Below are 52,782 nucleotides of genomic sequence, written 5' to 3'. Positions count from 1 at the left end.
TTGGTGTCTCCGTTGGTGTCTCCGTTGGTGTCTCCGTTGGTGTCTCCGTTGGTGTCTCCGTTGGTGTCTCCGTTGGTGTCTCCGTTGGTGTCTCCGTTGGTGTCTCCGTTGGTGTCTCCGTTGGTGTCTCCGTTGGCGTCTCCGTTGGTGTCTCCGTTGGCGTCTCCGTTGGTGTGGTTGTCGGTAAATCTGGCAATGGCAATGAAAGACCGACAAAACCAAAGGCAGACAGCCCAGGCAGACCAGAAACAGCAGTAGCAACAACACCGCCGCCACCGCCACCGCCGCCACCGCCGCCGCCACCGCAGCTATCGCCTGGATTCAAATCAATCTGACCCGCCTGCAGAACGATATGATTGGCGTTCAGTTTTATTTTGGGGGCAGTAATAACCATGTCACCACCTGCCGTCATCACAAATGGCCCACCAACGGTCATAGTATGCGGTCCGCCAATCGCGTTGGTATGAGGCCCACCAACAGCCAGATTGTAAGCTCCGCCCACATTCTCTACCATGGCGCCACCCACTGAAAGGGCATAGGCCCCTCCGACATTGGTCCCAAGCAGGCCACCAACATTGACTGTTTTCGCCAGCCCTACGGTGTCCGATCGTGCACCGCCCACCGTAACAGCCAGACCTGCACCAACCAGCATGCTGGTATTGCCCGCCACGTTGGTCGATTGATCGAGTCCGACAAGAAGGCTCTGATTGCCAACAACATTTGTTGTGTCATCTGACCCTACGTAAGTACTTCTTGTGAGTCCAACCGCTGAGGTAAGATTCTCACCGATGACCTGGTCTTCATTCCGCTTAGTCAGACGCGACATATCACGTTCGGCCTGCTCCCAGTAATACTCCTCGCCGGGTTTGTCCTCAAACTGGATACCATTGAAATTAGTACGTCCTCCACCAATGGTCCGGCTTACAAGGCCACTTTGTGTCGCATTTTCTGGCAGATCCCAGGGTGGCATAGTGACGTTGTTATAGAGGCTTCCCAGCACCAAAGGGCGATCCGGATCGCCATTGATAAAATCAACAATGACCTCATGGCCGATACGCGGGATACAAATGCCGCCAAAATTATTTCCTGCCCAGGGCTGGCTGACACGAATCCAGCAGGAATCCGTTTCGCGGTTGACACCATAACGATCCCACAAAAAACGAACTTTGATACGGCCATACATGTCGGTCCAGATATCCTCGCCTTCCGGGCCAACCACCACGGCTGTCTGTGGGCCACTGGTTTTGGGACGTACAGCTAACTGTGGATGGCGATAAATTTTGGTCGTGGGCTGCACCGTAAATTCACTCTGGTAGCTGAATTCACCAACGCCGGTGACCTGACTGACATCGGTGATTTCAAGCTTACTGGAGATAACCATGTATTCACGATTTGCTTTCTCCACCGGATAGCCCTGTAATTCAAAGACAATCCCACAGGCGATCCCCCTTAGCTGCCCGATACCGACCGCACGTGAGCCAACGGCACCGCGTTCTTCAATACGTATTTTAGCCAGCTGCTCACCGATATTGGGCTGATCGTAGTCACCCGGCCACTGGTAGAGTTCCATCTCATTGAAGCTGGTATTACGGGGCTTACTATCGATGGCTGATATATCAGCGCGTGATTTGGTGAAGTCGTAATCATTGGTATACCACTTACCGGAAACGATAGTTTCCTGAGAGACAAAACTGCTGATATATTCCTGATCGGCTTTTGGATCATCCGGCATATACTGAATAATATGGTAAGCTTCGCTGCTGGATTGCTTATGTGCGCCAACATGATCGACCAGCACCAGTTTATGTTTCTGCTCCTCATGTTCATAAAACCAATAAATACCCCACTCCTCCATCAGACGCTCAATGAAGTTAAAATCCGTTTCACCATATTGCACCTGAAAATCCAGTGAAGGATAAGTGGCAGTGAGTCTTTTCTCAACGGGAAAATTATATTCTGAGAACACCTCTTCAATTATCTCTACCACGGTCTTTTGCTGAAATATTTTAAAGTCAGATGTCAATTCGGTCAGATACAGCCAGGGTCTGAGAATAAGTTCAAAAATAGCCTGATTCGCATCCCGCCCTACGAAACGAGCCTGCTGAATAAGGCCAGAAATCTCACGGGTTCCTTTGCCTGTCCCTAAAATATCAGTAAGTCCATTACCATCAAGCTCAATTGTGGCAGTCATTTCCTTACCAATCATAGTTTTAATATCTATATTAGAAGCGGACTGCCACGGAATAAGAGGATTAGAGGGCGTTTTTGCCGTAATAGTGTAGGTATACAACGTGGAGAAAGCTTCTTCGCCTTCAAGTTTTGTGAGCACCAGGGCTGGTTCGCCCAATAACTGAGGCATTGCGGAACTGCTTAAAGTAATAGTCCTTGACATATCAATACCTGCTAGAATTAATATTCAGATTAACAGCCAACATGAGGCTCCCATGGGTTTATAATGAAATATTTTGTGAATCAATTATCCTTCCATACCTGCTTTGCCTCCACAGCCATACTCTTTTTTCCGTTTGAATACAGTCTGGCCATCCTTTCCATGGCATTACTCCAACCCCGCTATCGCTATTTATTTTATCTTCATCTTCCGCCAACGTAGAAAGCAGTAACGCTGAACGACTTCTGAATCTGTATTGTTCATTGATCAATAACTTTTCCCAAAAAGGGGAACAGGAATGCTCCAGGCAAACGATCCATTCCTTTAAAGCCGCTCTGTTACTGATAATCCTATCCTGTCTTTGGTAACCACTGAGGATCCGTGACAACCAAAAGGCAATGTGAAAATGTGATTGTAGCTCTCCACACAGCGCCGGAAATGAAAGAAGGGTATGCAGAGCAAATACCAGATTGTTATCGGAGCACTCAACGACAGGTAAAAGAGCACCAAAATAAAAACAATCCTTTTTACCTGGCGCTGGCATAACAAAACACCAGGGATAACCTGCCCTGAGGCTCCCGCCCGGTAAGGTTATTTCCATTTTTTTGATAACGTCAGTCAGTAAAAAATTCGTTATTTTTTCTCGTCTTCTTAGAAACCTGGAAAATGTATCCTTGCCTGAAGATCCGGTTACAGATATACAAACGTTCATATTTATCTTCCCTGATAATTAAAAACGACCATTCCTTTTTTCTTGTCAGAAACTTCCCGGACAGTTGAAATTTTTTAGCAAATCAATAATTAACTCGTCTTTATAAGTCAACCCAGTAACTTCCACCTTTACCTGACGATTATTCATATCAAATATCAGAACAGGCTGCCCTGTATCAGACGTTTCAATATCTTCAACCGTATCTAACCAACGCATTAAAGCCCACGGCCCCTTTTTTGTCACCCCATTATCTTTCAGTGTGACACGAGGCCTGAAACTCATACTGACGATAGATTCAGAGCGATTTCCAGGCCACCGGAAAGACTTAGGCGTTACCGGCCCGTGGGCATAAGTCATCACGCTGCCATCAAAATTGAGCGTCAGCTGACTAACAGAAGGTGACATATAAGGAATCGCTACCGTGTAATTAATAGCCAATTTATTATCGCCATTCTGGAAAAAAGCTTTTTGAATACGTTGTGTCAGTTCAAAGATATCCAATGTTTCAGAAGAGTGTGCACCAGCTCCCCCTTTGTAACGCCAGGGTCGGGTTGAGGTGTCCACCTTATCAGCCAGATTCTTTTTGAAGTAGTCGTCAACAATACCGCCCACGGTGAAAAATTGCTCAAAATCTCGCAAGCCTACTTCTTCATGCACATCAGCGAAAGGATATCTCCCCTGTAACGTCGTGCGACATACTTCACCCAGACTTGCCGCAATGGTCTTATTGGTGTTACTGACAACCTGATAATTGACCCGTTTATAGGCACCGTTTAGCAATGGTGCAATAATATATTTGAAAGGATCGGGCCATACCGCAGACTCTGCCCCCAGGCGCTGACCGATATCGGAAACTTCTGGCAAATTGCCATTTTTAATCGCGCTGTCAGAAATGACCAGCTGAGTATATTGGTCATTGAGTACATCCATTATCGCTGCCAGTCGGCTGCCAGAGGCTGCTTTATCACCAGAATCACCGCTTTCACCCACAAACTCACGAAGGGATGAAAAGTAATTATCAACCCCTTGCCGAAGCATGATTTTTTCCTGTGCCGCCAGCGCCAGATTTATTTTCGACGCCGCATCAGTTAACTGACTACTCGCCATCATATTCTGCCCTTTTAGCAGGCTTTCCGGGCGATCTGCTGCAAGCGTCGTTTCTCTTACCGCCACTTTTGCCAGATTAATCAACGGAGAATCAGTGGAAACAAGCGTGCGCATCATATAGATATCAAATGACAGCCCCATGCTGTTATTATCCACCCCGTCAGACTTAAGCCGAATACTTTGCAAAAAACGTTGCCATGTCCGGGTGTATTCCTGCAGATAGAGTTTCGTCAGCGCATCTTTTACGGGATCGACAATACCAACTGTCTGATCTGCGCGTAACATTTTAAGTGTTGCTACAGGCTCCGGGTTTCCCATTACCCAGCGATCCTCCTGATCAAACTTTCTTAAAATAGCACTGAGTTTTTTTTTAAAAATCTGATGATAACCGCTATAAGTAAACAGCCCCGGCACCCCTTTTTCGGCCATGGCAGAATCAGTTACGGTAAAAATGTGCCCAATTTGCTCATTGGTGATTTTGTTAAGCGTCAGATTCTCTGGTGCATCCGCCTGCATTGCAGACTTAACCCGCTGATACAAACGTGTGCTGAGGGGGTTTCGGTCGAGCAACTCTCTGGCCTCGGCAAGCAGTGCTTTATCAACTTCCTCGCCATATTCGCGCCAGGCTGGTTGAGTAAATAGTTCTTTCAGATGGGCCATAAACAGGGTTCTTTCCTGGTATGGCTGAATTTTCCCCGTGCTGTCCCAGTCACGTGTAATAGCCATAATCACGTAATCGAGATCAAATTTTCCCTGACCTGAAATCATCAAATAAAGCTTGAGCCTGTTATAAACTTCTGTCGGTTCTCTGCTATAAACAGCATTTTTTAATGCGTCATGTGACTGACTTTCAATCATTGGGAAAAGCAGCTTCCTGAGAAAGAAGTGATACAGACTGTCGGAATCACGATCCAGTGCTTTACCGACATACAGACCATAGCGATATTCCAGCGCTGGGTTATGCACCTCCAGACCGTCATATTCTGGCAGATATTGTGCGAGGTTCAGTAAAGTCGGCAACATATTTTGATTAGCCGTTTTCAGGAATGATTTCACATCCTCTTCCAGCCTGGCGACTTTGACATCGATAACATCCAGATAGGCTCCGTTATTGTGGTAACTTTGGTAGAATCCATTGAGCAGCACAGCGCTAACCATAATGCATAAACAATGACCAAAAAAATTCTGAAAACGGTATTTCGACACCACTCGTAAGTTATGCCGGACCAGATCTGCGTCTTTGATAATTATTTCTGAAAAAAGCTGACGAAGAAAATACTGACGGCCATAAGCAATATTTTTCACCAGGCAATCAGTATCCTTCTGAATTAAAACGGAATAAGCAAGAGAGCCTGGAATCCGGTTATGAATAAATTTTGACCATTTCTGAATAAGCGTACTGTTATTCACCATTATGCTATTTTCTGGCTGATGACTACTGCTGAAATAGACTCCACGCATGGCGGTATAGCTTTGAGTCTCATCATAACGGGAAGTAAAAAATATGTTTTGCAAAATTTCTGCCATGCCCTGCGTCAGCAATCTGAAATCCTGAGGAAGAGCATACATTTTTTTTCTGTCGGCATTCTCGTACTCTTCCTGCTGGCGCATTGTCATATTTCTCTCAATACGATTCTCCAACAGGGAAAGCTCTGACTCAACAAGGGGTCGTAAATCCGCAACGGCGGTTTTCATATTATCGCCATAGGGAAAAGTTACGCCCCAAATTTGTTCCCTTTCCTGCTCGGTAAGGATGCGAAAATACTCGGCAAAACCGTTTAACTGATCCAGTTTGGTCACTAACACATATACCGGAAAACGCACGCCCAATCGTTTACGCGTGTCATCCAGAGATGAGCGAATTTTCGCTGACAGATCATACAGCTCGGCTTTGCTTCGTCCCATTACATCAGAGACGGAAACCGTAATAATGACCCCATTCAGCGCCTTAACTGGACGATACTTTCTAATAGTTTTTAACAATTCTTCCCATTCAGGCATTTCACCGTGAGCGTCATCAATATATTTTCCAGCGGTGTCAATAAATAGTGCCTGATTCGCAAACCAACACTCACAGCTTTTGGTAGGGATACTCTCTTTACAAACTCGATTTAACTGTTCCGGCCGTGGAAAGTCTTGCCCGGAATTTAAAATCGCTGATGTTTTTCCCGCCCCCCTGGTTCCCAAAACCATGTACCACGGAAGATCGTGTAACGTTTTTTGAGGTTGGAAAAGACGCTGAAGTAAGGGAGCCCCTTTGTTTACTTTCTTTATATAATCTACCGCATCACGTATTATCGCATTAACTTCATGGATCTGGGGATCTGCTTTCACCTCTTTACTACTGAATAAGGTATCGAGCAATTTTGGATTATTCTTTAACGCCAGCAATAATTTCCAAACGCCGCAGACAAAGGAAAAGAAAAATATAACACCAATGACAATAAGCCTTGCCGTTATTTCTGCCAGAGGATAATTATTGCCAATGAGTACATAAGGCCCAATAACCCAGACAATGACGCATGCTGTAGCAGCCATGATCAAAAAAAACGGAACATTTAACCAAAGGCCAACCAGACAGAGTAGTGCCAGAAAAATAAAGATAACACGCGCTTCTGTACTTTCGAGAGGGCGGGTTTCACCGAACCCCAGAAAAGGCCCCAGGAACCAGATTGCCGCAATAAGCAGAGCGAAAAAGGCAATGACCATAAGCACTTTGCTGAAACGTCGTGAGAAAAGTCTATTTAAATAAAACATTAGTTAACTCATCAATAAGTCACGAAAAATTCCACACGCCTGTTTTGCGCACGCCCTTGATTATCTTTGTTGCTGCTAACAGGTTGTGTATCGCCAACACCCTGAGAGGTGATTCTGGCTGGTTCAATACCTTCGGCAACAAAATATCGGGCAGCCCAGGCAGCACGTTTTTCTGAAAGAATTTTATTATCAGGAAATGCTTTCGTTTTTACTGGTATCGAATCAGTATGACCAACAATTAGCACCTTGCCATTGACGCGATGAACCTCTTTAGCGATACGCTTCAGCACTGGCTCCATCTCAGGAATAATTTTTTCCGAACCTGAAATAAAGATTGAATCACCACGGAAGACAACCTTACTCTGTGTTTGATTCTCATCCACACTGACTAACTGCTTTCTTATTTCTTCTTTTAGCAATACAGCAAGTTTGAGTCGCGAAACAACGGGATGCTTAATAAAGTTAATCCGCTGCATGGTATGGATTCTTTGCTGCAGATCGACCTCATGTTTTGATAACCAGTATTTACACCAAATATAAGTCGAGGCCACCAACACACTGGTAAGTAAAAAAGTGATGCGAACCGGTATGATCAATCTCTCTTTTTTTACTTTACCACGAACAACCAGACCATGAGGTGAAAGTGCAGCTGGCATTGAATCTCTGGTGCTCTGGATAATTGTCAGCAGACGCTGGCGAATTTTAGTCAGTTGCCGGTCGCCATCTTCGAGAATGCTGTAACGCCCTTCAAATCCTAATCCCAGAATGCGCAATAATACTTCCAGCACATCAGCGTATTCATGAGGATTCATCGACAATCGGCCAATCAGCAAGAAAAATTTATTCCCACCGTCATTGTCCCCTTCAAAATGATTGAGAATATTACTTTGTGACCACCCCCATTGTGAGCCCCAGGAGGTGGTGAGTGCCGCCTCATCTAACGCAGTGCAAATGCAATAACGCACGATCGCCATTTTCTTCCATGAAATTTCAATTTCATCGCACACCACACTAAATAAATCGATTTCATTTTTAAGGATCTTTTTCAGCGCCTCGGCATGTTCAGACGACAACATCGTGTCAGGCATGTCACTTAACGCCCTTAACAGCGGTTGTACTGCCTCCAGTAAAGGATTTTCAGCCGCTTTAACCTTCAGCACACGCTGCTGTACACCTTCACTTTTCAGTGTGATTTCATTTTTACCCGCGATCCTCATCCCAACATCGTCAGAAGCGATCGTTGCTGAGATATCAGGCACGCCATAACCAGCCCGATCGTCAAGCAAAAACTTACCCAATGCCTGTGGTGTGAGCGTTTCATCAGGCGTTGATGTCAGGTCAGGAATCTCCATATCCCTTGGCTGGTCTGCTTCACTCATCAGTTTCTGACTCCCCAAAGCTCCATTTTCAGTTCAGGGAAACCGCCCGCGACATGCAGAGCAAGCGCACCCGTCCCGGAAATTTTGTCCCAAAAAGGCCCGCTTTTTAGCAAATCAAAGTAAACATATCCCGACTGATAAGGGATCTGTCGTGGTGGAACGGGCAATGACTGTAAAACCAGCCCCGGAAGATGCGAGCGGACCAGCTCATGCAGCTGTTGCGGTGAGCTGATTTTGGTCTGAGCTGAAAATTGCTGTTGCAGGACATCCATAGGTAACTGAGCACTCACAGCAAGAACCAGATTAGAGAAAGATCGCAGTTCACCCGGCATGACCGACGCAGACCAGACGCCATTGCCTTTCGCGTGCAAAGTAATAAATTGGCCAGCACGTACCAGGATCTGATTAAGCAAGTCGTGCAGTTCTTCTACCAGGGGATGAATCGACTGATAAAGCCGTGCATGGTCATAACCCGGAGCACTTTTAGGCCGACGTGTTTTCGTGCGGATAAAAGTCGACAATTCACCAGAAAATTTTGCCAACTCCTGATACAACACAATAGGAGGCAGCTCAGGAATATTTCTCAGATGATCTAACACAGGTTCATATTTGTTAAATATCTGCAAAAGCAAATAATCCACAACTTCTGCACCACTGCTGGCTTTACCATCGCTGTTTGATAAGCGTTCGGCCAGCATCTCAGCGCGCATTTTCACTAAACCATTAAGATGGGTCAGCCATTCGGTCAACAGACCATTGGCGGCATAACCGGTAACCGGCGGAATATAGTCATCAACATGAAGCAATACACTGCCATCAGGCTGGATAGCTCTAACCCTGGCAAGCGGCAGGCCAATCCAGGATTCCGTCATTTCACTTTCAGCCACCAGCTTCAGACGCAAACTGGCTAACTGAACGGGTTTCGGACCCTGCCGAATGGAATTGGTATCGCTTAACTCTGTTTCAAATGCAAAGAAACGCGCAAGTGACCCGTAATCGCCAACATCAAAAATAGTTTCATCGCTGTTATCCAGTCGTAATGGTACTGCCAGATAGATCATCTTCCCTAAATGGTCAGGGATGATATTCAACGGTTCAGGTAGATCGGCGTGGCCCGGAATATCAAACGGTGTACCATCGGGAAGTACACCTCTTCCAGAACGCAGAACGAGTTTTCCGTAGGAGAGCGCCTCAAAATCTATATCATAATGTGCAAATCCCCAAAAGAATGGTGTGATAGTCGCAGCTCGCTTATGAGCGTAATATTCAAAATACCGTTCCTGCTGCTGAAAGAGCTGAGGTCGTAAAAAAAGTCCCTCGCTCCAAACGACTTTATTTGTTCTCATTAGTCAGTCCGCTTCATCGATAGATATTGCTAATGTGTTAAAATGCACGCTAAAAACAACCGTGTCTCCTGGCATTATCTTTATCTTTCGCCACCAGGATTTCTTTTTGTCTTTTTCTTCAAGTGGAATGATTTCACTCCAATCTGCTTTATCGATCTCCCGATAGGCAGCTGTAATACCAAGAGCGACAGCCTCTTTATCTGGAGAAACAGAAACTTTTCTGGTCTCACCAGGCTTCAGTATTCCCTCATAAATCCTTGAATATTCTTCTTTCAACGCCGTATTAGTACTATCTGCAATTGAGAAAAAATCGCTATTTTCGAAATTATCTACCACTTTTAACTGGTAAATAGCAATACTTAAAGGTGAAGCCTCTCCCTTTTCATTAAGGTTAATATCCTTTGCAGCGATCAGGCTTATTTTTAACGTATCCGACTCCTGTTTTTTTGGTAAGGAAAACCCACATCCAGACAGGAAGAGAGAAAAGACCAGAACCATTATGTAACGGATTGAATGTTTAGCTCGCGTATTTATTTTTTTCATATGCTGCATTTTGCTGTATCTCAGGAAAGTAAAAGGAGAATGTGTAAATTTCTTCTCCATAATTTCCTGGCGCCAGAAATCAAAACATTGATTGAAAAACTTGCCATCTGAAAGATGGCAAGTGCAATAATAAAATACTAAACCTGTTAGCTACTCAGGTTAGCTTTCACATCATAGCTGGCTGAAACAACCCCAGACTTACTACCTTCAGAATTCTGCATGACATAATCCTGTGTCACTTTAGTGAAGGAGAATTTCACCAGTTCACGTGGACGTGTTTCTTCATCAGAAGAACCAGCCATGTCTACACGGGTAATAATGACATCGGTAAATGTTATAGTCATATATTCCAGCGCTTCACCACCGGCTTTACGGATGACGAAAACTATATTTTTTATATGTTTACCAGTCAGACAGTAGCTAAGCAGGTTAGGACTGGCTTTATCGATGTAGTGAGAAAAGCTGAAGTCAGCAACTGATGCTTTACCAGAACCTCCGCCTGAACCACTGTGCATATTGGAATGTTGTGCTACATCCCATTGCCAGGTAAGAACTTCAATTTCATTAGAGTGTGAAGCATCAAGTGATTCGCCTTCGATGCCATCAATTTTAATAAACATATCTTGTGCCACGATAATTTCCTTATTAGACACTAATATAAAAACGTTACACGTTGTGTAACGACCTGCTAAAACAGAGAACTTCACTCATTGCAAAGTGCAATGCCCTGTCAATTTTTTATAAACAGTCAACCTTTCCTGATATTCAAACCCGGAACGTAAATATAGTATCAGGCAACGCCTTTCAATGAAGGCAGTTTGGCAACCATACGCAATGAAACGGTCAAACCCTCCAGCTGGAAATGTGGGCGCAGGAAGAACTTCGCTTGATAATAGCCGGGGTTCCCTTCTACTTCTTCTACCACCACTTCAGCAGCAGCCAGAGGGCGACGTGCTTTTGTTTCAAAAGAAGAGTTAGCCGGATCGCCGTCCACATAGTTCATTACCCAATCGTTTAGCCAGCGCTGCATTTCATCACGCTCTTTGAACGTGCCAATTTTGTCACGCACGATACATTTCAGATAATGCGCAAAACGGGAACAGGCAAACATATAGGGCAGGCGAGCAGACAAATTTGCGTTGGCAGTAGCATCTGAATCATAGTATTCAGCTGGTTTCTGCAAAGACTGTGCCCCGATAAAAGCCGCGTAATCTGTGTTTTTGCGGTGAATGAGTGGAATAAAACCATTCTTCGCCAGCTCAGCTTCACGACGGTCAGAAATAGCGATTTCTGTCGGACATTTCATATCAATGCCGCCATCGTCCGTTGGGAAGGTGTGACATGGCAAACCTTCAACCACGCCTCCACTTTCCACGCCACGAATTAATGTGCACCAGCCATAATGTTTAAATGAACGATTGATGTTTACCGCCATCGCATAGGCGGCGTTCGACCAGACATATTTACTGTGGTCAGCACCATCAGTGGTTTCTTCGAAGTTAAAATGTTCCACTGGATTGGTACGAATACCATACGGCAGCCGGGCCAGAAAACGTGGCATCGCCAGACCGATATAACGCGAGTCTTCTGACTGACGAAGTGAATTCCACGCGGCATATTCAAGATTCTGAGTGAAAATCTTGGTCAGATCTCGCGGATTGGCCAGCTCCTGCCAGGAGTCCATTTGTAATACAGAAGGCGATGCGCCGGTGATGAAAGGAACATGCGCAGATGCAGCAACCTTTCCAATTGACGACAGTAAATCAACATCCGGTGCAGTGTGGTCAAAAAAGTAATCAGCAACCAGACAGCCATAAGGCTCCCCACCAAGCTGCCCATACTCTTCTTCGTAGATCTGCTTAAACAAAGGGCTCTGATCCCACGCAATGCCTTTGTAGCGTTTCATGTTACGTCTCAGGTCGTCCTTAGAGATATCCATGAAGCGCAGTTTTAGCTTCTCATCTGTTTCCGTGTTATTTACCAGATAATGCAAACCACGCCATGCGCTTTCCAGAGCCTGAAACTCAGGATGATGCAGAATCAAATTAATTTGCTCTGATAATTTACGGTCAATTTCAGCAATAAATTTTGCGATATTTTTGTAAGCATCATCAGCAACAGTAACAGAATTGGCCAGAGCCTGCTCTGCCAATGTTTTTACTGCATTTTCTACAGCCGCTTTAGCTTGATCTGATTTGGGCTTAAATTCTTTATTTAATAAAGAATTAAAGTCACTGTATGTTGTCGTGGCGGCTGTCGCTTGCTTATTATTTCCTACATTAATAGACATGATTCCCTTCTTCTGACTCAATCTTCACGTGGGACATTACTGGTTGAATTTTTCGGCTTAGGCTCAGCAGCTAACGTTTTAAGTAAGGTCTTATCGTTCAACACTTTCATTACCAGACTTTCAGCACCTGCTTTACCATCCATATAAGTCTGTAAATTAGCCAGTTGTGTCCGTGCTTCCAACAGCTGTGAAAGTGAGTCAACTTTTTTGGCAATTTCGTCAGGAGAAAAATCATTGATACTCTCAAAGGTCATATCAACCATCAGCTGACCTTCTCCAGTCAACGTATTAGCCACCGCAAAAGCAACTCGAGGCTGCATGGCTTTCATACGCTCATCAAAGTTATCAATATCAATACTCAGAAACTTTCGGTCAGCAACTGGCGGTAATGGCTCCAGTGCTTTACCTGATAAGTCAGCCAATACCCCCATGACAAAAGGAAGCTCTATTTTTTTCTCACTACCATAAATTTCCACATCGTATTCTATCTGAACACGAGGGGCCCGATTTCTTGCTATAAATTTTTGTGAACTACTTTTACCAGCAGTCATGATTTCCCTTTCACTGTGCATTTTAAAGGATTAATTTTTATTTGCCAGGCGGCAATAAATCGCCAAAAATTTTATTTATTTATTTTTTGCATACTGCCCAGGATATAGACAGCAAATGCTTCCTCCTTAATCTATTTGTAAACAAGCTGAACTCCAGCAAGTGATTTTAACACACCCGCCGAAACGGCGTTATTACCATTGGCATAGTAACTTGCCGTATATTGATGTGTAACATCACTTCCAGTAGAGGGAATAACGTAATCCTGGCCACTGGCACTTTGGTCAATAACAACTTGTGTCCCATCTTCCTTGCGAATTCTGACCTGCACATTTTCACTGTAACCATCACCCGTTGTATTGATAAGATTGCCTGTGGTGGAATCAGCCGCGCTTAAATTGCTTACAAAGGTCACGGCTACAGTACGATCGGACGGACACTCCTGCAATGTAATATTAAAATTTTTACTTCCTGCCTCATTACCATTAGCCTGCAATGAAGTAGTACTGACAGTTGGCAATGAAACTACTTCTGAATAAGTTCCACTATTAATGCTTACAACGCAAGTCTCATCGTTATAAGAACCAATAAAAGACACATCAATATTACACCCATTACTGCAATCTGTGTCAGCTTTTAGCTGAAGTGAAAAAAGCATGCCTGAAAAAATCATTATCGGAACTGTCAGCCACGTATATTTATCTAACGAACGCATGTCACCTCCAGTTTTTCCATATTATTCACGCCCTGTTCCATCGCAGCTTTACCCCCAGGCAGAATACGGCAGGTAACAGACTCATCGCCCAATACGTACAATGCGTCTACAGAATCCCAACCCCGGATAAATGCCTGCCCCCCCTGCCCTACAATAGTTTGATTTACGCCATTTTTATCAACCAGCTCGGTCCCAATAGGCATAAATTCGCCCTTGCTGTCTTTGACAGTTAAAATTTTCGCCATACCGATTATCGTCCTCATATGAACTAGCGAAGCAGAACCGGCGCGTGGGACAATAACGCTCTCATTCTCCAGAACATCAACCGTATCTGGCAGACCTTTGGCGTCTATCGCAATTGAATTATATCGGTAGGGAGTCAGTGACGGCATGATGGCATAACCATTACTGTCAACCGACGAACCATAACCATTTAATAATTTAGCATTCTCTCCTCCCGGCACGCTGATGATAGCAAAAGGCAAATCACTCAATTGCGGGCCAAGTGTCACACCGCCCTGATGAGCAACCACGCTACCATTTGCAGAGAGAGAAAGTTGCTTCATTGATTCACTGTCCAATGAAGCCGTTATACCGGCCTGTCCATAAGAGGAACGATAATTAGCATTACCAGTGACACCTTGCTGATGAGATCCTGAACTGTAGCGACCCAGTGTTGTACCAATGCCGTAGTTAAATTCATTCCTGTCGCCCTGACTCCCACTCGCGTTCATCTGTACCATTGAATTGTTCTGATTATCACGAGTATATGTCGAATGGATGGAGCTGAATGCCGGTCTGGAATTCACGCTACGTTGTCCTATGGGCACGCTAATCGAAGCGGTATAGCTGTTGATATGTTTACCCGTGCCAGAATATGAACGGGATGCAGATAAGGACCAGGAAAAATAACGTCCGCTTTGATTGTAACTGAGTGAATATTGCCTGGCAGATGACCGTTCATCCCAGTAGTTATAAATACTGCCAGATGCATGAATATACGCGTTATTCCACAGTCGCTGCCCCATCGTCAGCGTCAGTTTTTCACGAGCACGATAATCCACCGCTTTTGAACTGCTACGGGTACCATAACGATCGATGCTGGCTTCTCTGAAGGTATAAAAACCTTTTGTGGAATAGCGATAGGCCGCGAGGGTGAAATCAGTGTTAGTAGGTTCCAGATATTTACTGTAACCAATTCTGAAGCTGTTTCCCTCCGCTTTAGCATCACGTAGCTCGCTTCGCGCAAAAGTACCATCCATATAAATACCCCCAACAGAAGTATTAACTGAATTACCCAGAACAATTGCATGGTAACGCTCGGATGCCTGCATACCGCCATAAAGCGTATAGGTGCTACTCAGGCCATACTGATATACCCCCTGAAAGAGGGTAGGATTATCACGCAGAACATCATCCCTTAGCTGCCCGATTGACAGACCAAAATTCGATACGCCTTCATGTAATAACATTGGCGGAGCAGAATACGGTATGCTCTGGCTACGCTGTCTGCCATCCGCTTCAGTAATGGTCAGCAATAAATCACCACCGTACCCCATCGCCCCAATATCAGTCAGCTCAAAAGGTCCGGGTGGCAAGGTCGTTTCATAAATGATCCGCCCACGTTGGGTCACACTGATTTTGGCATTGGTTTCAGCAATCCCACGCAGCACAGGTGTATAATTTCGTATGCCTTCCGGCAACATTCGCTCATCCGACTGGAGCTGCACACCACGCAACGTAAAGCTGTCAAACACATCGCCTCGCGTATTACTGTCGCCCATTATCAGCTGGCTTTTTAACGGCGTAATATCGGTCTGGACATATCCCAGTAAGCTTTGCGTATGCATCCCATAACGATTTGACCAGTTAGTGTTAAATCGCTTCCTGAAATGCCATCCGGCGGCATTAAATCCAGCCAGCAGCCCGATATTATTGCTGTAGAGGGTATTACTCCCGTTGCCATTCCCTGTTCCTGAATTCAGACTGTAAAGGTTAGCGTTATAATCAATAAAACCCGCCGTTACCCCTGATTCCCAGGTAGTGGGATCGATATAGCCCCGGGGAAAGTGGATGAGATTAACCTGAGGTACAACAACGGACAGCAGGAAATCGCCACCATCATAATTTACGCTACTCCCCGCAATCAGATCCATCAGACGCTGACACTGTGTGTTATTAGCCTCGGTGGTGTCCTGTTCAGATTTATTTTGCGAAAAGTTACTCATATTTAGCCTGATGCCAAGTCGTTCAAGTTCTGTCACGGTAAAGCAGGGTTGCGCACTTGCATCACTCCCGGAAGCAGTAAAATGAATAGTATGTTTTCCACGATTCTGATTATTAACGGTGACAGTGACAGGATAGTCGCCTGGAGAGACAAAGTTTCCCCGATCAAAGCGAGAAACGTCGACAGCAGTGCCATGCATAAACGACGGGTTAAATTCGATAACTGCAGGCTCGGTGGACACATTCACCTCCGATGGCGCAAGCATTGCAGCCCATCCTGCAGGGGCTACCACAACCCAAACAATACCTATTGTCGTTATAATTTTTCTGGATGAAAAAGCGCACAGCAGTGTGCTTTTCGGTTTATGGCATAAACTCATTTCTGACTGATGCACCAGGTAAACTCCTTTTCCAGTTGGCTACCACCACTCCATAACGGACTGAGCATTCGCTCCCCTGTCCGACGTCAGGCAATGAAAGCACTGACCTTATTTATCTTGCTGCAAAACCAATCTATTCCCCCCAGCCATAGTCAACTTGCCGCTATAGGCAGAGCCATAGTCGTTTATCAGCTTGAATGTTACTCCCGTCAAACCCGCAATACTGCTTTTGTTCTCCAACAGAAAATCACCGCTGCCAAATGGCGCCACCATTACCGGAGTCAATGCGAAGGAATTGTCAGAGAATTGCGCATTGATGCTGTCAAAAGAAAGATAATAAGGCGTTGGATTAGTGACTTTAATTCCTTTATTACTGCTTAATACTTCCCATTTAATTTTTTCCAGCTCATTGGTACTGGAACTGGATAACGCTTTGGGGCGATAGAATATTTTTATCCTGGTTCTGAATGCCAGTTCCAGTCGGTCAACGTTCTCCATCGCTTTCACCACCGGGGGCACTTCCAGCAGATTGAACCAGAATACAGACTCCCGATCCTGAGGCAACGCCATACCATTATAAATAAGCCGCACACTTTGGCCTTTTCCTGGCTCAACCCGGTAGACTGGTGGCGTAACCATAAAAGGAATTTTCATGGCATTGACATCACCATTAACATTTCCGTCATCCACCCACACCTGGACCAAAGCGGGATTATTACCTCGGTTATTTGTCCGAACATTAACCTCTTTTTCACTGCCCGGAAAAATAATACGAGTACCACTAATTGTCATCGCTGCATTGCTGCCAGCAACCAGACATAGCATCAGAAAGGCTGAATAAGCTATTTTAACCAGCATAGTTTTTCCAATAAAACATTACTTTTTGATTAAAACCTGTAAGGGTCTGGCTTGATTATTTATTACTTACCAGACCCTTCTTTTTTAGGAAAAGCAATCATGCGCTTTCGGCAGATTACGTTCCTGAAAAACTCACCGGTGCACGGTTATGGGTAGGCAAGCGTATACTGCGCTTTGGCATAGACTTTACCCGCGGTGGTAGTATCAGTTGCATAATAAGCGCCATAGTAACGCATTGAAGCTTTACCAGTGCTGTTGTCAATATCAAATGCAGTACCGGTTTCGCCCAATGTCAGCTGAGTGACGCCATCAGCATCAAATAAGCGCACTTCAACATTACCTGCTTTGGTTTCACTTCCCGTGTAGGCGTTAGTCAGGTTACCCGTGGATGAATTAACACCTGAACCACCAATTGCTTCAAAATGAGCAGCAACCTGAGTAATACCCGCACTCGTTCCGGTCGGACAGCCACTCACGTTAATATCAATTGATTTTGAACCGGCGACGGCACCCGCTGCCGTTAACGTCTGCGTAGACAGCGTTGGCAGGGTTACTTTGATAGTCTGGCTGTCAGTATCAATCGAACAGGTTTCGGTGATCAACTTACCATCAAATTCTACTGTTCCCTGGGTTACTTCATTAGCAGCCTGTGCAGAAATCGTCATACCCAGGGTCAGAGCACATACAACCACTTTAAAATTACGCATAAAATTTCCTGTTTTATAAAAATGAATTAATTGCATCTAGCACACACCTGGTGTTTGCTATTTCCATTGCCACTCATATTTTATTTGTTTCCCTGAACCTCCTGTTGTTGAAAAAAAATAGAAATCCTTTTCGCTTCATTTACATCAAGCGCAATAGTTGTTCCTGCTACCGGTATTTCGCTACTCAATATACGACGCCCCATTTCGGGAATAATATTTTGCTCAATATAGCGAATCAACATCCTCGCTCCCGTTTCTGCTACCGGACACTGCTCGACAATAAACTGAACCAGGTTATCCTGGTAAACCAGACGCGCATCATGCTGTTCGACCAGGCGCGACCCTAATCTGTCGAGGTGAAGCCGGACAATGTGTTGCAGTGATTCGGGCTGCAACGGTAAATAGGGGACCACAGCAAGTCGTCCTAAAAATGCCGCCGGGAAGGTTTTCAGCAATTCAGGTTGCAGCAGTTTTTTCAGGCTTTCAGCATTCGGTGCGGTATCAGGGTCGGCAAACAAACTGCTCATGACCTCACTACCGGCATTACTGGTAAGCAGCAAAATAGTATTTTTAAAATCAATCTGACGCCCTTCGCCATCTTCCATACTTCCCTTATCAAAAACCTGGAAGAACAGCTCATGAACATCAGGATGCGCCTTCTCAATTTCATCCAGCAATATCACGCTGTACGGCTTACGGCGAACAGCTTCAGTCAACACGCCACCTTCACCATAACCGACATACCCTGGTGGCGATCCCTTCAACGATGAAACCGTATGAGCTTCCTGATATTCACTCATGTTGATGGTGATAAGATTCTGCTCACCGCCATACAGTTGTTCAGCTATCGCTAATGCCGTTTCAGTTTTACCCACGCCTGAAGGGCCAACCAGCATGAAGACACCAACAGGTTTTTTCGGGTCCGCCAGTCCGGCACGGGCAGTCTGGATACTCTCACTCACCTGATTCAGGGCAAATTCCTGGCCAATTACCCGTTCTGCCAGCCTTTGCGGTAATTCCAGCACCGCCCGAATGTCGTCCTTCATCATCTGCCCCACTGGAATTCCGGTCCAGTCGGCAACGATACTGGCGATCACCTCTGCATTGACTTCTGCCTGCACCATCGGTTTTTCCTGGCGCGCATCCTCAAGACTGGCTTCCAGGGAGGAAAGCTGACTCTGCAGCTGACTGATATGATGGCTGTCAGGCGCATCCTGACTGACCAGAATCTGAAGCTCCTGCCTTACCGTGATAATTGAAGAAACCAGCTCTCTTTCATGTTGCCAACGCTTCTCAAGCAACCCGGCCTTTTCGGCCTGTAGTGCGATATGTTCCTGTAATGCCGCAGCGCGGCTGCTGTCGCCTTTGCCAAAATGCAGCGCTTTTTCAACTAACGACAGCTCCGTCTGTGCTGTTTCTGCCTGAAACGTGAGGATTTGTAACTCAGCAGGAGGGGCATGTTGTGCAACAGCAACTCTGGCACATGCCGTGTCCAGCAGGCTGATTGCTTTGTCAGGCAGCTGCCGCGCCGGAAGGTAGCGATGAGACAGGCGAACAGCGGCCTGCAAAGCTTCGTCCATAATCCAGACACCGTGGTGCTTTTCCAGCATTGGTAACAGCCCGCGAAGCATAGAGATCGCCGTTTTCTCATCAGGTTCATGGACTTGCAGCACCTGAAACCGACGTGTCAGAGCAGGATCTTTTTCAATATGACGCTTGAATTCTCCCCAGGTCGTCGCGCCGATAGTACGCAGCTGCCCCCTTGCCAAAGCAGGCTTGAGCAAATTAGCCGCATCCCCCGTCCCTGCAGCGCCTCCCGCACCGACTAACGTATGAACTTCATCAATAAACAGGATGACGGGTTGCGGTGAAGCCATCGCTTCTTCCAGCACCGATTTGAGTCGTGCCTCAAACTCACCTTTCATACTCGCGCCCGCAGAAAGCGCGACAACATCAAGGGTCAACAACCGTACCTGGGAGAGTGCAGGAGGAACGTCGCCTGCCACAATCGATTGAGCCAGTCCCTCAACAACCGCGGTTTTTCCCACGCCAGCCTCACCCGTTAACAGAGGATTGTTTTGGCGGCGACGCAGTAAAATGTCGATCATTGTATTAATTTCATGATCGCGCCCAAGGACAGGATCAATCTTCCCTTCACGAGCCAGTGCCGTAAGATCTGTCGTGTACTGTGCCAGGCCAGCACCGCTTTTCTGTCCACCTATTGCATGACTGGCTTCACCAGGTATCACACCTTCATTAAGCGTGCTCCCATCATTTGCAGCTTCACTCACCTCAACAGAAGCCTGAGTGATATAACCAAAGTCATGGGTTAAATGCTCAAGAGGAATCCGCTCAAAGGCAGGGGATATGTCAAATAAAGCGCGACGTAACTCCATCGTTGTCAACATCGCGATCAGCAAATGACCACTGCGGATGCGGCTATCAAAACATTCAAGACTGGCATATATCCAGGCACGTTCAATAGCCAGTTCAATGTGATAGGAAAAGTCAGAAATCGAGCTCGCTCCCGAAGGTAAACGTGTTAGTGCCTGCGCGAATCCACGCTCCAGAGCATCAATGTCTACTTCAAAATGACGGACGATCAGACGGAAGTCACTCTCTTCCTGCTGCCAGAGTTGATTAAGCCAGTGGACCAACTCTACATAAGGGTTACCGCGCAATTTACAAATTGTTGTTGCACTTTCAATGCTTTTGAAAAGCGTGGCATCCAGCTTTCCAAATAAATTTTGCCGTGTTATAGCCATAACAATAGTCCAATTCCTTTGGGCTTTTATACATAATCCGTAATTTTTACACTACCATTATATTATGCCGACAAGGCTATGCAAATACAAACCACAGCATCCCCCTAATTAAATTTTTAGGATTAATGACCGAAATATTTTCTTAATTACGGCAAAGAAAGCAAGCCAGAGAAATATTATTAAAATGTTTTTGAAACGGAAAATCAATAAAATACCAAAAACAGGATAAATATAAATATCTTGATATTGAGTCATGAGAGTTAGCATGCTATAAGGTTCTGACGTGAACAGGATGGGTATTAATATATCTGGCAAGAGTGCAAGGAGTTGTACATTGTCTGTTCTATTTCATCTGCCGTTTTTGCACGATGAAATGGCCCCATTACCTTGCGTATACCAGGATGTTTTCAGGGATTGAACGTTCTGCTAAGGTTCTCTACCTTTCGATCCGTTCCCCCTACCATAGCCTTCGGGATTTTACGGCTGATGGAATAATTCGCTTCCATCGTTTCAGGCTGGCCCGACGATGGCTTTAGCCAGAACTTAACATCCCAAAAAACGAAAATAATCATTTAAATCAATGGGGTATGCAGTTGGATCACAAATTTCTTGATTACTATAATCGCGAACTTATTTTTATGAAAGAGATGTCCCGTGAGTTTGCGGAGAAACATCCTAAAATTGCTGCCCGCCTGGGTATGCACGGCATTGAAGTTGCCGATCCCTATGCTGAACGTCTTATTGAAGCGTTTTGTTTTTTATCTGCCAGAACACAAATAAAACTGGATGCCGAATTTCCTAAATTTACTCAACGACTTCTTGATATTGTTTATCCAAATTATAATTCACCAACACCATCAATGGGTGTTGTTCAGCTAACCCCAAATTTAAAAGAAGGTGATCTTACTCGGGGATATCTGGTTCCAAAAAATAGCGCATTCTATACCAAAATTTTACCCGGAGAGAATTCACGCTGCGAATTCCGTAATGGCCAGGAAGTGACGCTTTGGCCCCTTAAAATAACAGAAGCCCGTCTGACTTCAATTCCTCCCGATCTGCCAAACCTGGAAAAATACCGTGTTTCACATGCACGCCTGAAGGGCGCATTACGCATAAAATTAAGGCTTCAGGGTGACCAGGTATTTTCACAGCTGGAAGGCCTGCATGAATTACCTCTCTATATTGATGGTGATGAAAGCGTGGTTTCACATATATTCGAACTTGTGCATACCAGCAACGTGGCAATGATCATTCGTTCAGGTGGTACGAAAGAGCAGGATGTGATTATCAATCAAAGGCCAGTGGCATTTGAAGGACTAAAACCCGATCAAACACTGCTTCCTATGGCATGGAACATGTTTCACGGCCACAATTTGATTCATGAATACTTTGCCTGCCGCCAACGTTTTTACTTCTTTACCTTAACCCAGCTGGGGCAAGCACTACGGCTCAATCACACTAATGAAACCGAGTTAATCATTTTGCTTGATCGCCTGCCACAGGAGCTAATCGGGCATGTCGAACCCTCTAAATTTTTGCTGTTTTGTACCCCGGTTATTAATCTCTTTTCCAAAGTCGTCGACAGGATTGAGGTCAACAGGGCGTTGAATTCCTTTCACGTTGTACCGGATCGAAGCAGGCCGATGGATTTTGAAATATTTTCGATCAATAAAGTACTGGGCCAACAGGCAGAGAAAAGTGAAGAGGTGGTCTTCAACCCGTTATATCAAACCAGGCACTGCGACTATGGCAATTTTGGTCGTTACTTCTCCATCCAGCGTGAGGCAAGGACGAAAGAAGAAACAAAAAGAAAGTACGACACGAGAACACCTTATTTAGGCACTGAGGTTTTTGTTTCACTGGTTGACCAGGAGGAAGCACCGTATGCCGATCACATCCGATATCTGACGGTTGAGGCGATGGTAACAAACAGGGACCTTCCCCGTTTGATCTCAAGAAATACCAGTTATGACCTCTCAATGAATGATGCAGTACCGCTTTTGGGGGCGACTTTTATTTGCCAGCCCAGTGCGCCTCGTGCTCCGTTTGCTCTTGGAGAGTCTGCATGGCGTCTTATCCGCCAGCTAAGTTTCAACTATTTGCCATTGTCCGATATGGACCACAGTTTGGGCGGAGAATCGCTGCGAAACATGCTGCGACTGTTTCTTAATAGCTCTGACCACCAATCAACCAACCAGGTCAATAGTCTGGTTGGATGTAAGAGCGAACCGGTTACTCGCCGGTTACCCAGTGACGGACTGCTGGTTTATGGACGTGGAGTACGCTGTACTTTAACGGTAGATGAAGAGGGTTTTTCAGGTATAAGTCCGTATTTGTTTGGGTTGATTATGGAGAATTATTTATCCCGCCATGCCGCGATCAATATTTTTACTGAAACGCAACTGCATTCAATGCAAAGAGGGTTGATTGCAAGTTGGCAGGGGCGTCCGGGCAAAAGAGGGGCGTTGTGATGTCCGAAAAACCGACCGTGATGAATACGTCATCCACACTGGATGCCTGGTTTGATAAAGAGCGTCCGTGGAATGCGGGCTTTATCAGCCTGATGCGTGCTATCGCTGCCAAAAATCAGTCGACACCGCTTCCAGGTACATCAACCTTACCTTCTCAGGAGAAATACCGTATTGGTCAGTCGGCGACGATGATTTTTTCACCGCGCGAAATAGCTCGTATTGACTCGGAAGAGGATAAAACCAAATTGCAGCTTTTTGGCCTGGGTGTTTGGGGTCCTCAAGGCGCGATGCCACTGTATATCTCGGAACAGATATACTCGCGTGCAGAGCTGCATGATCAGACAATGGTTGATTTCCTGGATATTTTTCACCACCGCGCCCTCTCCCTGTTTTACCGTGCATGGTTTGTGGCACAGGACACAGCATCGCTGGATCGCACAGATGATGAACGGTTCTCATTCTACGTCGCCAGCCTGGCTGGCATGGACCCAAAGGAACTGGATAGCAAAATTCTGCCGGCACATGCGCGTCTTGCATCTTCTGCCCATTTGATCCGCGAAGCACGTAACCCAGAGGGGTTGCTGGGCGCACTGCAATATTATTTTGAGGTGCCCGCCAGGATGGAAGAGTTCGCCAGCCAGTGGATTTTTCTCTCGCCGGAAGATCTGTCGATCCTGGGCAGGAGTAGCGGAGCCATGTTATTGGGAGATGGCGCAATTCTGGGTGATACCGTACAGGACAGGCAGCATAAATTTAAACTCATTCTTGGCCCGTTATCGTTACAGCAGTATATGCGTTTCAGTCCGTGGGGGCAGGACCTGCCCGTCCTGCGGGAATGGGTGCGAAACTTTACCGGATTTGAATATGCCTGGGATACTCAGTTAATGCTGGCAGCCAGTGAAGTTCCTCGTGCTACTTTAGGAGGGGAACACCAACTGGGTTATGCCTCCTGGCTTGAAAGATCTGAAACCGATACCCCCGTATACGGAATGAGCTTTGAGCCTGAGCTGTATCAAGAGAGAATGTAACAGAGCAGCGCCATCGCCAGGTAAACAGGAAGTGCATTTTTAACAGGCAGTTTAAGTCAAAGGGACATGACAGTGGCTGAAGTGAGCACAGATCAACTCAGTAGTTATTACCAACACCTCTGCGGAAAAATTTCTGAAGAGTATTCCTGCGGGGAAAACCTGGAATACGATGCCGGTTTCATTATGTTGCAATCAAGGTTGCAGCCACGTCTGGATGTGGAATATGGCAGTTTTGTCGAGGCTGCCGAACCGGTGAACTGGGCGGAAATAGAGCGGGAATGCCTGTCCATGCTGCAAAGAAGCAAGGATATTCGCCTGATCGTTGTGCTGATTCGATGCCGTATACGGCAAATCGGCATAGCAGCGCTCCACGAAGGGCTGGAGGCATTACGTCATCTACTCATCGTGTTTCCAGAGGATCTTCATCCCCAGCTTCTTGATGAAGGTGAATTTGATCCACTTATGAGGGCTAATGCGCTCTCTGAACTGGAAGATGCTAATGGCCTGTTAAGCGATATCCGTAATCAGATGTTGCCAAAAGCAGCTGGTTTACAGATAACGATTAAAGATTTTGAAAAAGCGAACGCCTCTCCGCGTGAAGAAGGTGCCCTACCTGAATCCATTATTTCCGCGCTCCTGCACGAATGGGATGAGCGGGAAGATAAGACGATTTATTCGCTGTGTGAAGCCGGGTTGAGCCTGAAAGCGATTAAAGACCTGCTCGGTGATTCATTAGGCCATGATACCCCTGACTTCTCAAGACTGGGACCTTTGCTGGATCTGTTTGGCAACGCGACGTCGCAGCGGATTACATTAACAGAATCGCTTCTGCCTGAAAGAAATCCATCAGAGACAGACACTTCAGCCGATATCTTAACGGATACCGTTACCCTTCCTGAGGAAGAACTAATAGTAAACAGCGCTCGCCCTGCTGTCGCAAAAGGAATTACAACACGTTCTGATGCACTCTTAAAACTCAGAGAAATACGGACATGGTTCACGAAAATGGAACCAAGCAGTCCTGTTATTCCTCTGTTGGCATTTGCAGAGTCAACCGTTGGTAAAAGTTTTTCAGCTTTACTGAAAATATTACCTGCGGACATGATAGATAAAATGAATCCAGACAAGGAGTAACAAATATGCTATGGAAAGCAGTATTTTTATCACTGAGCGGACTTGTCGCTGCAAATGCGACGGCACAATGTACTCTGGCCAGAGGAAAGCCAATAACATTAGTCCTTCCTGCCCAGACGATCACCATTAGTGCCGATGCTGTGAAGGATCTGTCGGCCCCTATTTCCGGCGCTGAATTTGTCACCTCGGCTATTTCGACAAATATAGGATACGATGACTGTCTTGCCGGTACGCCTGCGGGCAGAAGGTTGCCTGGTGCAGGTGATATTATTACCACGAAGATATACAAAACTAACATAGAAGGCATTGGTGTCATGGTGCACCTTTATGTTGGCTCTGGTTTTGGCTACTATCCTATTGATTATAATGTATCTTATGCTAACGGCGAATCTACGGGGACTTTTGACTGGAAAGCAGGTAATTATTTCCGTGTCAGATTTTTCAAGACATCTGACACGCTGTCACTTTCCGACCCCAGTGGAGATATCGTGCTTGATGCCGGAACACTGGGATATGAGTGGATAATGGATGAGGCAACCCGTCCAATGACGCTCGATATTAATCAAATAAAGATAATCAGCACACCGGCATGCACCACCAGTGAAAGTAAAACCATTGATTTTTCGACGGTGACACCCGCCATGCTCACTAACGGCGGGGTTGAAAAACCGCTTGATTTTGGGATGACCTGCAAAACAGATTATGGTACGTATTCAGCAATCGCATCGGTCACCTCCACGGCAAGCTCTACCGACAGTCGATATATTCAGGTAACAGATTCAAGCGGAAATAGTGACAATCAGCTGGGTATTGAAATTTATAATAGCAGTGGCAGTCTGATGACGCTGAATGGCAACACGCTTGAAAAATTAAGCTCAGTGGCCAGTGGTGTCGCTGCACAATTTAACTGGACAGCCAAGCTTATTAATACAGGCTCAAGTAAAACAAGACCGCAAAATGGCAATTTTACCGCTAAGGCTGAAATTTTGTTACAGTTAAATTGACTTCTTATAATTTAAGGAAATATGTGACATATGGATTTGAAGTCTGGAATTTTCGTAAGCATAGCCAGCTATCGGGACTCAGAACTTATCCCAACATTACATGACATGGTAAAAATGTCTTCCGGGAACTATTGCATAAATGTTGCTATTTGTTGGCAGGATAATAATGACATAGATCTTTTTTTAAATAATGGGATGATTCTGCTCGAAAAGCGTAAGCATGGGGAACATGATTTATACATTTTCAACTATTTGAATGTAAATATTAAGGTGTTAAGTATTCATTATTTCATGAGCCAGGGTGCATGTTGGGCCAGAAATAATTGTGAACAATTTTATCATTGTGAAGAATATTTTATGCAAATTGATTCTCATTGCCGCTTCATCAAGGACTGGGATAAAGAGATGGTAGCTATGCTCACCCAGCTAAAAGAAGAGAGTCAACATCCTGTGATTTCTTCCTATCCTCCTGGCTATCAGCCAGGTGATGACAACTCCAGAAAGGACTTTGTCAATCGGCTGGTTTTTCGTAATTTCTCCCCACAGGGTATATTGCAGCTAACCTCTGTTGATTTTAAATCCGTTGTTCCAATAAGAGGAAGCTATCTGGCAGGTGGCTTTGTTTTTGCCGAAGGATCGTTTGTTATCGATGTACCAAATGACCCTCAAATATTTTTTGAGGGAGAAGAGATCGCTATGGCTGTCCGTGCATTTACCTGTGGCTATGACATCTGGCACCCGCACAAAATTTTGCTGTGGCATTTTTACGGCAGAAAAGACCACAGCAAGGTCTGGTCAGATCACAACAATGAAGCCAAAAAGGCAGGCTCTGTAGATAAAGCATGGTGGGACAGGGATCGCGATGCCAAGAAAAGAGTCAGGGCTTTACTAAAAAATGAGGAAGATAATCAGGGCAATGATTCCTCTTACTCCCTGGGTAGCAAGCGTTCACTGAAAGAATTTGAAGAAATGGCGGGCGTAGATTTTAGACTTTGTAGCGTACTACCAGAAGTGGTTGGAAAGCAGCGTTGCGCTTATTTCGCCAACCACAATGGAGAAGACTGGCGAAAAAGACTTGTCAGCTCTAACAAGAAAACGATAACCGTTCCCAGAGAAAAAATTAGCGGTGACCTACAGAATATTTCAAAATTACATATTGGTGTATACAGCAGTAACAATGATCTTCTTGAAAAGAAAATACTGGAAAAAGAGAACATTGAAGAATCACTGAAAAAAACAGATAAGGACGAAATAAAGATAGAACTGAATTTCATCACATTACCTACGTTAAAGCCCAGTGTTGTCAGAGTGAGCCCTTATCTTTACGATCAGGGCTGGGGTGATATTTTGGAGATAACATGGTAAAAAGTGAAATTTATTTCAATCGTATTATCTTTATTGATACACTGCTTTCTTTTAATGGTATTATCCTGTCTCTGACGGAATTCCAACTCAAACTAATAAATTTAATTGAACAATTCAGTAAAGAGCTTATATCCGAAGGGCAATCCGAGGAACTGAGTGACGAATTGTGTCATATTATTTGTAGCTATTTTGATGAGCATATTACTCTGCGTCTGAATGCTAATAACATTTCGTGGAAAAGGAACTTATTGGCTCATCATTTTTACGGTTATAATGCCGACGTGGCTTCACTGGGCGACCGACTTGAAATTTTGTTAGAAAGAAGTGAAGGGAAAATCTTTGATTATACCTGCCGCTTAATTCCTTTTATCCTCAGATCTCTTGGCGCGAATGAAAAAATCACTCTGCTACTGTCATATTACAAACAGGAAACGGCCATCAACAAGGGGCCAGAAACGGAAGAAAAAAAATCAGAAAAAAGCACTGTTGTCGTTTCTGAGAAGAAAAAAAGCCACTGGAATGACCCCTTTATCTGGCAGACCGGATTGGCATTTTCTCTGCTTGTAATACTGTGGACTTTTTGCATAAAATATCTGGATGGTCTTTATTAATGTCTGTTTCAACTAACATAAATAATGATTCCCGTCTTCCATATCCGTCTGACGAGAAAAACAGAAGTGTCATTATTTTTATCATTGGACCTTGGGCCAGGAAGTGGTTTCCTTGTCCTCAATATGGTGTTGAACAGGCAGAAAATGAAAAAATACGCTGGATTCTGGCCCCAGATGCTGAAGATCTGCACAAACAACTGCAACGGTTGCGTCTCCCCAGCCCGAATATCATTACCATGGCATTTTTCCCCTTTCTTCCCGATGGACAGGAAAGTAACCAGCTCACCCTCACGGAGATTGCTAACTGGCAGTCGGCCTTTTGCGCACGTCCATTATCTGAACCGCTTCGATGCATATTTGGTTTGTATGCACGGTTAAGCCATGAACGCTCCATTGAAGATCCTGACCGGGCGATATGGCTGGGAGGCATTGATGTCACATCAAGTAAAGAAATATCGCTAAATCATGAACTTGCTGCACTACACACCATACTGAAACAGCAGAGTTTGCAGTGCAGATATCACGCACTTCAGCGTTTCGCGATGGCCGATGTCTTGCAATTGTGGATGTATGATACGGGCGTTATGAAATCTCTGCAGACACTATTCAGCCAGACGTCACTTAAACTCACAGGCGTGCTACTCTCTGACTACAGTGAAGGGTTTGTACGGCATGGCGCCTGGGCAAACTGGATCGCCAGCAGATTTAAAATCTATCCTGGCCTTGCTGCAACAATGAGCCTGCCTCAACTCCCTGATGTACTGTATAACCCTGAGATTGAAACAGCGATCGCCATCACAAAGAACCCGCAACGCAAAGCAGGCTGGTGGTACATCACCACCATAGCGCTACTTCTTGCGTTTTTACTGGCAGGGACAACCTGGCTGGAGGGAGAGCATTTGATTGTGGTGAAAAAGCATCTTGAGGCATTTAATCAGATTGATGATTCTTATATAAAAGATAAGCGTGAAGCTTTTAATCAGCTTATGAAATATCGCAATGATTTATCGGATTGCTCTGACAGAAAAATAATGCAATTTTTAAGGCTATCAGGATGCAGAAAAGTATTGGCCAACATCGAAAAATATGTCGAAATTTATAAGTCGTCTCCTTTTTTTTATGCTGCGGAATCAGTTGAATTATTCTCTTCGGGCAGTTCGGCTCTTGAAGAAGGCAGTGAAGAAATATTAGCATCACTGCTACCAGTTATTAACAGCAATCCTGAAACCACTTTCATGATTGTTGGCCACTCAGACAATTCTGGCTCACACAAAATAAATATGTCTCTGTCAGAAAAAAGAGCAGCCGTAGTACGTGATTGGTTAATTAACAAGACAGATATATCGTTTACCCGACTTCTGGTCAAAGGCGTGGGTGACACTGCTCCTATAGCCAGTAATGACACCGAAGAGGGGCGGAAGAAAAACAGGAGAGTGGATATTATCCCGATCCAGGTAAATCAACATACCAATAATGAGTAAAATAATACTATGAGTAAGAAAAAATTAAGCTACATTCTTTACGAAGGAAAAATTTTGACAGAAGAACCCACTTTTGATCAAAGTGTTAATGTATTGCGGTTCCTGGATCCAGAGGATAATGAATATACCATTTTAATTAATCGTGCTTTCCTTACAGAGGAGCAAACACTTGAGGAATTTTGCGACTCGCAAATGACCTTTATGACCAACACCATGCCAGCATTTACCGTCGAAGGTAAAAAACTGACAAGCCAAATTGGCCCGGCAAAACTCCCCGTGGTGCAGATCGCAAACAGCTTTTATCTTGATGGAAAGATAATGAAGCAGGTACAAACTATGGTTTCCTTGCCTTATCATCCTGTGATAAATAGCACACGAAAAAACGTCATCATTTTTACACTGAACGCTGAGAAAGATTTCACAGAATATCAGAGAAAACATTATGTACAGCTGATTAATAGTTTTGATCCAGAAACTTCAGAAGTAAAAATTGAATCATAGCCCTGCACCATTTGAGAAATCCAGGCATGTCAGTCTTGCGTTACCTGACTGACATGCTGTTCAGTTCACAGACATAACGTATTACGCTCTTTATTACCACAGTGTGCAATAAAACAAGCATATTTATAGAAATCGACCCGGTTAAGCATACCTAATTTTCTGATGGAGTTACGACAGTGGTTACTTATTGTCTTCTCTGAGCGATTCAGTATTCTGGAAATATATCCAACATTATATCCTTTGCCAATCAGCAATAATATTTTACACTCCGTTAACGACAGCTGTTTGAACTTTTTCAACCCCATCATTCTGTAATTATCCGGGGTGAGAAAAGAAGAATAATCCATGCTGGCTATAAGTAATACTTTCTCCATTTTCACCATGACATCAGATAACTTACTCTGACGGCAGACGAAAGGAATATGAATAATTGCCCGACATTCTGAATCAGGGTCATTTTTCCAGCGTTTATTTTTCCTTTGCAGATTAATAGTGACCATGGAGTCCCTGAAAATGATGTTTTTCAAACTGCCATCATCATCTACAGTATCGTCAGACAGGACGAAAACGGCGGACTTACGTATTACTCTGTTAAGTTCTTTGATAAGAATACTTAGCCCGAAATTATAATAAAAGTTATCACTTTGCATTGATACTCTTACAATGCTTCCATACCCTGGATCATTAACATCAACCATAATCATTAAACTTTCCTTTTACCTGATAGCCCGGCCCTGGGATACCATGAAAATTGTTTTTTCATGACGGCAATCGTCTGTATTGAACATTAAATAACAACTATCTTAAAGTATTAAACAGCAAGAAAATTCAAATATAACCAACAACACCATCCTGATATTTTTGTCATGATACGTTCAACAGATAATAATGTAAAGGCAGGGCGAAGATCCAGAAATCGTCAATATAAAAAATCATATTTCTGCAATTTGCTAAGAAAATCTTTTTAATGAAATTAACAGGAAATTTCTGAAAAAGATATTGATTTAAATTTTCGAATATTAACAGCAAAGGTACAAAATAACAGACTGTCCGGCGCGTATGTCACTGCACGCTGGCAATAAAATCAGCGGTAACGCATCAACAATATGGCCTTTATCACTAAGCAGAATACCGCTCTGGTACACCGTGCAAAAGAAGGTAGTGAAGTAATCTCAAGTTTCTATGGGACTCTGGCGAGCAAAAAGCACATTGTGGCGGCAGTCGGTATGTACCGACCGCCGCTAACATATCGCACACCTCAGAATCTTTTAAGATCCTCCAGCAATGTCTGATTAAATCTGCCCGGATCTTCCATTTGCGGTGCGTGTCCCATTCCCTGAAACTCGATCAGTGTGGCACGTGGGATTTGTGCAGCTGCCTGCTTACCCAGCACATCATAGTGGCCGATTTTTGATTTGACCTGCGGAGAAGCAATATCGCTACCGATGGCCGTATTATCCGCAGTGCCGATCATTAACGTGGTAGGCACGGTCAAATTTTTCAGTTCGTAATATACCGGCTGGGTGAAAATCATGTCGTATAACAGTGCCGAGTTCCATGCAACTCGTCTGTGGCCCGGACCATTATTTAATCCTGCCAACATAGTGACCCAACGATCGTACTCAGGCTTCCATTTACCGACATAATAGGTGCTCAGCTCATACTTTTTAATACTGGCTACGGTAACTTTTAGCTCACGCTGATACCAGTCATCGACGCCACGCCACGGTACGCCCTTCGCTTTCCAGTCCTCCAGACCGATAGGATTCACCAGCACCAGTTTTTGCACCTGCTGCGGATACATCAGCGCATAGCGGGTTGCCAGCATCCCACCGGTTGAGTGTCCGATCAATATGAACTGGGTAAGATGAAGACTGTCAAGCAGGTGACGAGTGTTGGCCGCCAGTTGCTGAAAACTGTACTGATAATGTGCCGGTTTAGTTGAGGTACAAAAACCTATCTGATCCGGCGCAATAACCCTGTACCCGTTACGGCTTAACGCATCAATCTCGTTCTGCCAGGTTACACCACAAAAGTTCTTACCGTGCATCAGCACGACCGTCAGCCCGTTGGCATTTTCCTGTGGATGAATATCGATATAGCCCATAGTCACTGTCTGCCCCTGTGAGGCAAAACTGAATTTATGTATCGTATAGGGAAAGTTGAAGCCCTCTAATTCGGCTCCGTAGTGTGGAAATGCAGGTTCGGCAGCAGAAGCCGTGACCATCACCGTTGCACTAAGCGACAGCAGAAAATAAAAAAAAGTTGACACCACAGTCATCCTCGAGCGCCTTGTATAATCGGGAAAATGATATTTAACAGGTAAATAAGCATAGAGAATCGTGCGCAGAATAACGCGTTTAACAGATGAATAAAAAATGGCAGTAAAAATGGCGATTTTTACTTTTGCAGATACATTTATTCTGTAGATACCCGTTAACAGGAAAGTGTCATGTTAAACAATACAGGTTGGTTACTCTCATTGCTGTGGCTGAATCTTTGCTATCATCTGGAGCCAGAGGCACCGGAACGCTCCAGTTTCTTTATGACCGCCTGAGAAAAGCCGTTCTGATGCAGTTAAAATGCCTTACGCTGGTCGCAACAGAAAAGGGCGATGACTCGCCCCGTGTTAATCAAACAGAGTGATGTCCTCTTCACTCTGTTAGTTATCTTTTCTGTTACTTCATGGCGAAATCAATCACCATTCGGCCTTTAATTTTTCCTTCCAGCATCTCATCGAAAATGGCGTTGATATCTTCAACCGGACGCCTGGTGACTTTAGGTACGACTTTTCCCTCGGCGGCAAACTGGAAGGCCTCTGCCAAATCTTCCCTCGTGCCGACCAAAGAACCAACAACTTGAATGCCATCCAGAACCAGCCGTGGAATGTTCAGGCTCATGGATTCTGGCGGCAAACCGACTGCTACCACGCGGCCACCAGCACGCATCGCATCCACAGCAGAGTTAAATGCCGCTTTAGCAACCGCCGTCACCACAGAAGCGTGAGCCCCACCGGTTTTTTCCTGAATAACTTTCGCCGCATCCTCTTTAGCTGGATTGATCAGCAAGTCTGCACCCATTTCACGGGCAAACTGCAACTGGGCGTCATTGACATCAATGGCGATCACTTTGGCATTAAAAACATGCTTCGCGTACTGCAATGCCAGATTTCCCAAGCCGCCCAGACCGTAAATGGCGATCCATTTGCCTGGCTGGATACCAGAGACTTTCACGGCCTTGTAGGTGGTGACTCCCGCGCAGGTCACACTACTGGCCGCGGCTGAATCCAGACCATCCGGCACCTTCACGGCGTAATCCGCCACCACAATGCACTCTTCAGCCATACCGCCATCGACGGTAAAGCCAGCATTCTTCACATCACGACACAAGGTTTCATTGCCGGAGGTGCAATACTCACAGTGCCCACATCCCTGATAAAGCCATGCCACACTGGCACGATCCCCCACTTTCAGTGAGGTCACCCCCGGTCCCACCTCCTTGACCACACCAATCCCTTCATGGCCGAGCACAATGCCTGTGCGATCGCCAAAGTCGCCATTTTTTACGTGTAAATCGGTGTGGCAAACACCACAGCAGTCCATTTTCAGTAGCGCTTCACCATGTGCCAGCGTCCGAAGCGTCTTCTCCACAACATCAACAGAATGATCTTTATTTACTACCGCTGCTTTCATTGTCCATTCCTCTCTGAGTGTTATACACATGTCTACTATAGAGTGATTTTCCGCATAAGTTTTGATGCAGAATACGATAAAAATCTTTCGACAGGTGATTATAGCAACATGAGATTGTGTTCAGTCAGGAAGACGATAATTCAATAAAAATGAAACGGCATTTTACTAAATTAGTGAAGCCGTGCGGTATTTTCTTCCTCTTACCGCCATTACCCCCTCACTGTTGGCAGAATAGCAAAGGTTTTCCTTCCATCATCCTTCTACTTTAGCCACTTCTACCCGACATATTGCCGGGCGTGTATATAGGCTAATCAGGATGAACACTATGACGACACGTAAACCTGGAATGCTCAACTATCTGGCTTATGGATCGGGAGATTTTCTCGGTGCAGGCACGATGGCATTAACCTCTGCCTGGCTGTTGTATTTCTATACTACTTTTTGTGGTTTAAGCCCGATTCAGGCAACGTCCATTTTTGCAATGGCCCGTATCGTGGATGGCGTAGCCAGTCCACTGATGGGCTACCTTACCGATCATTTCGGTGCGACACGACTGGGTAAACGCTTTGGTCGGCGTAAGTTCTTTATTCTTATCGGTATTCCGCTGGTATTCAGCTACAGCCTGATGTGGCTGGGCGATATGACCTATGTCTATTACCTGCTGACCTACCTGCTGTTTGAAGTGGTTTATACCTCGATTCTGGTGCCTTATGAGACGCTGGTGCCGGAGATGACCGATGACTTTAAAGAAAAAACCAAGTTCTCCGGGGCACGCATCGCCCTGGCGCAGCTCTCCGCCATTCTGGCAGCGTTTTTACCCGGCATTCTGCTCAGCTATTTCGGTAAAGATAATGCCCAGTCCTTTTTCTACTCCAGCCTGGTGTTTTCGGTGATATGTGCGGTAGTTCTGACCCTGGTCTATCTGTTCACCTGGGAGAGACCCGCAGAGAAAAAATCGGCGGCCGCGCTGGCTGATGAACAGCAAAAGCTGACCCTCGGCCAGAGTCTGCACCGCCTTAAGGTTGATCTGTTCTCCACGCTGCGTATTCGCATCTTCCGTCAGCATCTGGGGATGTATCTCGGTGGCTATATTGCTCAGGACATCTTCAACGCTGTTTTCACTTACTACGTGGTGTTTGTCCTTATGCAGAGTGCCACCGTCGCCTCTAATCTGATGGGGACAATGGCTATTCTGCAGTTCGTGGCCGTGATCGGCATGATCCCCCTTTGTATCCGCTTTGGTCCCGCCCCCTCTTATCGCATTGTGGTCGTATTGTTTGGCCTCAGCACCCTGTCCTACGGCGTACTGCACTTCGCAGGGCTGAGCGATGTGTTCTCACTGCTTCTGTTGATTTCAGCCGTTGCAGGGCTGGGACGGGGCGGTATCAACTACGTGCCGTGGAATATCTACACCTATATCTCTGATGTGGATGAAGCGATAACCGGTCAGCGTCGCGAAGGGATTTTCGCAGGCGTCATGACACTGACACGTAAGGCCTCTCAGGCTGGTGCCGTCATGCTGGTGGGCATCGTGATGCAGTTATCTGGTTTTGTAGCCGGTGCCAGTGAGCAAAACAGCACCGTCAGCCATACCATTTTGGCCATTCTGTGTGGCGGTACGGTACTGGTGTTGCTGGCCGGTTTCTTTATTTCTCTGCAATTCAAATTAAACCTGGAAACACATCAGGTCCTGCGTAACGAAACAGAAAAAATGCGTGTGGCAGGCAATATCGTCCCGAACGATATCACACCTGAGGCACAGGCCACGGTAGAGATGCTGGCCGGTATGCCTTACGAGTCCCTCTGGGGCAACAACAATATTGGGTTTCTCAACCGCCATAAGCCAGCAGCAAAAACGCTGTCTGAAAAAGCAACCGAGGAAACAGAGAAACATGCCAGCGGCAGCGTATCCCGTCCTGGCCAACTTTAGTAGATTTAGAGGATAGTATGATGTTGGTATATCCGGTAAAACACAGCCCGCTACTGCGACAGCCAGAACGGTTTATCGAGAGAGGAGAGCTTCATCGGCTAATTAATAAGTTGGTGGATAACCTGGTCAATATTACCGATGAAACCGGCGAGTTTTTACTACGCCTGGACGACGGCAGAGTCATTGATACCAAAGGCTGGGCAGGCTGGGAATGGACCCACGGCATCGGTCTGTATGGCATCCATCAATATTATCAGCACACCGGTGATGACCGCCTGCGGCAAATTATCGACGACTGGTTTACCGACAGATTCAGGGAAGGTTCGACTACCCGTAATGTCAACACGGTTTGTCCGTTTCTGACGCTGGCATATCGCTATGAAGAAACGCGCGATCCCCGTTGGCTACCCTACCTGGAAAGCTGGGCCGACTGGATTATGCATACCATGCCGCGCACTGACATGGCAGGTTTGCAGCACATCACCCTGGCGGAAGAGAACCATCAACAGTTGTGGGATGACACCCTGATGATGACCGTGCTACCGCTGGCGAAAATCGGCAAGTTGTTAAACCGCCCGCAGTACATTGAAGAAGCAAAGTACCAGTTCCTGCTACACACACAGCATCTTATGGATAAAGAAACCGGGCTGTGGTTTCACGGCTGGACTTTCGACGGACACCATAACTTTGCCAATGCCCGTTGGGCGCGAGGCAATAGCTGGCTGACCATTGTTATCCCGGAATTCCTTGAGCTGCTCGACCTTCCTGAAAACGATGCCACCCGCCGCTTCCTGCAACAGGTACTTGCCTGCCAGCTGGCGGCACTGGAGAAATGTCAGGACCAAAGCGGCCTGTGGCATACGCTGCTTGACGATCCGAATTCCTACCCGGAAGCGTCCGCAACCGCTGGGTTTGCTTTTGGCATGTTGAAAGCCGCACGATGCCATTATGCCGACCCACGCTATATCGCCGTGGCGGAAAAAGCACTGAAAGGACTGATCGCACGCATCAATCAGGATGGCGAACTGACTCAGGTCTCCTTTGGCACCGGAATGGGCCAGGATCTTGAGTTCTACCGCCAGATACCGCTTACCTCAATGCCTTATGGCCAGGCGATGGCAATCCTCTGTCTGGTGGAATACCTGCACACCTATCTGTAACTGAGGAAACCGGATGACTTTGCATGATTTTTCTCTTCACGGAAAGGTAGCCATCGTAACCGGATGCAATACCGGCTTAGGGAAAAGCATGGCAACAGGTTTGGCGCAGGCTGGCTGTGACATTGTGGCGATCAACCGCAGTCAGCCCGTGGAGACGGCAAAGGAAGTGACCGCCCTGGGGCGTCGCTTTCTTGGCCTTGAAGCCGATCTGGCGAAACATAACGTCTTGCCCGTTATTCTGGAACGTGCGGTCGCCGAAATGGGCCCCATCGACATTCTGGTCAACAACGCAGGCGTTATTCGCCGTGAAGACGCGGTGAATTTCAGTGAGCAGGACTGGGATGATGTGATGAACGTTAATATCAGGACGCTGTTCTTCTTATCACAATGGGTGGCACGGCAGTGCATCTCCCAGGGAAGAGGAGGCAAAATCATTAACATTGCCTCCATGCTCTCCTTTCAGGGCGGGATTCGGGTGCCTTCCTACACGGCGTCAAAAAGCGCCGTAATGGGTCTGACGCGTGAGCTGGCCAACGAATGGGCCAGACACAACATTAATGTTAACGCGCTGGCGCCCGGTTACTTCGCCACCAATAACACAGAAGCGCTGCGTAAAGATGAAGCGCGAAGTGAAGAAATTTTATCCCGGATCCCAGCCGGACGCTGGGGAACACCCGACGATCTTTCCGGTCCGGTGGTGTTTCTGGCATCCGGGGCCTCAGACTATATCAACGGTTATACCCTTGCGGTGGACGGCGGCTGGCTTGCACGCTGAGCCATGGACTTCTTAAAGACTCAATGCATAACGCAGGAGAGAACATGAATATTGCACTGATGATGGAAAACAGCCAGGCAGCAAAAAATGCACTGGTGCTACAACAGTTACAGGCAGTTGCCAGCGATAACGGCGATGCCGTATTTAACGTTGGTATGAGCGATGAGCAGGATCATCATCTGACCTACATTCATCTTGGCATTATGGCCAGCATTCTACTCAATGCTAGCGCGGTGGATTTTGTTGTTACTGGCTGTGGCACCGGCCAGGGGGCGCTGATGTCCCTCAATATCCATCCTGGCGTGGTGTGTGGATATTGTATTGACCCGGCCGATGCTTTCCTCTTTGCACAAATCAACAACGGTAATGCACTCTCATTGCCCTTTGCCAAAGGTTTTGGCTGGGGAGCAGAACTGAATGTACGCTATATCTTTGAGAAAGCATTTACCGGTCGGAAAGGAGAAGGCTATCCGGCCGATCGTAAAGAGCCTCAGGTTCGTAATGCCGGTATTCTGAATCAGGTTAAGCGCGCCGTGATCAAAGAAGACTACCTGAGTACCTTACGTGCCATCGATCCCGAGCTGGTCAAAACGGCCGTTGGTGGTCAACGTTTTCAGCAGTGTCTGTTTGAACACGGCAAAAATGCCCACATCATATCCTGGGTCAGAGAGCTGATTCAGTCCTGATCTGAATTAGCTCAGCGGATACAGTACCCACCGTTGTTAACGTCGCCCTTCATTGTCACAGATTATAATGAAGGGCCGTTGGGTTGCTAATGAATCACTGCCGTTGATCTGATAAAACCGACATCGTATGGTGTGTCAACGCGGGTGATAAGATAACGCTCAACCTGCTTTAGCGCTTTTTGCCCAATCGCCTCCGGGGCTTCACACAGGTGCACTCCAACTGACGCTCTCTTTATCGGATCCAGAGAATTATGCTGGCGACCGGTCCTGCGACGCGAAAAAACGATTCATTTATTCGCTCTCTTCTTAATGATTAAATAGCCAGCACCCTATAAGAAAGGAAAGACTCTTTCAGAAGAGTAAATTAATAAATACCTGTTCCGCACAAATAAATATAAAAATAATTTTTTATTTTCAATAATATACAAATAAAAAGCAATAAAAAAAAAGCACCCATTATCAATGAATAATAAAATGAAAAACATATAAAACCAGAAGCCTTTATTTAATAAAGGTTTAATTTTTCGTGATATCTTCAGGAGATTAAATCACCAAGGAGAGAGACAAATGAAAGCTGGAATTATTGGACTTATGCTTGCTGGCGTATTGACTTCTTCTGCGGCGTTTGCCGAAGAAGCTACCACCTGTGTCAGGATGACAGAATCTGAAGTGGCCGCAATGTTTGATCGCTGGAACGACTCTCTGAAAACCGGTAATGCAAAAACGGTCTCAGAGAATTATCTTTCCGACGCGGTTCTGTTGCCAACATTGTCTGATAAAGTTCGTCTTACCAATGAAGAAAGAATCGAGTATTTCGAAAAATTCCTGGCTAAAAAACCCGTTGGTCATATCGACAGTCGTACCATCCGCCTCGGCTGTAATAAAGCCATTGATGCCGGCACCTACACCTTTACCTTTGGGGATGGTAGCAAAGCAGCGGCACGTTATACCTTTACGTATAGCTGGAACGGCGAAAAATGGCTGATCTCCACCCATCACTCCTCAGCAATGCCTGAATAAATCCGTTTTTCTCCACGGCCAACCGGTTGTGGAGAATGTTTACCGGCTCCAGCCAGCCCAGGGCAAGACGCTCTACATCAAAATGGCCGCCGGGTCACTTCCTGCACGTATGGCGTCCCGTCAGCCTTGTATCGCCGCTCTCGAATGGTGACCCCTTGACCCGAAAAGGGCAATCAAAAATGGATCGCTGTTGTCGTGTAAAGATGTAAAGGCTCCACTGACGTTGAATGATGAAAAAATTAGCTCAATCGTTCGATCCTGCATGAAGTCATGACCTGATTCAGGCAATATCTTTATTGCGTCTGACAAAGGCTATGTGCAGGTCATCTGGACATGGCGGGCGGTCAGCGCGGTCTTATTTTAATTTTTACCGTTCATTAAGGAGCAGGTATGAAAAAAGTGATGTTGCTGCTCGCCGCTGCAATAGTAACCAGTACCGCCCATGCAGAGGGTGAAGCTGACGATCCGGCTCTGAGCTACATCGCCAACCTCTGCACGGTTGTCACTCAGGAAAAATCATCTGGCTCTGCTGACAGTTATATTGCCAGGTTAAAAGCACTCCATCCACAAAATGGCACCTCCTCACAGCAGCAAAGTTCGTCGTTTGATGAAGACGAGGCGAGAACCGTGATCGCCGCCTGGATGAATCTCAGTGAAGATCAAAAGAAGATAGCACGTCAGAGCCAGCAAGCCTGTGAGGATGCCACCTCAAACGAATACCAGAGCCAGGATTGAGTACTGATTTATGGCAGGGCAAGCCGTCCTGCCAGAACCACCAATGACCCACCGACGCCGACGGACGATACTGGTCTGTTGGGCTTATGCTGTGGGTCCACCTGCTCCAGCCTGCGGATATGAACGTGCGTTCAGTGGTTGTCTTGCTGCTGACATACGCAAGACACTCATGGATATAAAACGCGACCGCCCCCGCAAAACCAGTCACGATAAGGCGTGAGATCGGCACTCTGTTCAGAGAAAAACATAACGGTCAAACCATACCGCCATTGGCACGGATCACCTGGCCATTAATCCAGCCACTCTCGTCACCGGCAAGAAATAAAATGACCGCCGCGATATCGTCCGGCTGGCCCAGACGCTGAAGTGGATTCAGATTGGCCAGTGACCGGATCTGTTCATCGCTTTTGCCATCCAGAAACAGTTCTGTCTCCACCGGCCCAGGCGCAACCGCATTTACCGTGATTTTACGCCCACGTAACTCTTTAGCAAAAGTACGGGTAAACGCTTCGATCGCCGCTTTAGTGCCGTTATAAATCGCATAACCCGGCATATTCAACGCCAGTGCAGAGCTGGAAAGATTAATAATCTTACCGCCTTCCTGCATATGCCTGCCGGCCTCACGAAGGGTATTAAAGGTTCCCTGCACATTAACGGCAAAAGTCCGGTTAAACAGTGCATCGTCATGTTCAACCAGTGGCAACATTTTCAGGACCCCGGCGTTATTGACCAGCAAATCAACCCGGCCAAAAGTCTTTAGCGTGGTGGCAAAAAGTGCGGCTACGGCAACCGCATCGGAAACATCACCCTGAATGGCCATCGCGTCAACGCCTGTCTCCTTCAGTCTGTCGACCACTGCCTGCGCTTCCTGCTGTTTGCTTGCGTAGTTCACCACCACGTCATAACCCGCTTTTGCCAGGCGTAACGCAATTTCTGCGCCTATACCGCGGGATGCACCGGTTACCAAAGCGACTTTTCTGCTCATGACTCTCTCCTGATGAACGTTGTCTATGTGACATAGCTTAGTGGCTGATGCCCGAAAGCGAATTTACCAACGAATAAACACGGCACAACGTCAGCCAGAACAGACGGCGATAAACCATCATGGTAAAGAAAGGACAAAGTGAAGGCGGTCAATACCGCAGTGAGTTGATCAACCGCTGGAGGAGTCGTTTTTGACAAACAGCAGAGTAGCGCCTTTGCTCATCCCCTGACCGCATCAACCGGCCAGGTGATGTATGGTTACTCAATACATTGCACCAGGCGGTACATGTTTGAAAACCTGGACATAGCAGCGCAAAACATAGTTGGCAAATCTTTTCATAACGCTTCTTCTTAAAATTTTTTTGCTTTGATTAAAAAAAGCATACAAGAAGAGCCGTTTTTACGCAAAAAAATTTGAAGCACATCACAAATTCGTAGCGAAAAAGCATCAGGGATTTGCAGGCTTTATCCTTAACAGGTTTCAGGCCAGCAGCCCTAAGTGCTCAATCAAAATACTGGAGCCGATACCAATCAGCACCACACCGCCAAATATTTCGGCCCATTTGCCCATTACCGGTCCAAGGAAACGGCCCAGCAAAATTCCCATTGAAGCCATAATCATCGTTGATGCGCCAATCGCCAGCGCGGTTGTCACAATATTCACCTGCAAAAAGGCCAGCCCCACGCCTACCGCCATCGCGTCCAGGCTGGTGGCCACCGCAGTCGCGGCAAGCAGCCAAAAACCGTGGCGTTGAGGCGCTTCTTCCACCACGTCTTTCTTACGCACGCCTTCCATAATCATTCGCGCACCCAGCACAAACAGCAGAGTAAACGCCACCCAGTGATCCCAGGCCATCACATAACGGCTGGCCGCCAGTCCCACCGCCCAGCCAATCAGCGGCGTCAACGCTTCAATTACACCAAAAATCAATCCAGTGCGAAGCGCCTCTTTCAGGCCAGGACGATGCAGGCTTGCTCCTTTACCGATTGCAGCAGCAAAGGCATCCATCGACATGCCGAAGGCCAGGATGAGTGTTGCATATAGATTCATTGTGGTTATACCAGCTTGATGGCTGAGTCTCTGCCCAAACGTCAAAAAAAACCATCTCGCACAATAAACAGACGCGAGAGATTGAAGTAAAAATGCATCCTGCCATGAAATTACCCAAAAAAAAAGACAATAAAATCATGGGTTTGAGTATAGCCATGGCTATACTTTTTAACGAATGCTAAACACTCAACCTGAATCACAAGGAAAAAGGCTAAAAGAATTACTACCTTAGAACGTTCAACCTTATGGCAATTGAGGGTATTTTTTTGCCAGTAATACCTGAAAAGCACCAATAATTGCCGCCAAACAAAAGCGGACCGGGGAAGATATGGAGATTGCACCGGCGGGCGGATTACCGGAAAATGATCGTCATTGACCGGAATGGAACAGCAATGAAAAATCCTTTTTTGACTTTTTTAATGCCAATGAGCACGCTGATGCTGGGCTTTCTCTCCGCGTTACTGCTACCCGCACCGTGGTTTGGTCTGACGCTGACGCACAAGCTGGTGGCGATCTTCCACCTGAGTGATATCGGCCAGCTCTACACGCTGGTGTTTTGCCTGTGGTTTTTGCTGCTTGGCGCGCTGGAATACGTTGTGATCCGCTTTATTTATCTGCGCTTTATAAAGGTATAAATAAAGGCGGATGCATTATCCGCCTTACTCTCCGCCCTCACGCCTTAGGTGCCGGATATCATCAGCAGACTGTAAACCACGTAAGAAATGGTCCTGCTTGCAATGAAAAAAAATAACATTTAAAAACAGCAAACTATACGATAATAACGGAAAGTCATTACGCTCGTATTACCTAAACCTGTTCTCAACCAATTGCATTTAACTGCCCGGTGAGCACTTTTTCATGCCTGGACAAAGGAGCAGGATCAACGGCCAGCACCGGATGCACACTATACTTGGGACGATTAAATCAAAGGCAATGCAACGATGTTGAACATCACCTGGTTAAAAAGATCGCTGCTTATTTTACTGTTGGTACTGACCGCGCTGTTGCTACTGCGCATCGCGCTGACGGAACGTGGTCCCGATTTGCAACCCTGGCATACGTGGATCCCGCAAGAGCTGAGCAGTAGCCAGCTCGATCGGTCAGACTGGGCAACTTATCTGCAAAACGAGCAGGACATCTTTGCCGACATGCAACGTAATGTCACCCGCAAAATCAGCAACGGTTCACCGGAATCGCTGAACCGCTACGCAGAAAACAGCCCGGTTTATCCACCCCATTTCGCCACCAACTGGAATCGATCTTACGAGCTGCTGCCGCAGGGAACGCCGCGCGGTGCGGTGGTCCTGTTACATGGCCTGACCGATTCGCCCTACAGCCTGCGGCATTTTGCCCTTGATTATCAGCAGAAAGGTTATGTGGCGGTGGCGATCCGTCTGCCGGGGCACGGCACGGTGCCTGCAGCACTGACCAGGGTTGGATGGCAGGAGTGGATGGCAGCGACCCGGCTGGCCGTCCGCGAAGCCCGCCAACGAATTCCTGCGGGCGCGCCGTTGCAGATCATGGGGTTCTCCAACGGCGGCGCACTGGCCATGAAATATGCGCTGGACGCGCTTGAGCATCCCACCCTGCCCGTCCCCAACCGTCTAATCCTGATCTCGCCCATGATTGGTGTCAGTCCCTACGCACGTTATGCCGGGCTGGCGGGGCTGCCTTCGCTCCTGCCAGCCTTTGCACGCTCGGCGTGGCTCAATATCCTGCCGGAATTTAATCCGTTTAAATACAATTCCTTCCCGGTCAGAGCCGCCCGCCAGTCATGGCTGCTCACCAGCATATTGCAAACGCAGTTGCACCGTATGCAGCACAATAAGCGGTTGGATCAGCTTTCCCCCGTGCTGACGTTCCAGTCGGTGGCGGATGCCACCGTCAGTACGCCTGCGGTGGTGCGGAATCTGTACAATTTGCTACCCGATAACGGCAGTGAGCTGGTCCTGTTTGATGTCAATCAGTCGGTGCAACTTGCGCCGTTGATGCGCAACAGCGCCCGGCATGCGGCGGAAAGGTTGCTCCCCCCGGCACCACGCAGCTATACCACCACCCTGGTAACTAATGCATCGCCATTGGACAGTGCCGCTGTCGCTGAAACCACCCGCGCCGGGACGACCATCACCACCCGCCAGGCGCTGGGCATCAACTATCCTGGTGATATCTATTCCCTGTCCCATGTGGCGCTACCCTTTCCGGCAAATGATGCGCTGTATGGCCGCACGCCAGAGCACGCCAGTGAGTTTGGCATCAATTTTGGCGCATTAGCGCCACGCGGTGAGCGCGCGGTGCTGACGGTCAGTCTGGATATGCTGATGCGCCAGTCTTTCAACCCGTTCTGGCCCTGGATGGTGCAACGGATTAACCAGACGCTGGATTAGCAGGATGCAGGTCATTTCTGCGCATCTTCATCACGAAGAGGCCGGGTTTTACTCAGCGGGATCACCCTTTGCTGGCCACTGCGTCACTGAGTAACAGCGCCAGCGGTGCTCCTCCTGGTGCCTGTTCCAGAACAATTTTTGCCACGATGGTCAGCGGTACGGAAAGTAACATGCCCACCGGGCCAAACAGCCAGCCCCAGAAAATCAGCGACAGAAATACCACCAGCGTTGACAGCCCCAGTCCACGGCCCATCAGCCGTGGCTCCAGCATATTGCCAATCAGTAGGTTGACCATCAGATAACCCGCCGTCACCAGCATCCCTGCGGGCATACCCTGAAAGATAATCACCTGGAGAATGGCCGGAATAGCCGCGAGAAAAGACCCAATATTGGGGATGTAGTTAAGCACAAAAGCCAGCGCGCCCCATAACAGAGAGAAACGGACATCGAGTGACAGCAGCATCAGCCAGACGACGATACCTGTCATCACACTGATGGCCGTTTTCAGCACCAGATAACGGCTGATATTGTCGAGCACCTGATGAATGGTCGCCATGCCATCAGAAGGGCGACGCAACAGATGCTGAAGTTTTCCGGTCAGTAACGGTACTTCCAGCAGCATAAACACCACGGTCATTAACAGAAGAAAAATCCCGGACACGGTGCCTGAAATCTGTGACAACAGCAGGCTGACCAGATTAATAGCCGCATTCGGGTCCACCATTGCCACCAGCGCTTCGGTGGACACCGCCACGCCGATAAGCCCCGCCATCTCCTGCAATTCCATCAGCCATGGAAGCATCACCGTGCGGTACTGCGGCAGGGTACGGGCGAAATCATTCAGCATACTGATCAGCGTGGCCAGCAGGAGCACACCGGTCAGCACGATCATGCCAACCAGCAGCGAGACCGCCAGCACCCGCGGCACACCGACCCGCTGCAACACGCTGACCAGTGGATTAAGGATCACCGCGATAAACACCGCCAGAATAAAAGGAACGACAATATCCCCCCCGGCACGGATGCCCGCAAGGATAATCACCAACATGCCCAGCATCATGACGATGTTAAATGTGCGTTTCTGTGCGGCAACCGGCGACATTATTTATCACCACGCGGTCTTTTACTCCACTCACGCAGGCGCTGAATATGCAGGTAGAGCGCCGGGATAAATACCACGCCCACCAGGGTAGCCACCAACATGCCGCTGAATACCGTGACGCCGATAATCTGCCGACTGGCGGCGCCGGCACCGCTGGCAAACACCAGCGGCAAAACGCCAAGGATCAAAGAAATAGCCGTCATCATCACCGCCCGGAAACGCTGCCTGGCCGCCTGATGTGCCGCATCAGCAATAGCGGCACCCTGCTCACGACGCTCCCGTGCAAACTCAACGATCAGAATGGCATTTTTAGCGGCCAGCCCGGTAAGTAGCACAAGACCAATCTGAGCATAGACATCGTTAGCAAAGCCCATCAGATGCAGCCCGGCCACGGCACCGCCCGCCGCAAAAATAACAGAAAGCAATACCGCCAGGGGTACGCTCCAGCTTTCATACTGCGCCACCAGGAACAGCCAGGCGAAAACAATCGCGGCAAGATAGATAAAGATCGCCTGATTACCGGTCTGCTGCTCCTGGAGTGACATCCCGCTCCAGCTGAAGCTGTACCCGGCTGGCAGATGATCTTTCAGCACCGCTTCCATCGCCTGCATGCTTTGTGCCGAACTGACGCCGGGCGCGCCAGAACCACTGACGGACAATGCCGGGAACTGATTGTACTGCATAATGTAAGGCGCCCCGGTTGACGGCGTTAACGTTACCAGTTGGTTCAGGCTGACGGCGCTGCCATTATCGCTACGCACGGTCAGTTGCATCAGCTGATCGCTACGCTGCCGAAAATCGAGATCGTTTTGCAGCTGCACCCTGAACTGCCGGTTGTTAACCGTGAAATCCCCGACGTTCCTGCCGCCCAGCGACGTTTGCAGCACCGTGAAAATACGGCTGATCGGCACACCCAGCAGCGCTGCACGCTCACGATCCACCGTCAGGGTCATTTCAGGCACGCTGGCGCTGAAGGTGGTAAAAACGCGACTGAGGTCTGGATGTTGATTGGCCGCCATAATGACACTCTGCCCGATACGCGCCAGTTCCTGCGGCGACTGTCCTTCCATGGCCTGAATTCTCAGGTCAAAACCGGCCGCATTACCTAATCCACTGATCGCCGGTGGCACAAAAGCCATGATGCTGGCAGAGGGAATAGTGGAAAGTTGCTGCTGAAGCTGCGGCAGAACCTGCGCCACAGGCGCACGTTCCAGCCAGTCTTTTAATAACACGATGGCGAAACCACTGTTGGCCGCGTTGCCGCCCCCCAGCAGGCTGAAGCCGGTAATGTTGATCACATCCTCTACCGCCGGGTTCTGCTCAACAACGTTATAGAGTTCCTCCATAACCTGCTGGGTGCGCGGCAACGCCGCACCATCCGGCAGCTGGACATTAACAAAGACATAGCCATCGTCTTCTGCGGGCAGAAAACCACCGGGCAACTGCTGATAGCCAAGCCAGGTCGCGGTGGCTGCCGCCACGATCACCACAACCGTGGTCAGGGCATAACGACTGACCTTGCGGGACAGAGCAACATAACCGTCCCGCGTATATTCAATGGCAGAGTTAAACAGGGCAAACGGCCCTTTCAGCGGTGCAACGCGCCTTTTTAACAGGCAGCCGCAAAGCGCCGGAGTCAGCGTCAGCGCGTTAACACTCGACAGCACCATCGCAGCCGACAGGGTAACGGCAAACTGGCGATACAACTCGCCAACAATGCCAGGCAGCACGGCAATCGGCACAAAAACCGCCAGCAGTACCAGCGTGGTGGCAATCACCGGGCCGGCAACCTGTCTGAGGGCTTTGCGGGTGGCTGTCGCCGGTGTCAGATCGGCATCATCCATTAGCAGGCGTTCAACATTTTCCACCACCACAATCGCATCATCCACCACGATGGTAAGTGCAAGGATGATGGCAAACAGGCTGAGGGTATTGGCGGAATAGCCAAACAGTAACAGCACGGCAAAGGTACCGAGCAGAGAAACCGGCACAGAGAGCGCCACGATAAAGGTGGCACGCAGACTTTGCAGGAACAGCCATACCACCACCAGCACCACGATCATGGTCAGAAACAGGGAAACACCGATTTCTTTCAGCGTGGCGGTAACAGGTTGGGTGGCATCGAACTTAATCTGATAGGTCATATCCTGCGGGAAGGCCCGCGCCTGATTGGCCATTTCGGCGCGCACGGCTTTCGCCACGTTCAGTGCATTCGCCTGCGGCGCCGGGTAAACCATCAGAAATGCACCCTGCGTGTTATTCAGTGCGGCATTGACCTGATAATTTTGTGCGCCCAGCTCGGTTCTGGCAATGTCGCCGATCCGCACCATTCCGCCATGCTGATTGCTGCGGATCACCACCTGGGAAAACGCCTGTGGGGTCATCAGTCGCCCCTCACCGCTGATAGTCAGGGTGTTCAGCTGCGCGTCAGGGGTGGGTGCCGCACCGATCTGGCCTGCTGCCGCCTGCACGTTTTGCTGCTGTAAAGCCTGGATCACCTCATCACTGGTAATGTGTAAGGCTTCCATCCGGTGCGGGTCCAGCCAGATGCGCATACTGTAATCACGCGCGCCAAAGACCTGTACATCGCCCACGCCGTTGATACGTGCCAGTGCATCACGCAGGCGAACAGACGTGTAGTTACTGACGAAAAGCGCATCGTGGCTCTGCTGCGGAGAAAATACGCTGATCCCTAACAGAATATTACTGGCACGTTTACGTACAGAGATACCGTTATTGTTAACCTCGGCAGGCAGCTGTGCCGTCACCTGAGAAAGACGATTTTGCACCTCTACGGCAGCCATATCAGGATCGGTGCCGCTGGCAAAGGTGATAGTCAGTTGATAGCTGCCACTGTTACTGCTGGTCGACTCCATGTACAGCATGTTGCTGACACCGTTAATTTGCGCTTCTATCGGCGCACCCACTGCCTGAGCAACGTCACGGGCGCTGGCACCGGGATACAGTGCGGTGACGCTAACCACAGGCGGCGTGACCTCAGGGAACTGTTCGACCGGAATAATTTTCAGCGCCATACCACCCACCAGGGCAATAATCAGCGCAATAACCATGGCGAAGCGAGGACGCCTGACGAAAAAACTTAACATGTTCCCGTCTCCTTATGGCGCTTCAGTGGCAAAGACCTGTATACCCGGTCTGACGCGCTGAATGCCCGCAACAATTACCCTGTCCCCCTGATGTAAGCCGGAAGTCACCACATAGTGCCGATCGATTTGTCCGCCGATGGTGATGCGCACGCTCTCAACCCGGTCATCAACCACCTTCAATACGTAATACCCCTGGGCATCCTGCTGAAGTGCCACCAGCGGCAGCATCAGTTCTGACTTTGCCTTCGGGATTAACTGAACATTCGCCACGCCGCCCGGTAGCAACAGATGCTGTGGATTAGCAAATTGCAGGCTTACCGCCACCGTTCCGGTGTGCGGGTCGATATGATTATCAACGGAGACAAACTCGCCACGCTGCGGATACTCTTCATTGTTAGCAAGCTGTAAGATTGGCGTCAGCGCCTGATTCGCTTTCTCCATGTCTCCCGCCAGGCCATGCTGGCTGGCGGTGAGATAATCGCGTTCGTTCACCGCAATCACCACCCTGACAGGGTCGATTTGATTCAGCGTTACCAGCGTGCCTCTGGCCGGATTGACCAGGGTTCCTTCATGCACATCACTGTGTCCGGCACGGCCACTGATGGGCGCAACAATCCGGGTGAAACCCAGATTCAACCGTTGCGTCTGCAACTGCGCTTCGGCCTCTTTCAGCGCGGCGTCGGCCATATCCCTCGTGGCAGTGGCGCTGTCCAGCTCAGACTGGCTGACGGCACTGCCCACGCCAAGTCGCTGTAACCGACGAAGGTGCTGCCGGGCATCCCGCGCCTGGGCGCTGGCATGACTGACCTGCGCCTCGGCTCTCGCCAGCAGGGCTTTGTGCTCTGCTGGCTCGATTTCAAACAGTGGCTGACCGGCTTCCACCGTCTCACCATCCCTGAAATAACGTTTCGCCACCACGCCTTCAGTCCGCGAAGCGACATCCACCGCGCGCAATGGCTCAATCCGCCCCAGATAACGGCCAGGTTGGGTGACATTTTGCTGCGCAAGCGTCACTACGGACACCGCAGGAAAGACAGCCGCAAGAGTTGTGGAAGTAAAGACCAACAGCGCCGATAACAGCAGGCCGTTCAGCGTTTGAAATTTCGTAAACATCCGGGAAAAACCCTCCAGGAAGGAGACAATATCAGGTGGGCCAGAAGTCTATTTGTTGAGCGAACCAAACTATCTGCTTTCGATCAGAAAAGAACGTGATGTGGCAGGCTAATTGCCGTTTATTTAAAATCGGTTGAACTGACAAAAGCGCGTCTGTCGTGGCAAAGTACCAAATGAATATTGTGACGCCGTGTTGAAATCAGTTTAAAATCCTGTTCACAGGTCATAATTTGTACAACCCGCACTGTTTAGCGCCAGCCGATACTTTTTATGCTGGCTTTAATGGTGTTTTGCACTATAAAAATCAAAATTACCCCTGCCATCACCCGGCAATGTCGTCATCTTTCGCATGATCCTCTTTTCCACCGCCGATACAGACAGCCGCAGGCTTTTCGTCATTGAATGCACCAGTGGGGGTGCGTAAGATTCTTTTTCACTTTTTAACAACAAGAAAGAGATATGCAAGCCTCCATCGCTCCCACTCCCGACAATGAACATGACACCACGCCGGTAAACTCACGAGGCAAAGTGCTCGTTGCTTCACTGGTCGGTACGGCTATCGAATTTTTCGATTTCTATATTTATGCCACCGCAGCAGTCATTGTATTTCCTCATATTTTCTTCCCGCAGGGCGATACCACCGTGGCCACGCTACAGTCGCTGGCAACCTTCGCGATTGCATTTATTGCCCGTCCTATCGGCTCCGCGCTTTTTGGTCATTTTGGTGACCGTGCCGGGCGAAAAGTGACGCTGGTTGCATCGCTACTGACCATGGGGATTTCAACCGTGCTGATTGGCCTGCTGCCCGGCTATCAAAGCATCGGCGTGTTTGCACCACTGCTGCTGGCGCTGGCACGCTTTGGCCAGGGCCTGGGCCTTGGCGGCGAATGGGGAGGCGCGGCGCTGCTGGCGACCGAGAACGCCCCGGCCAAAAAACGCGCCCTTTACGGCTCCTTTCCCCAGCTGGGTGCCCCCATCGGCTTCTTCTTCGCCAACGGCACCTTTCTGTTGCTCTCCTGGTTGTTGAGCGAAGCGCAATTTATGCAGTGGGGCTGGCGCGTGCCGTTTATCCTCTCTGCGGTGCTGGTGCTGATTGGCCTTTATGTCCGCGTGTCACTGCATGAGTCACCGGTTTTTGCAAAAGTGAAAAAAGAGAAGAAGCAGGTCAAAGTGCCTATTGGTACCTTGCTGTCCAGCCATCTGAAAGCCACGTTGATTGGCACGTTGATTATGCTGGCGACCTACACGCTCTTCTATATCATGACCGTTTACTCCATGAGTTACGGCACCGCCGCTGCACCCAATGGTCTGGGTTTCCCACGCAATACCATGCTGTGGATGCTGATGATGGCGGTGATTGGTTTTGGCGTGATGGTCCCCATCGCCGGGCTGCTGGCTGACCGCTATGGTCGCCGTAAGACCATGATCGTGATTACGCTGATGATAATCGCCTTCGCGTTGATTTTCCCAACCATGCTGGGTTCCGGTAATCAACTGCTGGTGATGGCGTTTCTGCTCTGTGGTCTGAGTATTATGGGGCTGACTTTCGGACCAATGGGGGCACTGTTGCCGGAGCTGTTTCCGACCGAAGTGCGTTATACCGGCGCCTCTTTTTCCTATAACCTGTCGTCGATTCTGGGGGCTTCAGTGGCACCCTACATCGCCACCTGGCTGAGTCACACTTATGGTCTGTTCTGGGTCGGTATTTATCTGGCAGCCATGGCCTGTCTGACGTTGTTCGCGCTGATTGCCAGTAAAGAAACGCGTCATCAGTCGCTGTACGACTGAAACTGACGCATCAAAAAAGTCGGGTGTGAGGATCGGTTGACGGGTCTGAGGGGGATATATAAAGGGTCCATATGCAACATAGGGACCCTTTTAACATCGGGCTTGATCAGGCTGGCATTATCGTCCAGTGATCGACATTAGCCCTGTGGTCGGTTCTTCACTGGCAAAATCCGCGCTGATTAAACAGCCCAGTTGCCGGTGATTTTTTTAGCGTAGATAGCCAGAACGGCGATAAGGCTTATCTCAATAGATACTGACCAGCAAATATGTCCAATCAGCTCACTCCAGAATTCATAGCCATTCATATTCCATAACCAGCCGGTTTTTCCCGGATTATAAACCGGGTTTCTGAAACCCAGCGCTGGGATTAATAAGCCATGCATGACCACGGTGATAACGATGCCGTAAAGCGCGCCGTACCAGAGTCTTATCTTAGGCATCCACACGGACAGGAAAACATATAAAAACGCAAAGGCAAAACTGAACAACCAGTGATAGAGCATGACCGCACCGGGCACCGTCGTTCCCTGATAAACATAATCCAGAGAGGCCGTTTCCTGACTGGTGTGAACAGGGACAAATGACCTGGGCTGTTTACTGTTTCTGCGGTTGAAAACATCAACGGTATTCCATGTGGTAAAAAGCCGGGTGTTAAGCAAATTAATCGGCTTGAAAGACAAGCTGTCTGCCTCCGGGGCTGCCATACGCGTACGATCGAGGATGTCCGCGGTGATACTTTTAGTCACTGCACTTTTTTCGGTTACGTCGGCCTTTAAGGCATTATTCGCAGCGGTAAAACCGTTAATCACCCCGGCCTCTCCGGTCTGGCCTGAAGCGATTGCACGCATCCGATCCTGTGTATCGATTTCGTCAAGAAGTTCATCATTAATAAAATCTGCAATATCGTCACGGCGATTACGTATGTAGTCCGCAACCT

39 protein-coding genes and 1 pseudogene are annotated in these 52,782 nt (G+C 47.7%); 17 read left to right on the top strand and 23 right to left on the bottom strand.

Going from position 1 to position 52,782, the window contains the following annotated elements; all coding sequences use genetic code 11:
* The 14 genes from EB241_RS07200 to tssH all read right to left on the bottom strand — a co-directional run.
* The coding region (locus tag EB241_RS07200; protein WP_233592562.1) for a type VI secretion system Vgr family protein at positions 1-2,359 on the bottom strand (2,359 nt) is incomplete at its 3' end.
* Between the two features lie 91 nt (positions 2,360-2,450).
* Positions 2,451-3,101: a hypothetical protein gene (locus tag EB241_RS07195; protein WP_124232521.1), complete on the bottom strand. Its 651-nt coding sequence runs from the start codon at positions 3,099-3,101 to the stop codon at positions 2,451-2,453.
* 45 nt (positions 3,102-3,146) lie between these two features.
* Positions 3,147-6,746: a type VI secretion system membrane subunit TssM gene (tssM, locus tag EB241_RS07190; protein WP_233592561.1), complete on the bottom strand. Its 3,600-nt coding sequence runs from the start codon at positions 6,744-6,746 to the stop codon at positions 3,147-3,149.
* 230 nt (positions 6,747-6,976) lie between these two features.
* The gene (tssL, locus tag EB241_RS07185; protein WP_124232519.1) at positions 6,977-8,344 is read right to left on the bottom strand and encodes a type VI secretion system protein TssL, long form; all 1,368 of its coding nucleotides are present in this window, start codon (positions 8,342-8,344) and stop codon (positions 6,977-6,979) included.
* A complete protein-coding gene (tssK, locus tag EB241_RS07180; protein ID WP_124232518.1) occupies positions 8,344-9,690 on the bottom strand; it encodes a type VI secretion system baseplate subunit TssK in 1,347 nt (448 codons plus the stop codon). The genes tssL and tssK overlap by 1 nt, the downstream gene beginning before the upstream one ends.
* A gap of 3 nt (positions 9,691-9,693) precedes the next feature.
* Entirely contained in the window at positions 9,694-10,293 is a 600-nt protein-coding gene (gene tssJ, locus EB241_RS07175; RefSeq protein WP_124232517.1) for a type VI secretion system lipoprotein TssJ, read from the bottom strand.
* 86 nt (positions 10,294-10,379) lie between these two features.
* The gene (locus tag EB241_RS07170) at positions 10,380-10,865 is read right to left on the bottom strand and encodes an Hcp family type VI secretion system effector (protein WP_124232516.1); all 486 of its coding nucleotides are present in this window, start codon (positions 10,863-10,865) and stop codon (positions 10,380-10,382) included.
* A gap of 158 nt (positions 10,866-11,023) precedes the next feature.
* Positions 11,024-12,523, bottom strand: a complete 1,500-nt coding sequence (tssC, locus tag EB241_RS07165; RefSeq protein ID WP_124232515.1) for a type VI secretion system contractile sheath large subunit — start codon at positions 12,521-12,523, stop codon at positions 11,024-11,026.
* Between the two features lie 17 nt (positions 12,524-12,540).
* Complete coding sequence (gene tssB, locus EB241_RS07160; RefSeq protein ID WP_124232514.1) at positions 12,541-13,074, bottom strand: type VI secretion system contractile sheath small subunit; 534 nt, start codon at positions 13,072-13,074, stop codon at positions 12,541-12,543.
* Positions 13,075-13,205: 131 nt separating this feature from the next.
* The gene (locus EB241_RS07155; protein WP_124232513.1) at positions 13,206-13,787 is read right to left on the bottom strand and encodes a fimbrial protein; all 582 of its coding nucleotides are present in this window, start codon (positions 13,785-13,787) and stop codon (positions 13,206-13,208) included.
* On the bottom strand, positions 13,775-16,279 hold the full coding sequence (locus tag EB241_RS07150) for a fimbria/pilus outer membrane usher protein (protein ID WP_158612394.1): 2,505 nt from the start codon (positions 16,277-16,279) through the stop codon (positions 13,775-13,777). Before EB241_RS07150 ends, EB241_RS07155 begins: the two co-directional genes overlap by 13 nt.
* A gap of 222 nt (positions 16,280-16,501) precedes the next feature.
* On the bottom strand, positions 16,502-17,251 hold the full coding sequence (locus tag EB241_RS07145; RefSeq protein ID WP_124232511.1) for a fimbrial biogenesis chaperone: 750 nt from the start codon (positions 17,249-17,251) through the stop codon (positions 16,502-16,504).
* 146 nt (positions 17,252-17,397) lie between these two features.
* A complete protein-coding gene (locus tag EB241_RS07140) occupies positions 17,398-17,958 on the bottom strand; it encodes a fimbrial protein (protein WP_124232510.1) in 561 nt (186 codons plus the stop codon).
* A gap of 80 nt (positions 17,959-18,038) precedes the next feature.
* Positions 18,039-20,723: a type VI secretion system ATPase TssH gene (tssH, locus tag EB241_RS07135; protein ID WP_124232509.1), complete on the bottom strand. Its 2,685-nt coding sequence runs from the start codon at positions 20,721-20,723 to the stop codon at positions 18,039-18,041.
* Between the two features lie 593 nt (positions 20,724-21,316).
* On the opposite strand from tssH, the gene tssF reads away from it, so the two are divergent.
* The 8 genes from tssF to EB241_RS07095 all read left to right on the top strand — a co-directional run bounded on the left by tssF (position 21,317) and on the right by EB241_RS07095 (position 30,318).
* Positions 21,317-23,194: a type VI secretion system baseplate subunit TssF gene (tssF, locus tag EB241_RS07130; protein ID WP_124232508.1), complete on the top strand. Its 1,878-nt coding sequence runs from the start codon at positions 21,317-21,319 to the stop codon at positions 23,192-23,194.
* The gene (gene tssG, locus EB241_RS07125) at positions 23,191-24,222 is read left to right on the top strand and encodes a type VI secretion system baseplate subunit TssG (RefSeq protein ID WP_407644259.1); all 1,032 of its coding nucleotides are present in this window, start codon (positions 23,191-23,193) and stop codon (positions 24,220-24,222) included. Before tssF ends, tssG begins: the two co-directional genes overlap by 4 nt.
* 66 nt (positions 24,223-24,288) lie before the next feature.
* Complete coding sequence (locus EB241_RS07120; protein WP_199737321.1) at positions 24,289-25,356, top strand: type VI secretion system protein TssA; 1,068 nt, start codon at positions 24,289-24,291, stop codon at positions 25,354-25,356.
* Between the two features lie 5 nt (positions 25,357-25,361).
* A complete protein-coding gene (locus tag EB241_RS07115; protein WP_124232505.1) occupies positions 25,362-26,360 on the top strand; it encodes a fimbrial protein in 999 nt (332 codons plus the stop codon).
* Between the two features lie 30 nt (positions 26,361-26,390).
* The gene (locus EB241_RS07110; protein WP_124232504.1) at positions 26,391-27,725 is read left to right on the top strand and encodes a GlcNAc-transferase family protein; all 1,335 of its coding nucleotides are present in this window, start codon (positions 26,391-26,393) and stop codon (positions 27,723-27,725) included.
* Positions 27,719-28,336 carry a DotU family type IV/VI secretion system protein gene (locus tag EB241_RS07105; RefSeq protein ID WP_124232503.1) on the top strand — a complete coding sequence of 206 codons (618 nt, stop codon included), beginning with the start codon at positions 27,719-27,721 and terminating at the stop codon, positions 28,334-28,336. The genes EB241_RS07110 and EB241_RS07105 overlap by 7 nt, the downstream gene beginning before the upstream one ends.
* On the top strand, positions 28,336-29,817 hold the full coding sequence (locus tag EB241_RS07100; protein ID WP_124232502.1) for an OmpA family protein: 1,482 nt from the start codon (positions 28,336-28,338) through the stop codon (positions 29,815-29,817). The genes EB241_RS07105 and EB241_RS07100 overlap by 1 nt, the downstream gene beginning before the upstream one ends.
* A 9-nt stretch (positions 29,818-29,826) precedes the next feature.
* A complete protein-coding gene (locus EB241_RS07095; RefSeq protein ID WP_124232501.1) occupies positions 29,827-30,318 on the top strand; it encodes a DcrB-related protein in 492 nt (163 codons plus the stop codon).
* A gap of 65 nt (positions 30,319-30,383) precedes the next feature.
* Here EB241_RS07095 and EB241_RS07090 read toward each other — a convergent pair whose 3' ends face one another.
* The 3 genes from EB241_RS07090 to adhP all read right to left on the bottom strand — a co-directional run bounded on the left by EB241_RS07090 (position 30,384) and on the right by adhP (position 34,010).
* Positions 30,384-31,022, bottom strand: a complete 639-nt coding sequence (locus EB241_RS07090; RefSeq protein WP_124232500.1) for a helix-turn-helix domain-containing protein — start codon at positions 31,020-31,022, stop codon at positions 30,384-30,386.
* Between the two features lie 554 nt (positions 31,023-31,576).
* On the bottom strand, positions 31,577-32,545 hold the full coding sequence (locus tag EB241_RS07085) for an alpha/beta fold hydrolase (protein ID WP_233592560.1): 969 nt from the start codon (positions 32,543-32,545) through the stop codon (positions 31,577-31,579).
* A 451-nt stretch (positions 32,546-32,996) separates the two neighbouring features.
* On the bottom strand, positions 32,997-34,010 hold the full coding sequence (gene adhP / locus EB241_RS07080) for an alcohol dehydrogenase AdhP (protein ID WP_124232498.1): 1,014 nt from the start codon (positions 34,008-34,010) through the stop codon (positions 32,997-32,999).
* A 316-nt stretch (positions 34,011-34,326) separates the two neighbouring features.
* Here adhP and EB241_RS07075 point away from each other — a divergent pair, with 316 nt between their 5' ends.
* The 6 genes from EB241_RS07075 (at position 34,327) to EB241_RS07050 (ending at position 40,316) form a co-directional block, all read left to right on the top strand.
* On the top strand, positions 34,327-35,940 hold the full coding sequence (locus tag EB241_RS07075; RefSeq protein ID WP_199737320.1) for an MFS transporter: 1,614 nt from the start codon (positions 34,327-34,329) through the stop codon (positions 35,938-35,940).
* Positions 35,941-35,960: 20 nt separating this feature from the next.
* Positions 35,961-37,100, top strand: coding sequence for a beta-galactosidase BglB (bglB, locus tag EB241_RS07070; RefSeq protein ID WP_124232576.1), 1,140 nt, complete (start codon positions 35,961-35,963; stop codon positions 37,098-37,100).
* A gap of 13 nt (positions 37,101-37,113) precedes the next feature.
* Complete coding sequence (gene kduD / locus EB241_RS07065) at positions 37,114-37,875, top strand: 2-dehydro-3-deoxy-D-gluconate 5-dehydrogenase KduD (RefSeq protein WP_124232496.1); 762 nt, start codon at positions 37,114-37,116, stop codon at positions 37,873-37,875.
* A gap of 44 nt (positions 37,876-37,919) precedes the next feature.
* Positions 37,920-38,561 carry an RpiB/LacA/LacB family sugar-phosphate isomerase gene (locus EB241_RS07060; protein ID WP_124232495.1) on the top strand — a complete coding sequence of 214 codons (642 nt, stop codon included), beginning with the start codon at positions 37,920-37,922 and terminating at the stop codon, positions 38,559-38,561.
* A gap of 567 nt (positions 38,562-39,128) precedes the next feature.
* On the top strand, positions 39,129-39,581 hold the full coding sequence (locus tag EB241_RS07055; protein WP_124232494.1) for an SgcJ/EcaC family oxidoreductase: 453 nt from the start codon (positions 39,129-39,131) through the stop codon (positions 39,579-39,581).
* A 390-nt stretch (positions 39,582-39,971) separates the two neighbouring features.
* On the top strand, positions 39,972-40,316 hold the full coding sequence (locus EB241_RS07050; RefSeq protein WP_124232493.1) for a hypothetical protein: 345 nt from the start codon (positions 39,972-39,974) through the stop codon (positions 40,314-40,316).
* A 253-nt stretch (positions 40,317-40,569) separates the two neighbouring features.
* On the opposite strand, the gene EB241_RS07045 is transcribed toward EB241_RS07050, so the two are convergent.
* Both EB241_RS07045 and mntP read right to left on the bottom strand, forming a co-directional pair.
* The gene (locus EB241_RS07045; RefSeq protein ID WP_124232492.1) at positions 40,570-41,301 is read right to left on the bottom strand and encodes an SDR family oxidoreductase; all 732 of its coding nucleotides are present in this window, start codon (positions 41,299-41,301) and stop codon (positions 40,570-40,572) included.
* A gap of 480 nt (positions 41,302-41,781) precedes the next feature.
* Positions 41,782-42,351 (bottom strand): manganese efflux pump MntP, encoded by a 570-nt coding sequence (mntP, locus tag EB241_RS07040; RefSeq protein WP_124232491.1) that lies wholly within the window; start codon positions 42,349-42,351, stop codon positions 41,782-41,784.
* 392 nt (positions 42,352-42,743) lie between these two features.
* On the opposite strand from mntP, the gene EB241_RS07035 reads away from it, so the two are divergent.
* Both EB241_RS07035 and EB241_RS07030 read left to right on the top strand, forming a co-directional pair.
* Entirely contained in the window at positions 42,744-42,986 is a 243-nt protein-coding gene (locus EB241_RS07035; protein ID WP_124232490.1) for a DUF1158 family protein, read from the top strand.
* Positions 42,987-43,292: 306 nt separating this feature from the next.
* Positions 43,293-44,735 (top strand): alpha/beta hydrolase, encoded by a 1,443-nt coding sequence (locus tag EB241_RS07030; RefSeq protein ID WP_124232489.1) that lies wholly within the window; start codon positions 43,293-43,295, stop codon positions 44,733-44,735.
* 61 nt (positions 44,736-44,796) lie between these two features.
* Here the strand turns inward: EB241_RS07030 and EB241_RS07025 are convergent, their stop codons facing one another.
* The 3 genes from EB241_RS07025 to EB241_RS07015 are packed head-to-tail and all read right to left on the bottom strand — an operon-like array spanning position 44,797 to position 50,057.
* Complete coding sequence (locus EB241_RS07025) at positions 44,797-45,837, bottom strand: AI-2E family transporter (RefSeq protein ID WP_124232488.1); 1,041 nt, start codon at positions 45,835-45,837, stop codon at positions 44,797-44,799.
* Positions 45,837-48,944, bottom strand: a complete 3,108-nt coding sequence (locus EB241_RS07020; protein ID WP_124232487.1) for an efflux RND transporter permease subunit — start codon at positions 48,942-48,944, stop codon at positions 45,837-45,839. Before EB241_RS07020 ends, EB241_RS07025 begins: the two co-directional genes overlap by 1 nt.
* Positions 48,945-48,956: 12 nt before the next feature.
* Positions 48,957-50,057 (bottom strand): efflux RND transporter periplasmic adaptor subunit, encoded by a 1,101-nt coding sequence (locus tag EB241_RS07015; protein WP_124232486.1) that lies wholly within the window; start codon positions 50,055-50,057, stop codon positions 48,957-48,959.
* A 459-nt stretch (positions 50,058-50,516) separates the two neighbouring features.
* On the opposite strand from EB241_RS07015, the gene EB241_RS07010 reads away from it, so the two are divergent.
* Positions 50,517-51,845, top strand: coding sequence for an MFS transporter (locus tag EB241_RS07010; RefSeq protein WP_124232485.1), 1,329 nt, complete (start codon positions 50,517-50,519; stop codon positions 51,843-51,845).
* A gap of 179 nt (positions 51,846-52,024) precedes the next feature.
* Here EB241_RS07010 and EB241_RS07005 read toward each other — a convergent pair.
* Positions 52,025-52,393: pseudogene (locus EB241_RS07005) on the bottom strand (DUF1440 domain-containing protein); the annotation flags it as partial.
* Positions 52,394-52,782 lie beyond the last annotated feature (389 nt).

Origin of the sequence: Erwinia psidii (assembly GCF_003846135.1) — a bacterium.
In the GTDB taxonomy this organism is placed as follows: Bacteria; Pseudomonadota; Gammaproteobacteria; order Enterobacterales; family Enterobacteriaceae; genus Erwinia; species Erwinia psidii.
This window is presented reverse-complemented; position numbering and strand designations above follow the sequence as displayed.

Excerpts from the sequence above, each read along its gene's own strand:
- EB241_RS07195 (WP_124232521.1), bottom strand. The coding sequence starts at position 3,101 with ATGAACGTTTGTATATCTGTAACCGGATCTTCAGGCAAGGATACATTT.
- tssM (WP_233592561.1), bottom strand. The coding sequence starts at position 6,746 with ATGGCTGCTACAGCATGCGTCATTGTCTGGGTTATTGGGCCTTATGTA.
- tssL (WP_124232519.1), bottom strand. The coding sequence starts at position 8,344 with ATGAGTGAAGCAGACCAGCCAAGGGATATGGAGATTCCTGACCTGACA.
- tssK (WP_124232518.1), bottom strand. The coding sequence starts at position 9,690 with ATGAGAACAAATAAAGTCGTTTGGAGCGAGGGACTTTTTTTACGACCT.
- tssJ (WP_124232517.1), bottom strand. The coding sequence starts at position 10,293 with ATGGAGAAGAAATTTACACATTCTCCTTTTACTTTCCTGAGATACAGC.
- tssC (WP_124232515.1), bottom strand. The coding sequence starts at position 12,523 with ATGTCTATTAATGTAGGAAATAATAAGCAAGCGACAGCCGCCACGACA.
- tssB (WP_124232514.1), bottom strand. The coding sequence starts at position 13,074 with ATGACTGCTGGTAAAAGTAGTTCACAAAAATTTATAGCAAGAAATCGG.
- EB241_RS07155 (WP_124232513.1), bottom strand. The coding sequence starts at position 13,787 with ATGCGTTCGTTAGATAAATATACGTGGCTGACAGTTCCGATAATGATT.
- EB241_RS07150 (WP_158612394.1), bottom strand. The coding sequence starts at position 16,279 with ATGCTTGCGCCATCGGAGGTGAATGTGTCCACCGAGCCTGCAGTTATC.
- EB241_RS07145 (WP_124232511.1), bottom strand. The coding sequence starts at position 17,251 with ATGCTGGTTAAAATAGCTTATTCAGCCTTTCTGATGCTATGTCTGGTT.
- EB241_RS07140 (WP_124232510.1), bottom strand. The coding sequence starts at position 17,958 with ATGCGTAATTTTAAAGTGGTTGTATGTGCTCTGACCCTGGGTATGACG.
- tssH (WP_124232509.1), bottom strand. The coding sequence starts at position 20,723 with ATGGCTATAACACGGCAAAATTTATTTGGAAAGCTGGATGCCACGCTT.
- EB241_RS07120 (WP_199737321.1), top strand. The coding sequence starts at position 24,289 with ATGACAGTGGCTGAAGTGAGCACAGATCAACTCAGTAGTTATTACCAA.
- EB241_RS07115 (WP_124232505.1), top strand. The coding sequence starts at position 25,362 with ATGCTATGGAAAGCAGTATTTTTATCACTGAGCGGACTTGTCGCTGCA.
- EB241_RS07110 (WP_124232504.1), top strand. The coding sequence starts at position 26,391 with ATGGATTTGAAGTCTGGAATTTTCGTAAGCATAGCCAGCTATCGGGAC.
- EB241_RS07105 (WP_124232503.1), top strand. The coding sequence starts at position 27,719 with ATGGTAAAAAGTGAAATTTATTTCAATCGTATTATCTTTATTGATACA.
- EB241_RS07100 (WP_124232502.1), top strand. The coding sequence starts at position 28,336 with ATGTCTGTTTCAACTAACATAAATAATGATTCCCGTCTTCCATATCCG.
- EB241_RS07095 (WP_124232501.1), top strand. The coding sequence starts at position 29,827 with ATGAGTAAGAAAAAATTAAGCTACATTCTTTACGAAGGAAAAATTTTG.
- EB241_RS07090 (WP_124232500.1), bottom strand. The coding sequence starts at position 31,022 with ATGATTATGGTTGATGTTAATGATCCAGGGTATGGAAGCATTGTAAGA.
- EB241_RS07085 (WP_233592560.1), bottom strand. The coding sequence starts at position 32,545 with ATGGTCACGGCTTCTGCTGCCGAACCTGCATTTCCACACTACGGAGCC.
- adhP (WP_124232498.1), bottom strand. The coding sequence starts at position 34,010 with ATGAAAGCAGCGGTAGTAAATAAAGATCATTCTGTTGATGTTGTGGAG.
- EB241_RS07075 (WP_199737320.1), top strand. The coding sequence starts at position 34,327 with ATGAACACTATGACGACACGTAAACCTGGAATGCTCAACTATCTGGCT.
- bglB (WP_124232576.1), top strand. The coding sequence starts at position 35,961 with ATGTTGGTATATCCGGTAAAACACAGCCCGCTACTGCGACAGCCAGAA.
- kduD (WP_124232496.1), top strand. The coding sequence starts at position 37,114 with ATGACTTTGCATGATTTTTCTCTTCACGGAAAGGTAGCCATCGTAACC.
- EB241_RS07060 (WP_124232495.1), top strand. The coding sequence starts at position 37,920 with ATGAATATTGCACTGATGATGGAAAACAGCCAGGCAGCAAAAAATGCA.
- EB241_RS07055 (WP_124232494.1), top strand. The coding sequence starts at position 39,129 with ATGAAAGCTGGAATTATTGGACTTATGCTTGCTGGCGTATTGACTTCT.
- EB241_RS07050 (WP_124232493.1), top strand. The coding sequence starts at position 39,972 with ATGAAAAAAGTGATGTTGCTGCTCGCCGCTGCAATAGTAACCAGTACC.
- EB241_RS07045 (WP_124232492.1), bottom strand. The coding sequence starts at position 41,301 with ATGAGCAGAAAAGTCGCTTTGGTAACCGGTGCATCCCGCGGTATAGGC.
- mntP (WP_124232491.1), bottom strand. The coding sequence starts at position 42,351 with ATGAATCTATATGCAACACTCATCCTGGCCTTCGGCATGTCGATGGAT.
- EB241_RS07035 (WP_124232490.1), top strand. The coding sequence starts at position 42,744 with ATGAAAAATCCTTTTTTGACTTTTTTAATGCCAATGAGCACGCTGATG.
- EB241_RS07030 (WP_124232489.1), top strand. The coding sequence starts at position 43,293 with ATGTTGAACATCACCTGGTTAAAAAGATCGCTGCTTATTTTACTGTTG.
- EB241_RS07025 (WP_124232488.1), bottom strand. The coding sequence starts at position 45,837 with ATGTCGCCGGTTGCCGCACAGAAACGCACATTTAACATCGTCATGATG.
- EB241_RS07020 (WP_124232487.1), bottom strand. The coding sequence starts at position 48,944 with ATGTTAAGTTTTTTCGTCAGGCGTCCTCGCTTCGCCATGGTTATTGCG.
- EB241_RS07015 (WP_124232486.1), bottom strand. The coding sequence starts at position 50,057 with ATGTTTACGAAATTTCAAACGCTGAACGGCCTGCTGTTATCGGCGCTG.
- EB241_RS07010 (WP_124232485.1), top strand. The coding sequence starts at position 50,517 with ATGCAAGCCTCCATCGCTCCCACTCCCGACAATGAACATGACACCACG.